The sequence below is a fragment of the Bacteroides sp. M10 genome (genome assembly GCF_014334015.1).
GTDB lineage: Bacteria > Bacteroidota > Bacteroidia > Bacteroidales > Bacteroidaceae > Bacteroides > Bacteroides intestinigallinarum.
On record NZ_CP060488.1, the window covers coordinates 5,489,227 to 5,546,897 of the forward strand.

The window sequence follows — 57,671 nt, forward strand, 5'->3', positions numbered from 1 at the left end:
CTCTGCCCAGCTCTTGATAGCTATATCATCCACACTCATCGTACAGAAGGCATTGATAAATGCACTAGCCAGACGGGCATTCGTAATCAACGGTATATTCAAGTCAATGGCAGCACGACGGATTTTATACCCATTACTTAATTCTCCGGCTGTCAGATTCTTCGGGATATTGACTACCATGTCGATCTCCTTGCGATGAAGCATCTCCAATGCTTGCGGATGTCCCTCCTCACTCGGCCAATAGACATGAGTACTTTCAATTCCATTCTCTGCAAGCGTTTTGTGTGTACCACCCGTTGCAAAGAGTTTGTATCCCTTATTCACCAACATACGGGCCGCATCCATCATATCGGCTTTCTGTTTCATTGTTCCCGTAGACAGCAGGATATTCTTCTTCGGAATACGATAGCCCACGGAAAGCATCGCTTTGAGTACGGCACAGGAAGTATCCATTCCGATACAACCCACTTCACCGGTAGAAGCCATATCTACTCCCAACACCGGATCGGCCTTCTGCAAGCGGTTGAAGGAGAATTGGGAAGCCTTGATTCCCACATAATCCAGTTCGAAGAGATTCTTTTCCGGTTTCTCTACAGGCAGACCGAGCATTACTTTCGTTGCCAGCTCGATAAAGTTGATCTTCAACACTTTGCTGACAAACGGGAAAGAACGACTGGCACGCAGATTACATTCAATCACCTTGATATCGTTGTCTTTCGCCAGATACTGAATATTAAACGGACCGGAGATATTCAAAGCCTTAGCAATCTCACGGCTGATACGCTTAATACGGCGAACAGTTTCTACATACAGCTTTTGCGGTGGGAACTGAATTGTTGCATCGCCGGAATGTACTCCCGCAAATTCGATATGCTCACTTATAGCGTATGCTACAATTTCTCCATTCTGCGCCACCGCATCCATTTCCACTTCCTTGGCGTGTTCGATAAACTGGCTTACTACCACCGGATGTTTCTTCGATACATTAGCTGCCAGTTTCAAGAAACGTTCCAATTCTTCCTGGTTGGAACAAACATTCATCGCAGCTCCCGAAAGCACATAAGACGGACGAACAAGTACGGGGAAACCTACCTCTTTAACGAACTCCTGAATGTCATCCATAGAAGTCAATTCACGCCAACGGGGCTGATCCACACCGATACGGTCAAGCATGGCAGAGAATTTCTCACGATCTTCGGCATTGTCAATACTCTTGGCACTCGTACCTAGAATATTGATCTTCTGTGCATCCAGACGTAAAGCAAGGTTATTTGGAATCTGACCGCCGGTAGATACAATTACCCCATGCGGATTCTCCAGTTCCAGAATATCCATCACACGTTCAAAAGTCAATTCATCAAAGTACAAACGGTCGCACATATCGTAATCCGTAGATACGGTTTCAGGATTATAGTTAATCATGACACTGCGCCATCCCTCTTTGCGAATGGTATTCAAAGCCTGTACGCCACACCAGTCGAATTCTACGGAAGAACCGATACGATAAGCACCGGAACCCAATACGACGATGGATTTATGGTCGCCCAGATAACGCACATCATTTGCTACACCGCTATAAGTAAGATACAGATAATTGGTTTGTGCCGGGTATTCGGCTGCCAACGTATCGATCTGTTTCACTACCGGAAGAATGCCTGCCTCTTTACGGTGTTTGCGGATATAAAGAATTCCATCTTCCATATCACCTTCGTAACCGATGGCACGGGCAATCTGGAAATCGGAGAAACCTTGAACCTTAGCTTTACGAAGCAATTCGTTCGGCAAATCGGCAATCTGTTTGTGATTGTTTCCCCAACTATGCAGTTCTTCGGAAGTCTTCATGATATTCATTAACTTCTGCAAGAACCATTTATCAATCTTAGTCAATTCGTGCACCTGATCAATGGTGTAGCCAGCGCGAAACGCTTTCGAGATCACGAAAATACGTTTATCGGTCGGTTCGCGCAAGGCTTTGTCAATGTCGGAAATAACCAATTCTTTGTTCTCCACAAAACCATGCATTCCCTGTCCGATCATACGAAGACCTTTCTGGATAGCTTCTTCAAAAGTGCGTCCGATAGCCATCACTTCACCCACAGATTTCATAGAAGAACCCAACTCTTTATCTACACCGTGGAATTTACCTAAATCCCAACGAGGAATCTTACATACGACATAATCCAATGCCGGTTCGAAGAAAGCGGAAGTAGTCTTGGTTACAGAGTTCTTCAGGTCGAAGAGTCCATAACCCAATCCCAATTTGGCAGCAACGAAAGCCAGCGGATAACCGGTTGCCTTAGATGCCAAAGCCGATGAACGGGAAAGGCGGGCATTTACTTCGATCACCCGGTAATCTTCGGATTCGGGATCGAAGGCATATTGTACGTTACATTCACCCACGATACCGATATGGCGGATGATACGTATTGCCAATTCCCGAAGTTTATGATACTCTTTATTGGTAAGCGTCTGTGAAGGAGCAATAACGATAGACTCACCGGTATGGATACCCAACGGATCGAAGTTTTCCATATTACAAACGGTGATACAGTTATCGAAACGGTCACGTACCACTTCATATTCCACTTCCTTCCAGCCGCGAAGTGATTTCTCCACTAATACCTGTGGGGAGAAAGAGAATGCTTTTTCTACCAGCACATCCAGCTGTTGTTCATTATCACAGAAACCGGACCCCAAGCCTCCTAACGCATAAGCAGCACGAACAATTACAGGATAACCCAGTTCTTTTGCTGCGCGACGTGCATCTTCCACATTTTCTACGGCTTCACTCTTGATGGTTTTTACATTGATCTCATTCAATTTATGAACAAAAAGTTCACGGTCCTCGGTATCCATAATGGCCTGTACCGGAGTACCCAGCACTTTCACATTATATTTTTCAAGAATACCTTCTTTATACAATGCTACTCCACAGTTCAGAGCTGTCTGACCACCGAACGCCAGCATAATACCTTCCGGTTTTTCTTTCTGGATCACTTTCTCTACGAAATACGGAGTCACCGGAAGAAAGTAAATTTGATCTGCCACTCCTTCGGAAGTCTGTACCGTAGCAATATTCGGATTGATAAGAATGGTTTCAATCCCCTCTTCTTTCAAGGCTTTAAGTGCCTGTGAACCGGAATAGTCAAATTCACCAGCCTCACCGATTTTCAGGGCACCTGAACCCAATAGCAATACTTTCTTTATATTTTCTTTCATTGTTACAATAGTTTTACAAATTCGTCGAACAGGAATTCCGTATCCGTAGGTCCACTCGCAGCTTCCGGGTGGAATTGCGCAGAGAACCAAGGATTCTTTTTATGTTTGATTCCCTCATTGGATCCATCGTTCATATTGATGAACAACGGTTCCCAATCTGCACTCAACGTATTATTATCTACGGCATAACCGTGATTTTGTGAAGTGATGAAACAACGTTCTGTACCTACCATACGCACCGGCTGGTTGTGGCTACGATGTCCGTATTTCAATTTATAAATCTTGGCTCCGCCCGCTTTTGAAAGCAACTGATTACCCATACAGATGCCGAAGATAGGCAATTTTTCATTTGCCATCGCCTTACGTATATTCTGCACCGCAGCATCACAAGTATCCGGGTCACCCGGTCCGTTGGAGATAAATAACCCGTCAAATTCGAGTCCGTTATAATCATAATCCCAAGGTACACGAATCACTTCTACATTACGTTTCAGCAGACAACGAATAATATTTGTCTTTACACCGCAATCTACCAGGACAACCTTCTTAAATTGAGAATTGAAAGTTGAGAATTGAGAATTAAGCTGCGCATAGGAGCTATTTGCGGAGAAAGTTTGTGAAGTTCCGGCAGGAAGATAGCAAATAATCTCTTTGCAAGATACACGATCTACATAATTGACGCCTGCGTATGCTGCTTCAGGCACATTATCCGGTTCATCATCGAAAACGATTTTTCCCATCATTACTCCATGTTCACGAAGAACCTTAGTCAACTCGCGTGTATCAATGCCTGTGATACCGGGAATCTGCTCGCGTTTCAACCAGTTACCAAGACTTTCCACCGCATTCCAGTGGCTGTATTCATAAGAATAGTCACTTACGATAATCGCTTCCGCGTGGATTTTCTCACTTTCCATGAAAGTGGCAAGTCCATTAGGTTCGATGGTAAAAGGAGGAACACCGTAGTTACCTACCAAAGGATAGGTAAGCGTCATCAACTGTCCGGCATAGGAAGGGTCAGTGAGGCTCTCCGGATATCCGGTCATGGCAGTATTAAAAACTACTTCGCCTGCCACCGGTTTCTCGTAGCCAAACGACTTACCGGAAAACCGGCTCCCGTCGTCAAGGATTAATGTCACATTTCTCATTCTTATTATTGAATCGTTGTATGGTTGTTAGAATTGATACATTTGTTCTATATAGTCGATGAATGCCCGGTTCACCATTTTCACACCTCCCGGTGTAGGGTAGTTACCGCTAAAATACCAGTCGCCTTTATGATGCGGACAAGCCTCGTGCAATCCCTCCAACGGTTGATAGACAATTTCCACTTTCGCCTTTGTTCCCTTGGGAGTCAGCAGTTCCACCATCTTGGCAGAGATTTCCTCATCGGTGAACGGAGCATAGATATCCTTCACATAGTTTACCATCTGCTCTTTCGGCAGTCCCACCTGATCTTTCGATTTACGGTAGGCAGCCGCAATCACATCTTTCATATCCCGCTCCTTTAAAAGTTCGACAGCAGCCCTGAAAGCGATAAACTCGCTCATCTTTGCCATATCGATACCGTAATAGTCAGGATAACGGACTTGCGGAGAGGAAGATACTATCACAATCTTCTTCGGACCGAGACGGTCGAGAATACCGATAATACTTTGTTTCAGCGTAGTACCACGCACAATGCTGTCGTCAATAATCACCAGATTATCGACACCGGGCACCAGACTTCCGTATGTAATGTCATACACATGGGCTGCCAGATCATTACGACTGTTTCCTTCGGCAATAAACGTACGGAGCTTGATATCCTTGATCGCCACCTTTTCGCTACGGATACGACGGGAAAGAATGACTTCCAGTTCCTCCATATCCGGATGATGCCCCAATGCGGCGATTTGCTGCACTTTCTCCTCATTCAAGTAGTCGTCCAGTCCCTGCAACATTCCGTAGAAAGCCACCTCCGCAGTGTTGGGAATAAAAGAGAAAACCGTATGATCGATGTCATTATTGATAGCTTTCAATATTCTCGGAACCAACTTTTCACCCAACCGTTTCCTTTCCTTATAAATATCGACATCACTCCCACGGGAGAAATAGATACGTTCGAAAGAACAGGCATGATTTTCGCGCGGCTTGTTAATTTGCGAAGTACGGATTTTACCTTCTTTGCTGATTAACAATGCTTGCCCCGGTTGCAATTCTTTGATTTCCTCAAACGGAACATTCAAAGCCGTCTGGATCACCGGACGCTCGGAAGCAAGAACAGCTATCTCATCATCCTGATACCAGAATGCAGGCCGGATTCCCCATGGGTCGCGGATGGCGAAGGACTCGCCGCTTCCGGTCAATCCGCAGATCACGTATCCCCCATCCCATTCGCGGCTGGAAGTACGCAACACGTTTGCCAAATCAATATATTCTTCTATATAATGAGTAATTCCCATGCCCGTAAGCCCCTCGGCTTCGGCAAGATTGAATACACGCTCCACTTCACGGTCAAGACGGTGTCCCACCTGCTCCAACATGATATATGTATCGGCATATTTACGCGGATGCTGACCGATGGCAGTGATACGGGCAAATATCTCATCTACATTCGTCATATTGAAATTTCCGCAGAGAGCCAGATTCTTGGCGCGCCAGTTATTTCTTCTTAAAAATGGATGCACATAAGAGATTCCGGATTTTCCCGTCGTGGAATAACGAAGATGTCCCATATATACTTCACCGGCAAAAGGCAAAGTTCGTTTGGCATACGCTGCATCGTGCAACTGTTCGGGAGTGAGATCCTTAAAATTGTTTTGAACGTTTTCAAAGATTTCCGTAATGGCTCCGGAACCTAAAGCACGTTCACGAAACATATATTCTTCGCCCGGATTTGCTTCCAGTTTCACACACGCCAGTCCCGCACCTTCCTGTCCACGATTATGCTGCTTCTCCATCAACAGGTAGAGTTTATTAAGACCGTACATCCATGTCCCGTACTTTTTCTCGTAATACTCTAACGGTTTGAGCAAGCGTATCATGGCAACGCCACATTCATGTTTCAATTGTTCCATCTCTCTATATACTAGTTACTATTTAAAGTTACTCTACTGTTACCGACTTCGCCAGATTTCTCGGCTGATCCACATCCATCCCTTTGCATACCGCAATGTGGTAAGCAAGAAGTTGGAGAGGTACCGTAGTTATTAACGGATCAAGACATTCGATTGTTTCAGGAAGTTCGATACAACAGTCAGCAATCTTGCTGATAACGGTATCCCCTTTCGTCACAAACGCAATCACTTTTCCTTTCCGTGCCTTGATCTCCTGAATATTACTTAATACTTTCTCATACAATCCATTCTGCGTAGCAATCACCACTACCGGCATTTCCGCATCAATCAGAGCAATCGGTCCGTGTTTCATCTCCGCAGCCGGATAACCTTCGGCGTGAATATACGATATTTCTTTCAATTTCAATGCACCTTCCAGAGCAACGGGATAACTATATCCGCGTCCCAGGTAAATAAAATTATGCGCATAAGTGAAAGTTTTCGATAACTCCGCCAAAGTATCATTCAATTCCAACACCTCTTTCATCTTTTCCGGAATATGATTTAACTCCTGTACGATTGAAAGATAATGCTGTTCATCAATGGTTCCTTTCGCTTTGGCAAGTGTCAATGCCAACATCGCCAATACAGTGACCTGTCCGGTAAATGCTTTGGTAGAAGCCACTCCGATCTCCGGACCCACATGAATATATGAACCGGTATGAGTAGCACGGGGAATAGAAGAGCCGATCGCATTGCAAATACCATATATAAATGCTCCGCGGCTTTTCGCCAATTCCACAGCAGCCAATGTATCTGCCGTCTCACCACTCTGGGAAATTGCTATCACCACATCCTGCCCGTCAATCACCGGATCACGGTAGCGGAATTCGGAAGCATACTCCACTTCCACCGGTATGCGGCAGAAACTCTCAATCAGATGCTTACCGATCAGTCCGGCATGCCAGGAAGTTCCGCAAGCAACAATAATAAACCGTTTGGCATTCAGCAGCTTTTCCCGATGATCTATCACAGCAGAAAGTACCACATTATCAGCTTCCATATTAATACGTCCGCGCATACAATCATGAATACAATCGGGCTGTTCGAAAATCTCTTTCAACATAAAGTGCGGATATCCCCCTTTTTCCAACTGACCGAGGTTGAGTTCCACCTTCTTTATTTCAGGTATCATTTCGACATTGCTCAAGTTGACCACCTTCAACTCCTTCCCCAGATTCAAGACAGCAATTTCCCCGTCTTCCAGATAGACCACCTTGTCGGTATATTCTACAATCGGAGTAGCATCCGAAGCAAGAAAGAACTCATTCTCTCCAATTCCCACTACCAACGGACTGCTCTTACGGGCAGCAATAATCTCATCAGGATGCTCCTTATCAAGAATCGCAATCGCATAAGCACCAATCACCTCCCCTAACGCCAACTGAACAGCCGTCAACAGACTGACCTGATTAGTGACTTTCATGTATTCTATTAATTGAACGAGGACTTCGGTATCTGTACTACTTTTAAATATATAGCCTTTGGCTTGAAGTTTTTCTTTGAGAACGGCGTAGTTTTCAATAATACCGTTATGAATGAGAGCGAGCTTTTCGGAAGAAGAGTAATGAGGGTGGGCATTAGCGGAACAAGGTTCCCCGTGAGTAGCCCAACGGGTATGGGCAATTCCGATTGTACCGGAAATATCTTTCTGTGTGACGAAATTTTCAAGATCAGAGACTTTTCCTTTCGTCTTATACACATTTAACTGTTGGTCATCACTAATGATTGCTACCCCCGCGCTGTCATATCCACGATACTCCAGTCGCTTCAGCCCTTTGATAAGGATAGGGTAGGCTTTTCGTTTACCAATATAGCCTACTATTCCACACATATTATGATATTTTTATTTCGCCTGCAAATATACACATTACAAATAACATAAAGACAACAAAAAGCATATTTATTTGACAGAAACGCATAAAAAAGTTGCAAACACATCAAAAAGTTAAATAATATATTATTTTTAGCTCAAAAAGAAACAAATTACAATCAGCTTCAAATAAGGATAAATAAGCTAACAAATTAAAAGTAAATTTCCTGTTTTTAATAACAAATTAAAAGAATAAAGATTCCTATTCTTATTTCGCGTTACACAAAAGCTAAATTTTACTATCATTTTGAAATTAAAACATTAACTTTGCCAAACAATTTGATACATCAAATAGGTATTATCATACAATAAAGCTAGTAAGAATGAAGAAACAAGAACTTTTTAACAACGTAACAGAAGGATTCCTTTACCAACGACAGCCCCAGCAGATGGGCTTGTACGATGCGGCATACGAGCACGATGCCTGCGGTGTCGGTATGCTGGTTAACATTCATGGAGAAAAGTCACACGACATTGTTGAGTCGGCTTTAAAGGTATTAGAGAACATGCGCCATCGCGGTGCCGAGGGTGCGGATAACAAGACCGGTGACGGTGCAGGTATCATGCTTCAAATTCCGCATGAGTTTATTTTATTACAAGGTATTCCTGTCCCCGAAAAAGGACGGTACGGCACAGGATTATTGTTTTTACCGAAAAACGAAAAAGACCAGGCAGCTATTCTAAGTATTATTATTGAAGAAATTGAAAAAGAAGGACTCACATTGATGCATTTGCGCAATGTGCCCACCTGCCCCGAAATCCTGGGAGAATCGGCTCTGGCAAACGAACCGGACATCAAACAAGTATTCATTACCGGATTTACGGAAACGGAAACTGCCGACCGGAAGTTATACCTGATCCGGAAAAGAATCGAAAATAAAGTCAGATTGTCATCTATTCCGGCAAAAGACGATTTTTATGTCGTGTCACTCTCTACCAAAAGCATTATATATAAAGGTATGCTTTCATCATTACAGCTGCGCAACTACTACCCAGACCTGACAAATAGCTATTTTACCAGCGGACTGGCATTGGTGCACTCTCGTTTCAGTACCAATACATTCCCCACATGGGGATTGGCACAGCCGTTCCGCCTGCTGGCACACAACGGTGAAATCAATACTATCCGTGGTAACCGAGGATGGATGGAAGCCCGTGAAAGTGTACTCTCCACTCCCACTTTAGGCGATATAAAAGAAATCCGCCCGATTATACAACCGGGCATGAGCGACAGTGCTTCTTTGGACAATGTACTGGAGTTCCTAGTGATGTCAGGATTGAGCCTGCCACATGCCATGGCTATGCTCGTGCCGGAATCTTTCAACGAGAAGAACCCGATCAGTGAGGATCTGAAATCATTCTACGAATACCACTCCATCCTGATGGAACCGTGGGACGGACCGGCCGCACTACTATTCAGCGACGGACGATTTGCCGGAGGTATGCTCGACCGCAATGGCCTGCGCCCTGCCCGTTATCTGATTACTAAAAACGATATGATGGTAGTGGCTTCGGAAGTCGGTGTTATGGATTTTGAACCGGGAGACATCAAAGAAAAAGGTCGCTTACAGCCCGGCAAAATCTTGCTGGTGGATACGGAAAAAGGCGAGATCTACTATGACGGCGAACTAAAAAAACAGTTGGCTGAAGCCAAGCCTTACCGCACCTGGCTATCTACCAACCGGATCGAGCTGGATGAACTGAAAAGCGGACGCAAAGTTCCTCATCACGTAGAAAACTACGACCGGATGCTTCGTACTTTCGGCTACTCCAAAGAGGACATTGAGAAGCTGATTATGCCAATGGCAAGCACCGGAGCAGAACCGATCCATTCAATGGGTAACGATACGCCACTCGCCGTACTTTCAGATAAGCCACAGTTGCTTTACAACTATTTCCGTCAGCAATTTGCACAGGTAACCAATCCGCCCATCGATCCACTTCGTGAAGAACTGGTGATGTCATTGACGGAATACATTGGAGCAGTCGGTATGAATATTCTGACGCCCAGTGAAAGTCATTGCAAAATGGTACGCCTGAATCATCCGATTTTAAGCAATACCCAACTGGATATTCTTTGTAATATCCGGTATAAAGGCTTCAAAACAGTCAAACTACCCATGTTGTTTGAGGTTGCAAAAGGGAAAGCCGGATTGCAGGAAGCACTGACCCATCTTTGTAAAATGGCGGAAGAATCCGTGACGGAAGGTGTAAATTACATTGTCCTGACCGACCGTGAGGTGGATATTACCCATGCTGCCATTCCATCATTGCTGGCGGTAAGTGCTGTTCATCATCACCTGATTTCAGTTGGTAAACGGGTGCAAACGGCATTGATCGTAGAAAGTGGTGAAATACGTGAAGTGATGCACGCCGCGTTATTATTGGGTTTCGGAGCAAGTGCCCTGAATCCTTACATGGCATTCGCTGTCCTCGACCGACTGGTAAAAGACAAGGATATTCAGTTGGATTATACCACTGCTGAAAAGAACTATATCAAATCCATCTGTAAAGGCTTGTTTAAAATCATGAGTAAGATGGGTATCTCTACGATCCGCTCCTATCGTGGTGCTAAGATTTTCGAAGCTGTCGGTTTGAGTGAAGAATTGAGCAAGGCTTATTTTGGAGGACTCGGTTCACCGATCGGAGGTATCCGTCTGGAAGAAATAGCCAGAGATGCCATTGCTTTCCATAAAGAAGGGCAAGAAGTTGAAAGTGGAAAGTTGAAAGTTGAAAGTGAGGCTCCGCATGGGAACTCTCAACTCTCAACTTTCAACTCTCAACTTCTCAAGAATAACGGTTTGTATGCTTTCCGTAAAGATGGAGAAAAGCACGCATGGAATCCGGAAACAATCAGCACTCTGCAATTGGCTACACGACTGGGGAGTTATAAGAAATTTAAAGAGTACACCCATCTGGTAGACGAAAAAGAGAAGCCTATTTTCCTTCGTGACTTCCTGGGATTCCGTCGTAATCCTATTTCTATCGATCAGGTGGAACCGGTGGAAAATATTCTGCATCGTTTCGTCACAGGAGCTATGTCTTTTGGTTCCATCAGCAAAGAAGCCCACGAGGCAATGGCTATTGCCATGAATAAAATCCACGGACGCAGTAATACCGGTGAAGGTGGTGAAGATGCCGCGCGTTTCCAACCGTTGCCGGATGGCAGTTCTTTACGAAGTGCGATCAAGCAGGTAGCTTCCGGTCGTTTCGGTGTAACGGCAGAGTATCTGGTGAATGCGGACGAAATTCAAATTAAGATAGCACAGGGAGCCAAACCGGGTGAAGGGGGACAACTTCCGGGATTTAAGGTAAATGATGTGATTGCGAAAACACGTCATTCCATTCCGGGGATTTCGCTGATTTCTCCCCCGCCCCATCATGATATTTATTCGATTGAGGATTTGGCTCAACTGATCTTCGATTTGAAAAATGTAAATCCACAGGCCAAAATCAGTGTAAAACTGGTAGCTGAAAGTGGTGTCGGTACAATTGCCGCCGGTGTGGCAAAAGCAAAGGCGGATTTGATTGTCATCTCTGGCGCCGAAGGGGGGACGGGTGCTTCTCCTGCTTCTTCTATCCGCTATGCGGGTATCTCGCCGGAATTAGGATTGAGCGAAACACAGCAAACACTGGTTCTGAACGGACTTCGTGGCCAAGTAGTTCTGCAAGCCGACGGACAGCTGAAAACCGGACGGGATATCATCTTAATGGCATTGATGGGTGCCGAAGAATATGGTTTCGCCACCTCCGCATTAATCGTATTGGGTTGTGTAATGATGCGTAAATGTCATCAGAACACTTGTCCGGTAGGAGTTGCCACGCAGAATGAAGAGTTACGTAAACGCTTTCATGGACGCAGTGAATATTTAGTAAACTTTTTCACATTCCTGGCACAGGAAGTCCGTGAGCATTTGGCTGAAATGGGATTCACCCGGATGGATGACATCATCGGACGTACAGACTTAATCGAACGCAAGTCCGATGTCAATGACCCGAATCCGAAACATGCTTTAATCGACTTCACCAAATTGCTGGCACGTGTTGACAACAGTGCGGCTATCCGTCATGTCATCGATCAGGATCATGGAATTTCTGCTGTAAAGGATGTAACCATCATCGATGCCGCACAGGAAGCTATCGAACATGAGAAAGAGATTTCTTTAGAATATACGATTGCCAATACAGACCGTGCAATAGGTGCTATGCTTTCCGGAGTAATCGCCAAGAAATACGGTGCCAAAGGATTGCCGGAACATACGCTGAATGTAAAATTCAAAGGTTCGGCAGGTCAATCTTTCGGAGCTTTTCTCGTACCGGGAGTTAATTTTAAACTGGAAGGTGAAGCGAATGATTACCTGGGTAAAGGATTGAGTGGCGGGCGTATCTCCGTATTGCCTCCTATCCGCAGCAATTTCGAAGCCGAAAAAAATACAATCGCCGGTAATACCTTGCTTTATGGCGCAACAAGCGGTGAAGTATATATCAACGGCCGTGTAGGAGAACGTTTCGCTGTTCGTAACTCCGGCGCAGTTGCCGTCGTAGAAGGCGTGGGTGACCATTGTTGCGAATACATGACCGGAGGTCGTGTGGTAGTCCTCGGACAAACCGGACGTAACTTTGCAGCCGGTATGAGTGGCGGTGTGGCATACGTATGGAACAAGGACGGCAACTTCGATTATTTCTGCAACATGGAAATGGTAGAACTATCACTCATCGAAGAAGCCAGCTACCGGAAAGAGTTGCACGAACTAATCCGCCAGCATTACCTCTACACAGGCTCGAAACTGGCACGCACTATGCTCGACAACTGGAATCATTACGTAGATCAATTCATCCAAGTAGTGCCCATCGAATACAAAAAAGTACTACAGGAAGAACAAATGAGAAAGTTACAACAAAAAATTGCAGATATGCAAAGAGACTATTAGATAAATTGAGAATTGAAAATTAAAAATTGAGAAATAAATGTAGTGAATAGTGGTTTCCAATTCTATTATTTTTCAACTTTTAATTCTCAATTTTCAATTTAACAACTTCTCGATCACCAACTATTTTTCAATTTTTAATTCTCAATTTTTAATTTATATGGGAGATCCTAGAGCATTTTTAAATATAGCTCGTCAGGAGGCGGGATATCGCCCTGTGAGCGAGCGAATCACTGACTACAGTCAGGTGGAACAGACATTGAATACAAATAGCCGTAAGTTGCAGGCATCACGCTGCATGGATTGCGGGGTACCTTTCTGTCATTGGGCATGTCCGATAGGGAATAAACAACCGGAATGGCAGGATGCATTGTACAGGGGGAAATGGAAAGAGGCTTACGAGGTGTTGTCGTCTACTTGCGATTTTCCGGAATTTACAGGGCGTATCTGTCCTGCCCTTTGCGAGAAATCATGCGTGTTGAAACTTTCGTGCGATCAGCCGGTAACTATTCGTGAAAATGAGGCGGCAATCGTGGAAGCGGCTTTTCGTGAAGGATATATACAGGTAAAAACTCCGGAAAGAAACGGAAAGAAAGTAGCGGTGATTGGTGCAGGTCCTGCCGGACTGGTAGTTGCCAATCAGTTAAATCTAAAAGGATATAGCGTTACTCTATTCGATAAGGATGAAGCTCCCGGAGGATTACTGCGATTTGGTATCCCTAATTTCAAACTGGACAAGAATGTAATCGACCGGCGGATGAAGATATTGGCCGCAGAAGGAATCCGGTTTGAGATGGGAGTAGAAATAGATGTCAATCATTTACCGGAAGGATTCGATGCTTACTGCATCTGTACCGGAACACCGGCAGCACGTGACTTGAGTATTCCGGGACGTGAACTGAAAGGGATTCATTTCGCACTCGAAATGCTGGCACAACAGAACAGGATTCTGGCAGGACAGACTTTCCCGAAAGACAAGTTGGTAAATGCCAAAGGCAAGAAGGTTCTTGTGATAGGTGGCGGTGATACCGGTTCCGACTGTATCGGAACCAGCGTGCGACAAGGAGCCGTCAGTATCACTCAAATAGAGATCATGCCGAAACCTCCTGTCGGATACAATCCGGCTACCCCATGGCCTCAATGGCCGGTAGTCTTCAAAACGACTTCCAGTCATGAAGAAGGTTGTACACGCCGTTGGTGTCTGGCTTCCAATCAGTTTCTCGGAAAGAATGGAAAAGTGACAGGCGTAGAAGTGGAAGAAGTGGAATGGATTCCGGCAACAGATGGCGGACGTTCCACGATGAAACCGACAGGAAAAAAGGAAGTCATCGAAGCGGACATGGTATTGCTGGCGATGGGATTCCTGAAACCGGAACAGCCAAAGTTTGCCGAAAATGTATTCCTTGCCGGGGATGCGGATACAGGAGCCAGCCTCGTCGTACGTGCCATGGCAGGAGGACGAAAAGCGGCTGCAGAAATAGACACTTACTTGACGAAATAATCTCCGAAATAAGGAATACTAAAAGGTCTGACTGCTATTATCGGTTCGTTCCATATCTGTGGAACTAAAGGATAACAGATGTAGAACTAAAGGGAAACAGTTGTGGAACGAAACGATAACAACTGTGGAACGAATTAAGAATAGCGAATCAGCCTCTTAGAAACAACGAATAAACAATCAACATATTACATCACCCCAAAAAACTTAAAGTTATGTGTGGAATAGCAGGTATACTCAACATAAAGGTTCAAACGAAAGAAGTAAGAGATAAAGCACTGAAGATGGCCCAGAAAATCCGTCATCGCGGACCGGACTGGAGTGGAATCTATGTAGGTGGAAGTGCCATCCTGGCACACGAACGCCTGTCAATCGTCGACCCACAGAGCGGTGGACAACCGTTATACTCTCCTGATCGTAAACAGGTGCTTGCTGTAAACGGTGAGATCTACAACCATCGGGACATTCGTGCTCAATACGCCGGAAAATATAACTTTCAGACAGGAAGTGACTGTGAGGTCATTCTTGCTCTTTACAAAGAGAAAGGCATCCACTTTCTGGAAGATATTAGCGGTATCTTTGCTTTTGTTCTTTATGATGAAGAAAAGGATGAATTTCTGATTGCCCGTGATCCGATAGGGGTTATTCCTTTATATATAGGGAAAGATAAAGAAGGAAGAATCTACTTCGGCAGCGAACTGAAAGCACTTGAAGGATTTTGCGACGAATATGAAGTATTCCTTCCCGGACATTATTTCCATAGCAAAGAGGGAAAAATGAAACGTTGGTATTCACGCGACTGGACAGCTTATGAAGCCGTCAAAGACAATGACGCACAAACCAGTGATGTAAAAACAGCATTAGAAGATGCCGTACATCGTCAGTTAATGAGTGACGTACCTTATGGAGTGCTTCTTTCGGGTGGACTGGACAGTTCTGTTATCTCCGCTATTGCCAAAAAATATGCGGCAAAGCGTATAGAAACAGATGGAGCGAGTGATGCGTGGTGGCCTCAACTCCACTCCTTCGCTATCGGATTAAAAGGTGCTCCCGATTTAATTAAAGCACGTGAAGTGGCTGAATATATCGGTACTGTCCATCACGAAATAAACTATACTGTTCAGGAAGGTCTGGATGCCCTGCGTGATGTCATTTATTTCATCGAGACATACGATGTAACCACGGTACGCGCTTCTACTCCCATGTACCTACTGGCACGTGTCATCAAATCAATGGGGATTAAAATGGTGTTGAGCGGTGAAGGTGCTGATGAAGTTTTCGGAGGGTATCTATACTTCCACAAAGCTCCCACTCCACAGGCATTCCACGAAGAAACGGTACGTAAACTTTCAAAGTTACACATGTACGATTGTCTTCGTGCCAACAAAAGTCTATCAGCATGGGGCGTAGAGGGACGTGTTCCTTTCCTTGATAAAGAATTCCTCGACGTAGCCATGAACCTGAATCCGAAAGCTAAAATGTGCCCCGGAAAGGAAATTGAGAAACGGATTGTTCGCGAAGCCTTTGCCGATATGTTACCGGAAAGTGTGGCGTGGAGACAAAAAGAACAGTTCAGTGACGGTGTGGGATATTCATGGATCGATACTTTGAGAGAAATCACAGCAGCTGCCGTAAGCGATGAGCAAATGGAACATGCTGCCGAACGCTTCCCCATCCATACTCCGCAAAACAAGGAAGAATACTATTATCGTAGTATCTTTGAAGAGCATTTCCCCAGTGAAAGTGCAGCACGCACCGTACCGAGTGTTCCCAGTGTGGCCTGTTCCACAGCAGAAGCGCTGGCGTGGGATATTGCTTTCAGGAATCTGAATGAGCCTAGCGGACGTGCGGTGAGAGGAATACACGAAGAGGCCTATACTTAACTGATAAAAATAACGGAAAGAGCAGATTCTGTTATTCTTTTGTAGCATTTCTATTTTAAAATCCCAAGGATTAACGCAGATTAGCATATTATTATCTGATTTGCGTTTTCTTTTTTATAATTTTGAGGCCAAACCCAATTAAATCTATCAAACTTTTAAAAGACCAAACAAATGAATTTAAAAAAAATGATGATGGCATCTGCCCTTCTAATGGTTGCTTGCTGTATGCAGGCACAGACAAAAGTGATAGCCCACCGTGGATTCTGGAAAACTCCGGGATCATCACAAAACAGTATTTCATCACTTCTAAAAGCAGATTCCATCGGTTGTTACGGTTCAGAATTTGACGTATGGATCGCTAAGGATAACAAGTTGGTGGTCAACCATGATCCTGTATACAAGATGAGACCGATGGAGTATTCCAAAGGTGACGCACTGACCGGACTTAAATTATCCAACGGAGAAAACTTGCCCAGCCTGGAACAGTATCTGGAAGCTGGAAAAAACTGTAATACCCGGCTGATTCTTGAACTAAAAGCACATAGCAATAAGAAACGCGAAACCAAAGCCGTACAAGGCATCCTTGCCATGGTGAAGAAAATGGGACTGAAAAACCGCATGGAATATATCACGTTCTCCCTGCATGCCATGAAAGAGTTTATCCGCCTGGCTCCTGCCGGTACTCCGGTATTTTACCTTAACGGAGAACTGTCTCCCAAAGAATTAAAGGAACTCGGTGCTGCCGGTCTTGATTATCACATGGGAGTGATTAAGAAACACCCCGAATGGATCAAAGAAGCTCATGAACTCGGCTTGAAAGTAAATGTGTGGACTGTGGACGAAGTGGAAGATATGAAATCGCTGATTGAACAGAAAGTAGATTTCATTACCACCAACGAACCAGTCATCTTACAAGAAGAACTGAAAAAACATCAATAAGACAAAATCATTACAAAGTAAACTATTTAACATCCGTCTTTAAAGAAACGGGTGGTTGTACTAAATCCCGCATACAGATAGCAAACTTTAGCTATTACGTATGCGGGATTTAGTACAACGAGCTGTTTCTTTAAAAGGAAAAATGAGCTTTCATAACAAACTAAATACCAACATATTAAGAGCACTCATTTTTTTCATTTGAAAAGGAAAAGGTCATTTCCATATATGCCAATAAAAGATTACAAACGATTTACTGGAAATCATCTAATACCTCTTTCAACTCTCCTACCGTAAGCTCTCCTACCTGTCTCCATAATTCATGTCCCTTATGCAATAAAAGAAAGGCGGGCACTGTTTCTACATTATGCGCATCGGCTATTGTTCTATTTTCTTCAGCATTCACTCTTATCAATTCTACAGTTCTCTTTTCGTAAGTCCGAAGCACAGGACCTATCCACTCATAATGAGGTGACCAGTCGGCATAAAATACTACCAACACCAAATGGTTGGTCTTAACTGCTGTTTCTAATTGTTTCTCTATATTCATGTCTCTACGTTTTTATATTAATGATAGTGCTAAAACAATGAATACAGAAAAAGGTTCTTCAGAATATCCGGCGAGCAATATGATAGATAAATAGGGATTTTCACTTTCATATCGTCAAAAGGAAAAGGATATATTTCTTGTTTTTATTGCTGATTTCACCGATTATCAAGGCTAAATATTCTTCATATATTATGGAAGAATATGCAAAACAATTCACCCAAATAACAGTTTATTAATATATAAATAGGTATAATTTCAAATTATAACTAAATACAGCCGTATATAAAGCGATTATAAGTTTGGAGAAAATAAATAGATATTAGATATACTTTTTAGCAAAATATAAAGCAAAAAGTCATACCTTTGCATTGTAATAAAACAAAAGGTTACAACAACCAATAAATATCAGTCAAAATGACAACAAAGATTAAGTTCACAAAAATGCATGGAGCGGGAAATGACTACATATATGTAGACACAACCCAATATCCGATAGCCGACCCTGCAAAGAAGGCAATCGAATGGAGCAAGTTTCATACAGGAATCGGAAGTGATGGACTTATATTGATTGGTGTCTCTGATAAAGCGGATTTCAGCATGCGTATTTTCAATGCGGACGGTTCGGAAGCTATGATGTGTGGCAACGGAAGCCGTTGTGTAGGCAAATATGTATATGAATACGGCCTGACTGACAAAACAGAAATTACGCTGGATACACGATCAGGAATAAAAATTCTGAAACTGCATGTAGAGGGAAAAACAGTCAGTGCAGTCACCGTAGATATGGGTAGCCCATTGGAAACAGAAGAGATTCAGTGGGGAGGAGAGTATCTTTTCCGGTCAACCAAAGTATCAATGGGTAATCCGCATCTCGTCACATTTGTTGAGGATATCACCCGGATTAATTTACCGGAAATCGGTCCTGAACTGGAGAATCATCCTCTTTTTCCCGATAGAACTAATGTGGAGTTTGCACAGATTGTCAGCAAAGACACAATACGGATGAGAGTGTGGGAAAGAGGATCGGGAATCACTCAAGCTTGTGGAACAGGTGCTTGTGCCACAGCAGTAGCCGCCTTCATCAACGGACTTACAGGAAGAAAAAGCGATATAATCATGGATGGAGGGACAGTCACCATTGAATGGGATGAAATCTCCGGGCATATATTAATGACCGGACCGGCAACCAAAGTTTTCGATGGGGAGATTGAGGATAAGTATTAAAAAAGTATTAAGTATCAGGTATTGAGTATTAGATTTTGCAGAACTTAAAACAATAACAAGATGGCATTAGTAAACGAACATTTTTTGAAGTTACCGGGAAGCTATTTATTCTCGGACATAGCGAAAAAGGTAAATACCTTCAAGATAACACATCCTAAACAGGATATTATCCGGTTGGGTATCGGTGATGTCACCCAAGCGCTTCCGAAAGCATGTATCGAAGCCATGCACAAAGCGGTAGAAGAGCTGTCCAGCAAAGATACATTCCGCGGATATGGTCCTGAACAGGGATATGATTTTCTGATTGAAGCAATTATAAAAAATGACTTTATTCCACGTGGAATTCACTTCTCGGCATCCGAGATATTTGTCAGTGACGGTGCCAAAAGCGATACCGGAAATATAGGCGATATTCTTCGCCATGACAATAGCGTAGGTGTTACAGATCCCATCTATCCGGTTTATATAGACAGCAATGTCATGTGCGGACGCGCCGGAGTGTTGGAAGAAGAGACGGGCAAATGGAGTAATGTTACTTATATGCCTTGCACAAGTGAGAACAACTTTATTCCGGAAATTCCGGACAAACGGATAGACATTGTTTATCTCTGCTATCCGAACAACCCGACAGGAACGACCTTGACCAAACCGGAACTGAAGAAATGGGTGGACTATGCATTGGCAAACGATACATTGATTCTGTTCGATGCCGCTTATGAAGCATATATCCAGGACGAGAATGTCCCCCACTCTATCTATGAGATTAAGGGAGCTAAAAAGTGTGCGATCGAATTCCGTAGTTTTTCAAAAACGGCAGGATTTACCGGAGTACGCTGCGGATATACCGTAGTTCCGAAAGAGCTTACTGCCGCCACATTGGAAGGAGACCGCATCCCACTCAACAGATTGTGGAACCGCCGCCAGTGCACCAAGTTCAACGGTACTTCTTACATTACTCAACGGGCAGCAGAAGCCGTTTACAGTGCAGAAGGCAAAGCACAGATTAAAGAAACAATCGGCTATTATATGACCAACGCCAAAATTATGAAAGAGGGATTGGAAGCCACAGGACTGAAAGTGTATGGAGGAGTCAACGCTCCCTACTTGTGGGTGAAAACTCCGAACGGGCTTTCGTCATGGCGATTCTTCGAACAGATGTTATATGAAGCCAATGTAGTCGGTACCCCCGGTGTAGGCTTCGGACCAAGCGGTGAAGGATATATCCGCCTGACTGCCTTTGGCGAACGTAACGACTGTATCGAAGCAATGAGAAGAATAAAAAACTGGCTATAAGATAGTATTTCGCGCGCTACTATATACATGGACCGTACATCCACATTTTTCTAACTTAAAGGTAAAAAGACGATGAAAACGACGATTAACAAAAAATGGGGAGTAATAATAGTAGCATTATTACTGACAGGGTTTGCTCCATCCGCAATGTTGGCGCAAGATAAAGTGGAAGCTTCCGTTGGAGCCGATCTGGTGAGTGGTTACATCTGGCGTGGCCAGGATTTAGGCGGAGTTAGTATTCAGCCTTCATTGGGAATCGCTTACAAAGGTTTCTCACTCGGAGCATGGGGATCGGTAGGGTTCGAATCGACAGATACGAAAGAGTTCGATTTAACTCTCGGTTATTCGACGGGTGGTTTTAGCGTTTCAGTGACGGATTATTGGTTTAATACCCAAGTAGCAACTAACAAGTATTTTAAATACGGAGCTCATTCAACAGCTCATGTATTTGAAGCACAAGTCGGATATGACTTCGGACCACTGGCAGTCAACTGGTATACAAATTTTGCAGGTGCCGACGGCGTGAAAGAAAATGGCAAAAGAGCTTATTCTTCTTACCTCGCACTTAGCGCACCATTCAAATTGGGAGGTCTCGACTGGGCAGTAGATTTAGGTATGGTTCCTTGGGAGACAACTTTCTACAATGGCTATACAAGTGGTTTCTGCATATCAGATGTAAGTCTCGGAGCTTCCAAGGATATCAAAATCACAGATTCCTTCTCCGTTCCGGCATTTGCCAAGGTATCTGTCAATCCACGGACAGAAGGAGCCTACTTCGCATTCGGATTAAGTTTTTAAGAGAGAGAATTTAGAATATCAAAGAGCGTATAGGGATCGGGTAGTTAGAGTTTAGATTTTATCGGTTTGTTGTATGGTAACCTACTATGGCTGCCACACCCTATACCTCTTTCTTTTACAGGTCAACACTAATATTTAAGGTATATGAAAAAGATTGAAGCTATTATCCGTAAAACCAAATTCGAGGACGTGAAAACAGCTCTCCTCGAAGCGGACATCGAATGGTTCTCTTACTACGATGTAAGAGGCATCGGAAAAGCCCGGGAAGCCCGTATCTATCGCGGTGTTATGTACGACACAAGTTCTATCGAACGTATCCTGATCTCTATTATAGTACGCGACAAGAATGCAGAAAAGACCGTACAAGCTATTCTAAAATCCGCACACACGGGAGAAATCGGAGACGGACGTATTTTCGTTATTCCTATTGAAGACGCCATCCGCATCCGTACCGGCGAGAGAGGAGATATCGCACTCTACAACGCAGAACAAGAAAGATAACTCTTTCTCCCCAACAGCTATCCGTATAACTAATAATGTAAAATCATCATGAGTAGACATATTATATATGCCATTTCCAAAATTGGAATCATGGCAGCCATCATTATGGCCTGTTTATTTGCTCCCAGTGCTTATGCACAAGACACTGTAAAGTTATCAGAAGAGATAACAATTGTAGAAGAAACTCCTGTTCTCAACAGCGGCAACACAGCTTGGCTTATCGTAGCCACCATTCTCGTTTTATTAATGAGTATTCCCGGTATCGCATTGTTCTATGGCGGATTGGTACGCCAGAAAAATATATTGAGTATCATCATGCAGACATTACTCATTGTCGGTGTAGTCAGTATATTATGGGTCGCTTTCGGCTATAGTTGGGCATTCGGTACCAGTTTTATGGAATCAGGCAATCCGTTGGGAGCCATTATAGGAGGATTCGACAAAGCATTCCTCCACGGAATCACCATCAATACGTTAACAACCGGGGATATTCCCGAACTGACATTCGTCATGTTCCAATGTATGTTCGCCATCATCACGCCTGCACTTATCCTGGGAGCATTTGCCGAAAGAATCAAATTCTCCGGATACATGGTATTTATTATCCTCTGGGTAATATTGGCTTACTTCCCGATGGCACATTGGGTATGGGGAGGCGGATTCCTTCAGCAAATGGGAGCCATCGATTTTGCCGGTGGTACGGTAGTGCATATCAATGCCGGAATTTCAGCCCTTGTTATGGCGATCATGCTGGGGAAAAGAGAGGATTACCGGATCGGTCACCCGATTACTCCGCATAACATCACCTTCGTATTCATGGGAACGTCTTTCCTGTGGCTGGGATGGTTTGGATTCAATGCAGGAAGTGGCTTGGCCGCCGACGGACTTGCAGCCAACGCTTTCATGGTAACGCATATTGCCACAGCTGTTGCAGCAGTCACTTGGATGCTTATTGACTGGTTCTGCAATAAAAAACCGACAACGGTAGGTGCATGTACAGGCGCAGTGGCCGGATTGGTTGCCATTACCCCGGCAGCGGGCACGGTAGATTTATTGGGTGCTTTCTTTATCGGTCTGATTACTCCGGTTATCTGCTTTTTCATGGTAGCGGTAGTGAAGCCCAAATTCAAATACGACGACGCACTCGACGCGTTCGGGGTACACGGAATCGGTGGTATCGTAGGTTCTATCCTTACCGGAGTCTTTGCCACTCAATATATCACTGGTGAAGGCGGCGTAGAAGGAGCTCTTTATGGTGACTGGCATCAGTTGTGGGTGCAGATTGTCGCAACAGTAGTCTCTATCTTATTCAGTGCAGTCATCACTTTTGTTCTTTACAAAATTGTGGATTCACTCATCGGTATCCGCGTCGACAGACGGGTGGAAGAAGAGGGACTTGACATCTATGAACATGGAGAATCCGCATACAACAGTTAAAACAGAGAAACTCTAACATATTTAACAACAAATCAAATCAGGTATTATGTCAAAACTTAGATTCAGAGTAGTAGAGACAGCTTTCAAAAAGAAAGCTGTTGAGGTAGCAACCCCTGCCGAACGTCCTTCGGAATACTTCGGCAAGTATGTATTCAACAAGGAAAAGATGTTCAAATACCTTCCCAGTAAGGTATACAATGCACTGATTGATGCAATTGACAATGGTGCTCCGCTAGATCGCAGCATTGCCGACGAGGTAGCTGCCGGCATGAAAAAATGGGCTATCGAAATGGGTGTCACTCATTACACGCACTGGTTTGCACCGCTGACCGAGGGTACGGCAGAAAAGCACGATGCCTTCGTTGAACATGACGGCAAAGGTGGTATGATGGAAGAATTTACAGGTAAACTGCTCGTACAGCAGGAGCCGGATGCTTCTTCTTTCCCGAATGGCGGTATCCGTAATACATTCGAAGCTCGCGGATACAGCGCATGGGACCCCTCGTCACCTGCTTTCATCGTGGATGATACACTTTGCATCCCGACTGTATTTATCGCATATACCGGTGAAGCTCTTGACTATAAAGCTCCCTTACTGAAGGCATTGCGTGCTGTAGATAAAGCAGCCGTAGCCGTATGTCAGTATTTTAATCCGGAAGTGAAAAAAGTAGTTGCTTACTTAGGATGGGAACAGGAATACTTCCTGGTAGACGAAGGATTGTATGCCGCACGTCCGGACTTACTAATGACCGGTCGTACTTTGATGGGACATGACAGTGCCAAAAACCAACAGTTGGAGGATCACTACTTCGGTGCTATCCCCACCCGCGTAGCCGCTTTCATGAAGGACCTTGAAATTGAAGCGTTAAAATTAGGTATTCCTGTTAAGACTCGTCACAACGAGGTTGCCCCGAACCAGTTCGAGTTGGCTCCTATCTTTGAAGAGTGTAACCTTGCTAATGACCATAACTTACTGATTATGTCATTAATGCGTAAGGTAAGCCGCCGTCATGGTTTCCGTGTACTGCTTCATGAAAAGCCGTTCAAAGGTGTCAATGGTTCGGGTAAACACAACAACTGGTCTTTGGGCACTGATACAGGTATCTTATTGATGGGACCGGGTAAGACTCCGGAAGACAATCTACGTTTTGTTACATTCGTTGTCAATACGTTGATGGCAGTTTATCATCATAACGGATTGCTGAAAGCTTCTATCTCCAGTGCTACCAACGCCCACCGTCTGGGAGCGAATGAGGCACCTCCTGCAATTATCTCCTCTTTCCTTGGAAAACAGTTGTCGCAGGTATTGGATCATATCGAAAACAGTACGAAAGATGATTTAATCAGCCTTAGCGGTAAACAGGGAATGAAGTTGGATATTCCGCAGATTCCTGAATTACTGATCGATAATACAGACCGTAACCGTACTTCTCCATTTGCTTTCACAGGCAACCGCTTTGAGTTCCGTGCCGTAGGTTCCGAAGCAAACTGTGCTTCTGCCATGATTGCATTGAACTCGGCCGTAGCAAATCAATTGGTGAAGTTTAAGAAGGACGTGGATGCGTTGATTGAAAAGGGAGAACCCAAAGTTTCCGCCATTCTTGAAATCATCCGCGGATATATCAAAGAATGTAAAGCCATTCATTTCGACGGTAACGGTTACAGTGACGAATGGAAGAAAGAAGCTGCCCGTCGTGGACTGGATTGCGAAACCAGTGTTCCTGTTATCTTCGACAATTACCTGAAACCGGAAACAATTGCCATGTTCGAAGCTACCGGTGTAATGACCAAGAAAGAACTGGAAGCCCGTAACGAGGTGAAATGGGAAACTTATACGAAGAAGATTCAGATTGAGGCACGTGTATTGGGTGACTTGGCAATGAATCATATCATTCCGGTTGCCACTCAATACCAGACGGACTTAATTAATAATGTCTATAAGATGCAATCTCTTTTCCCGGCAGAAAAGGCTGCGAAATTGTCTGCTAAGAACCTGGAGCTTATTGAAGAGATTGCCGACCGTACAGCTTTCATCAAGGAGCATGTAGATGCAATGATTGAGGCTCGTAAGGTTGCAAACAAGATAGAAAGCGAACGGGAAAAAGCCATTGCCTACCACGACACGATTGTCCCGGCACTGGAAGAAATCCGTTATCACATCGACAAGTTGGAACTGATTGTTGACAATCAGATGTGGACGCTTCCAAAATACAGGGAACTGTTATTTGTGAGATAGAAAAAAAATTATCTATTTCTTTTGTTGGTTGTTTTAAGTTTGCGGGGAGGGGTGCTGTGAAGCAGTCCTCTTCTTTTTTTTATTCGATAATCTTTGCGTCTTCAATATCATCATCGTCATGCATAACCGGAGCCTTCGGGCGGCGACGGGCAAACTTGAACCAGTTTATCAATTCGGAAAGAGAATAAACCAAACTGCTGATACCAATAATTATAAATGCAGTATTACGCGCTCCTGTCGGATTGAACAAAGCGATAATACCCGCAATAAGAATCAGCGAAGGAATCAGATAAAAAGCTCCCGGAACGGGCATCCACCGACGAGCCATCGACAAAGAAGCAATCTGTTGCACTCCTCCCATAATCAGGATAAATCCCAATAAAAACATCAGGACGTCTGCAAAGAATTCAGGCATCACAATCAGCCAAAGTCCGAATAATAAGCTACCGATTCCTTCTATCGGAAAACGGGGAGCTGCTTCACCTTCCGGTCTTTTCCGGCCGAAATAGCCAAAAAGGCTGATAACACCGGGAATCAAGAAGGCAACACCTACCGTAATGACAATATAACTGGCAGCCGCATTGGGCCAAATCACGAGTACCAATCCAATCACAAGTGCGAAGAGAATGCGAATAAGGGAATAATTCATTGTTTTCATAAATTCTATATTTTTTAACCGAGTCTGTTCCAATACTTTTGCGAATATAAGTGTTTCTACTGATATATAAAAATAACAAATAAACATTGTAATAAGTTCGTAATAATATCGTTATGACGATTACATCTCACATTGATATTTTTGCAGAAATTTTAAACAGTTCCTTTTTCACAATGAAACAAAGCGAAATAAAAAAGAAATACCCTTATGTAGAGCGTGACATCAGTTGGATGTACTTCAACCAACGTATTCTGCTAGAAGCCGCCCGTCCAGAAGTGCCACTGCTGGAACGACTCACTTTTCTTGGCATCTATTCAAATAACCTGGATGAATTCTTCCGTGTCCGTGTAGCGACTCTGAACCGGATCGTAGAATATGCCGATAAAAACATACAAGCAGAACAAGAAACCGCCGCCTGCACTCTGAAACAAATAGGAAAGCTGCACAATCGTTACTACAAGCAGTTTGAGGAGATATTCGCTTCCATTATGGAGGAATTGAAGAAAGAGAATATCTACGTCATCAAAGATGCGGAAATGACGGACGAACAGAAAGCATTCGTCACTTCTTTCTATCGCAACAAACTGAATGGTTCTACCAATCCGCTTTTCCTCAATGGAACCCGCTCGCTGGACGATCAGACAGATGAGGATATTTACCTTGCCATCCGTCTGCTGCGCAAAGATGAAACGGGAAAGATAAAGGAGAAAGACTATGCAGTGATTGAACTGCCGACCGGAGACTTCGGCCGTTTTATTCAATTACCTGATTCGGATGGAAAAACATATCTCATGTTTCTTGATGACGTGATCCGCTATTGTTTGCCGATGATTTTTGTTGGCATGAAGTACACAGATTATGAGGCGTACACTTTCAAATTCACTAAAGACGCCGAAATGGAAATTGACAGTGATCTGCGGACAGGGGTACTTCAGAAGATTTCCAAAGGTGTGAAAAGCCGGAAGAAAGGGGAACCGATCCGTTTCGTCTATGACGAACAAATTCCTAAAGACTTGCTGAAAAAGTTGACCGGCCGCCTGAACGTGGATAAGAATGACACGCGTGTAGCCGGAGGACGCTATCACAATTTCAAGGATTTGATGAAATTTCCGGTTTGCGGTCATCATGAACTGAAATATCCTGTTTGGGAACCTATCTTCAAGCCTGAACTGAATGGCATGGAAAGTCTGCTCACTTTGATTCGTCGGAAAGATCGTTCCTTACATTATCCTTATCATAGTTTCGATACTTTCATCCGTGTGTTGCGAGAAGCCGCTATCAGTAAAGAAGTAAAAAGTATCAAGATGACGCTTTATCGCTTGGCTAAAGAGTCCAAAGTGATAAAAGCTTTAATCTGTGCAGCCAGAAACGGGAAAAAAGTCACAGTAGTAATCGAACTGTTGGCACGTTTTGATGAAGCGTCTAATATCAACTGGAGCAAGAAAATGCAGGATGCGGGGATTCATGTTATTTTCGGAGTAGAGGGTTTGAAAATCCATTCTAAATTGCTGTATATCGGTACTCGGCACGGAGATATCGCCTGCATCAGTACAGGAAATTTCCATGAAGGAAATGCACGCATGTATACTGACTATACCATTATGACTGCTCACCGTCCCATTGTCCGGGAAGTCAATGCCGTATTCGATTTTATCGAAAAGCCTTATACTCCTGTTGATTTCAAAGAATTGCTCGTTTCTCCCAATGATATGCGTAAACGATTCATTGCGCTTATCAACAAAGAGATAAAAAATAAGGAACAGGGAAAAGAGGCTTATATCCTTGCTAAAGTAAATCATATTACTGACCGTGCACTTGTTGAAAAGCTATACGAAGCCTCAACAGCGGGTGTTCAAGTGGAACTGGTAGTACGCGGTAACTGTTCTTTAGTGACAGGCGTTCCGGGTATCAGCGAGAATATACACATCAATGGTATTATCGACCGTTATCTCGAACATTCGCGCATTTTCATCTTCGCCAATGGTGGAGAAGAAAAATACTACATTGGTTCTGCCGACTGGATGCCTCGCAACCTGGATAATCGTATTGAGGTGGCGGCACCGGTCTATGATAAAGAAATTCAGGCAGATTTAAAACGAATTGTCTGCTACGGATTCCGGGATACGGCAAAAGGAAGAATTGTAGATGGTACAGGTGAGAACCGGGAAAAAGAACGGGAAGAAAACAGTGTCCCATTCCGCTCACAAGAAGAATTATATAACGAATACAAGAATACATTATGATAAGTATGAAAAAAGTTAATTATGCAGCAATAGATATAGGCTCTAATGCGGTACGACTGCTGATAAAATGTGTAAACGAGGAGAATGCGCCCGAATTAATGAGTAAGGTGCAGCTCATCCGTATTCCGTTACGGTTGGGAGAAGACGCCTTTACTGTGGGGGTTATCTCTGCAGAAAAAGAGAAGAAACTGATTCGGCTGATGAAAGCCTACAAACAATTAATGAAGATATATGATGTGGTAGACTATCGTGCGTGTGCCACCTCTGCCATGCGTGATGCACGTAATGGTAAGGATATCGTTCAGCAGATCGTCAAAAAGACGGGTATCCGTGTAGAAATCATCGACGGGCAGGAAGAAGCGTATATTGTTTACGACAATCATATCGAACAGTTATTTGCTTCAGGGCAAAATTACCTGTATGCAGATGTGGGAGGTGGTAGTACGGAAATCAATCTTATCAGCAACGGTGAACTGAAAAATTCCCGTTCATATAATATAGGTACGGTACGTATGCTTAGCGGCATGGTAAAGGAAGAAGAAAAGGAAGCTTTGCGCACTGATCTGATAGGGCTTGCCACAGAGTATGCCCCTATCAGTATCATCGGTTCGGGAGGAAATATTAATAAGTTATTTCGTTTAGCGGACAAGAAAGATAAAAAAGCGTCTCTCCTACCCATCGAATCACTGCAAGATATATATGAAACATTGAAAGCCCTCTCTACCGAACAACGTATTAAGCAATATAAGTTGAAACCGGACCGGGCCGATGTTATTGTTCCTGCTGCAGAAATATTTCTCGAGATAGCTACTCATGTAAAAGCTACCGGAATTATTGTACCTACCATCGGACTGTCCGACGGTATTATAGATAGCTTATACACGCAAAACATGAACAGGTCTGATTCTCCGCAATCTTGATGAATGAATATATAAAAAAACTCCTGATACCAGTATATCCAGACTTAGTATCGGGAGTTTTTGTCTCATCTTGCTATAATGTATAGATTCATCTTTAAAAGAGTTAGGTATTCGGATTTTGTTCTTTATATTTGTGCAACTATATATTTGAAACAATATGGATATAAAACTTAGAATTGAGCAATCTTCGGATTATCATGAAACCGAAAACATTACACGGGAAGCATTCTGGAATCATTATTCTCCGGGATGTGACGAACATTACCTCCTTCATATTATGCGTAACCATCCTAAGTTTGTGCCGGAGCTCGATATTGTTGCAGAACATAATAACAAGATTGTCGGTAATGTTGTCTGCCTCAAATCATTTATCATGGCAGATGACGGTAACCAATATGAGGTTTTGAGCTTGGGTCCCATTTCTGTTCTCCCCGAATACCAACAGCAGGGTATCGGAGGAAAAATGATTGCACTTACCAAAAAATTAGCTTCCGAAATGGGATTTCGTGCTATTTTACTTTGTGGTGACCCGGATTATTATCTCCGACAAGGATTCATTCCTGCCGAAACATTAGGGATTCGCACTGAAGATAATATGTATGCTACTGCTCTTCATGTTTGTGAATTATATGATAATGCTTTAGCCAATGCAAAAGGCCGCTATATAGAAGATGAAATATATCAGATTGATAAATCTGCTGCTAATGAGTTCGACAAACAATTTCCTCCAAAAGAAGTTGAGGTTGGAACTCCGTCACAAAAACGATTTAATCTGCTGGTAGTAATGAGAAGAAAAGCGATTTAAGGTCATTCAACCTTAAACCGCTTGGTTTGTACATCACGGGAGTTCGATCCTACCATGACATCAAATTCTCCTGGTTCGTAGATATATTCCAAGCCGGAATTATAGAATTTCAGATCATTTTCCGTGATAACGAAGTTAATGTCACGACTTTCACCACTCTTCAGGAAAATACGTTCAAAGCCTTTCAACTCCTTCACCGGACGGGCAATCTCTGCATATATATCACGAAGATATAGCTGCACTGTCTCGTAACCGTCGTAGTTTCCTTTATTGGTAACAGTCACAGAAACCGTTAACTCACCGTTTTTAGGTAAAGTTTCCGAGCTAATCTGAAGATCACTATAAACAAAGTCTGTATAACTCAAACCATATCCGAACGGATACAGAGGCTCATTACTCTCATCCAGATAATTGCTGGCATAACGATTAAATATACGATTGTCAGGATCAGGACGACCGGTATTCAGATGATTGTAGAATAATGGTAACTGTCCCACCGAACGCGGGAAAGTCGTTGTCAATTTACCGCTTGGAGCTACTTTGCCGAACAGTACGTCAGCAACCGCATCCCCCGTTTCACTACCTCCAAACCAGACATTCAAGATGGAATGTACATTTGTAGCCTCCCAGTTCAAAACCAAAGGACGACCCGTGAACAAAAGAAGTACGACAGGTTTGCCCGTCTTCACCAGAGCTTTTAATAAGTCCTGTTGAGCATCGGGTATCTCCAGATTGGTACGTGAAACCGATTCACCACTCATTTCCGCACACTCACCCAAAGCAGCTACAATCACATCAGCACGGGCAGCTATACGCAAAGCCTCATCCAATAACTGCCGGTTGTCTCCACGTTCAAGCGGCCGAATACCCGTAGCAGCCTTTTCCGTTTCTGCATCATAATATATGTTACTGCCTTTCGCGTACAGTATTTCAGCCTTATCACCCGCTGCCGAACGGATTCCTTCCAGTAACGTTCCGTGCCGGGAAGGAGTACATGTCATACTCCACATTCCACACATGTTATTACGTGCATCTGCCATCGGACCGATCAGGGCAATCTTTCCTTTTATGTCCAAAGGAAGCAGATGACGATCGTTCTTCAACAAAACAAAAGTTTCAGTTGCAATCGTACGGGCGGAAGAACGATGTTCGGCCGTATAAAGTTTTTCCCGGGTACGCAGAGTATCACAATATTTATACGGATCGGAGAATAACCCCAATTTATATTTAGCTTCCAGGACACGACGGCAGGCCGCATTTATCTGTTCTTCCGTCACTTTTCCTTCTTTCAGGGATTCTTCCAGTGTGTTCAGAAAACCACAGGAAACCATATCCATATCTGTCCCTGCCTGCAAAGCACGTATGGAAGCTTCTTTCAGAGGGGCGACACCGTGGGAGGACATTTCGGCTATCGAATTATAATCTGTCACCAATAGTCCCCCGAAACCCCATTCATCCCGAAGCAGATCGGTCAGTAACCATTTATTGGCCGTGGCAGGAATACCGTCGACGATATTAAAAGAACTCATGACACTACCTACACCGGCATCAACGGCAGCTTTATAAGGAGCCAGATATTCGTTATACATACGCAGGCGGCTCATATCCACCACATTATAATCACGTCCTGATTCAGACGCTCCATAAAGTGCAAAATGTTTCACACAGGCAAGTATTTCATCGTTGCCCTGCATATTGTTTCCCTGATAACCACGCACATACGCTTTAGCCATTAAAGAACCCAGGTAAGGATCTTCCCCACTCCCTTCTGCGATACGTCCCCAGCGGGCGTCACGACAAATATCGACCATCGGGCTGAATGTCCAGTTAATACCGTCTGCGCTGGCTTCAATGGCAGAGATGCGTGCCATACGTTCGACGGCCAGAGTGTCCCAACTGCAAGAAAGCGCCAATGGGATCGGGAAAATAGTTTCGTAACCGTGGATAACGTCTGCACCTACAAGTAGAGGTATTTTCAACCGGCTTTCTTCTACCGCAAGGTGTTGCAGGGCATTAATTTTCTGGATCCCCTTGACATTGAAGAAGCCGCCTATTTCCTGTTTGCGAATCATATCGCTAAGTTCACCGTTCATCACCGAACCTGTCACGAGATCACCGCCCGAAGGCAGGTTCAGTTGTCCGAGTTTCTCACGGAGAGTCATCCGCTCCATTAAGTCGGTAATGAAACAGTCCATTTCATTCTCGTAATGATTCTGTGATAACAGAGTCGGTATTAATAATATATTATATATAACTAAAAGACAACATCTTTTCATTCTTCTCATCATTGACATGAATACTTTAATTAATTACCTTACTTCTAATCAGTGACTTCTTTAAACAGTTCAAATTTATCCAAAATAGGTCCTCCATTCATTCCCGGAGTAATACACAAGACACTTTGTCCTTTGGGTAAATTGATATAGATTTCTGTTTCTTCAAATTTATCATACCAGCCACCTGTATTCGGACAACGGATGACCTGACGTGAATTCCCTATTTGCAAATTAAGACCCACATCTTCTCCGCTCGTATAGCGTATCTTAAATAAGTACTCACCAGCATTTTCAGTAACGACATTAAAGATCAAACTACAATTACCAAAGAAATCCTTCACCACCTCACCATTTGAAGCATAAGGGTTGGCTATAATAGAAAGAGAGCTTCCAATCATTTCGCATTTCTCTGCCTCAATCAAACTTTTTTGTTCCCAATCCCTAATATCCTTACCTTGCAGAATAGCGAGAAGAACACCATCTTTTATGGTTTTATCCGTGTTACAAAAACCAAAAATAGATTTGTAATCCCAGCATGCATAAGCAACTTTCTTTTTCTGAAATATGGAGATTAAATCTCTATACCAATTATAACGTGAAGCATGGTTTCCAAACGGTAGACAGCCGAATTCTCCACAATATAATCTTACTCCATTATCTTTAGCCACTTTTAATGCCTGTTCTATTTCATGGGCAATGGTCCTTTTACTATACATTCTTCTATAAGGAGCAACAATCTTTTTCTCTTCATCAGACAATTTCTCAAAATCCTTTTCATTAATTAAATCACCCGGATATGTCAATGCCATATCAAGTTTGGCAAAGTCTGTCCACGACGCACGATAATGGGTCAATAGATAAGGCTCATAACAATGGAATGTCAACATGATATTACGATCACCCTTAGGTATCTGCAAATCTTTTATCGTATTAACACTATTATAAGAATTAGATCCTAATATAAGCATACGCTTGGATGCTACTTCCCGTAGCTCCTTTATCAGGCGCTTTGCCAGTTCATTCCAAACCCCATTTTCCGGAGCTACCGGCTCATTCAATAATTCATATGCCAGTAAACTCTCCGGATACTTTTCCAATTCCCTATTTATAAGCTTCCACAAATGAATAAACTTGTCCTGTTCAATGGGATCTGTCCATAGAGGCCTCTCATTGTTGCCAAAATGATGAGAACGAAGAATATGAAAATCAACAATTATCCGCATTTGAAACTCACGGCACCAACTAATTGCCTGATGTATCAATCCCATCGTTTCTGTATCTATATCCCCTGAAGAAGTAAATAACTGTTCTTCATCAACCGGCAAACGTAAATGATCAAATCCCATCTTTTTAAGAAAAGCTACTTCGTCCTTGCCAAACTTACTTTTCCGCAACTCACCCCTATCTTTACTTTGAGAAAGCCAGTGGCTAATATTCACTCCCCTCGTAATTTCGAAATTTGACTGTAGACTCTCCATCCGGACATTTCCCCATATTGTATGGTTAGTCCACATCACCGCAACTATAATTAATAATACTGTAACTCTCATTCGAACAATCTGATTCATCATTTTCTTTCTATCTTTACAACATTTACTTTATCCAGGTTAGGTCCTCCATTGGCTTCCGGAGTTATCACGATAGTATTTTCCCCTTTTAATAGTGTCACTGTCATTCCTGCACATTGTAACTTATTCCACCAACTACCGGATGCAGAGCAATTCAGATTCTGTTGTACTCCCCCATTTACTTGAATCCGGACGGCAGCATCCACCTCACTCATATAGTATACACTCAATTCATATAAGCCTTCCTCTTCTACCGCTAAATTCAAATTCAAACGTGCATCTCCATAAAAATTAGTAAGAAGTCGCTCGCCTGAAGCATACGGATTATCGCTCAAAGCCACTGATGTGCCACTTGAAGTTCCACTTTCGACCTCAACCATATAAGTCCCTCCGATATTGCTCTCACCCCTAAAAGGAATCAAGGGTAACCCCGCCTTGTTTCGCATATATCCCAACATAAAATTACGGAAACAATAACGGATATACTTAGGAGCAGCAACCTTATCTGAAGAAACTGTGACTACATCACCATCCCCAAATGATATATCCGATGCCGGATAGAAAACATAACATCCATCGACCAGTGTTTTTCCATCTGACAGCTCAAAATTTTGAAGCACACTATTCTTATCAATGTCCATCCAGCCACCACCTACATTTTTAAAAGTTAGTAGAACTCTACCATCCTCCATACACATTCCCTCAAAAGAAGGACTGGCGGAGATTATTTCACCATGCTCGTAAGTTTGGTTCAAAGCCAAATGTGCCAGACGCATACCTACTCCTTTTTTATTTGCCGGATGTATCTGATTCTCCTCTAATAATGCAACTAAATCATTTGTACAAACCATACCAGCCGGCATAATCTCTTTTTGAACTTCATATTGGACCTCACGCAAAAGAGCAGAAACAATTCCTGTGGCTCCATTATCTTCCGGCAAAGCATACGGTGCTATCTCGGCATAATAAAAAGGCATATTTTCACCCGTCCCCAAAGAGCCTTCCCACAATGAACGCCACGATTTTACCAACTCTTTCATATTCTTCTGATATTCATACCATTTCCAGACATTCGATTCTCCTTGATACCACAGAAATCCTTTAGCTGCATACTTATGACATGGATAAAGCATACCATTATATTTATCTCCACCGGGTAGCCATGATTCTATATCAGAACCACCCCAGGCAGCAACCACCAGTCCAACAGGAACATTCAACTTCTCCTGTAGCTCCAATGCAAAATAATAAGCAACAGCACTAAATCTTTTTACTTGTCCGGAAGAAGCAACCAGCCAGTCTCCTTTCAATTCATTTTGGGACACAGTTGCACTGTTACGTTCAACCGTCAACATACGAATTTCCGAATGTTTATCAGCATTTGTCACAGCCTCTTCCATATTATCTACAGGACATCCCTCCCAGCCTCCTAAAGGCATCTCCATATTCGACTGTCCGGAACATATCCAAACTTCCCCGATCAATATATTCCGTACGATTAATGGGGCGGAAGCACCATCATCAAACGAAAGAGTCTGCGTTTCAGGACCACCGGCAGGCGTCATAATAGACGCCTGCCATTGCCCTTTACCATCAACATTCACTACTATATCCTGCTTTATCCAAGAAGCTGATATTGTAACTGCACATTTAGGTGTAGCTTCTCCCCACAAAATTACTTTTGAGTTTTGCTGCAATACCATGTTATCACTAATCAAATGAGGCAGCTTTATTGAAGTAGGAGCCTTACTCACAGGGATATCATCATTAACAGATGTCTCCGAATCTCCACACCCATAAGCGAAGCCAGCTATCCATAGAAAAAACAGAAATATATATTTTGCCATATACCTACTTACTTCTTTATTTTACAAACCTCAAATTTATCAAGGATAGGACTTCCCGTTGGTTCCGGAGTGAAAGATATTGTGTTTTTACCAGCCGAAAGATTTACGACAGTCTTTGCATCTGTAAATTCACTCCACCAACCTCCGGAGTTCGGACAAGGTATCATTTGCTTCACTCCGCCATTCACTTGGGAGTAAATCCACACGTCAGTACCACAAACATAACGAATCTTCAAATAATAAACTCCCGCCTCTTCAACAGTCACATCAAATTTTAAATTAGAATCTCCCCAAAAATGATTCACATGTTTTCCTCCTGAAGCCGCAGTGTTGTCTTCTATAATCATAGTGCCTCCGCCTTTTTCACAATCCTCTGCCTCAACAGTATAGATGGTAGTCAGTTCCGCTCCTTCTCTCCCTAACAATATATCGACTAAAGTGGCATCCTTCAATCCTCCGTCAGGAGTACAGAAACCAAAGATCGCATTGTATTCCCATGCACCATACGAAATCTCGGTCTCATTAAAAATAGAAACTAAATCACGATACCACGCATAACGTGAAGTCAGATTAGAATAAGGCAGGCAACCAAATTCACCACAATACAATTTCACTCCCTTTGCCCGAGCAGCCGTAACAGCCACATTGATGTTATTCAAAATAGATTCACGGGTATATTCCTGTTTATAGGGACGCACAATCTCCTGTTGATCGGCAGGAAGATTATTGAAATCTTCATCTCTGACCAAAAGTCCCGGATAATTCAACGGTAAATTAAGATTGGCAAAGTCTGTCCAACTAGCATGATAGTGAGTCAACAAGTAAGGCTCATAATAATGGAAAGTCAACATTATATTTTTATCTTCACTTGGTATCTGCAAATCACTTATTGTAGACACGCTATTCCACAAGTTAGAACCAATTATCAACATTCTTGCCGGGGCAACTTCACGCAATTCTGTTATCAGGCGATTCACTAACGTATTCCAAATATCACTGCTGGGAGCTACAGGTTCATTCAGTAACTCATACGCTAACATATCATCAGGATATTGTTGAAGCTTGTCATGAATTGTTTTCCACATCCGTACAAACTTATCCTGCTCTTCCTTACTAGTCCATAGAGGTTTATTATCCGCTTCATAATTATGAGACCGCAGTATATGAAAATCAAAAATTAATCTCATATTATACAATTGGCACCAATCTGCAGTTTTATATATCAGATTCAAAGTTTCTTCATCGACTTCACCTGATTCTGTAAACAACTGCTCTTCATCCACCGGTAACCGCAAATGGTCAAATCCCTGTTGACTTAAAAATATAGCATCGGTTTCCTTAAACTTATTCTTCCTTTCTTCTCCTCTTGCACTACTTTGTGAGAGCCAATTACCAATATTCACTCCTTTGTGAATTTCAAAACCAGAAAACTCTCCGCCAGTACCCGTTGAATATACATTAAGATTCACTTCCCGAGTGGTTTCATAGCTGGTAGTACTTACAACCAACTTCAAATGATAAATTCCCGGAGTCTCATTACTGTATTTAAATTCATCTCCGGTTCCCTCTTGTACTCCATCCACATACCATACAGCTTCTGCATATTCAAAAGGAGTATAAATAGCCTTTATCGTAATTGTCTCCCCCTGCTTTACATTGAGCTTTCCCAATTCCCCATTTTCACCTTTCATCGGTAATGTAGGGCTTGTCGCAATGATGCGAGGATAATTATCTGCCGAAATAGATTCTTCTGCCGCATCATCATTGCACGCGGCTATTAGTACATAAATACTAATAAAGAATATTGATTTTATAATATTCCATGTTTTCATAATCATAGTATTTTATTCTTTGTCCCACCAAATTCTACAATTCCAGTTATCTTCTCCTCCCATTCTTCCGACTGCTTCATAATATCCGGTCGGATTATAAGTCTGCTCAAATAACGGGTACTTCAATCTTCTGGGAATAGTACGGGAGTCTTTGACTGCTGCGCCATATTCTGTTGAAGGTTTCAATACAGGATATCCCGAACGTCTCCAGTTAGAATAAGCTTCTGACGGATTAATCAAATGTAAAATCCATAATTGCTCATTGATAAACTGTAATTGTCCATCTTTATCTGATGGTAGCGGATTCCGGGACAGATAACTGGCCATTTCCGTATTGGAGACTTCTTCTCCCAGATCAAAGTTTTTCAGTAATCCCATGGCCGCCTTTACTCCATTTGAATAATGAGTCTCTACTGTTTTACTGTCATTGATGGCCGGCCAGCGTAGTTTTGCTTCTGCCAGTAAAAGTTCAGTTTCTGCATAACTCATAAAGATGGCCGGAGAATCTCCCTTTATAAATCCCTTGTTCAGTTGTGGACGACATTCCTTTCCGTAATACGTATCTCCATCCATAAATCCAGCAGGCCAATTATCCCACCAGTAGAATCCCGGTTTTATTGCTTCTATTGATTCCAGTTGCTTCGGAGCCTTCTCTATAATAAAGTCCGTCAAATCTGTTCTTAAAAATGGATCTGTTGAATCTTCGGCATAACATCTTCCTAAAATCAACAGACGGGGATCATTGGTCGTTTTTAACTTATCCCACATCGTAGTACAGAAATAACACATAGGAGCATTCTCCCGGCTACGCCACAACTGCGCCAAGCCATTACGCCTGAACTCCGTTTCGTCCCAATCCAATAAATCCATATAATGAATTAATGCATCATCTCCAACTCCCAAAAGACCCGATTCAATATTACAAATAGCAGTCACCCATTCTTCTGCAAGCTCCGGAGCTACTTTAACCAATCTCATGGCAATACGAAAGTTTAAAGTATTGGCAAATTTTCTCCACTTCTTTAGATCACCACTATAAATTATATCACCGATCAGTTTATCAGCTTTTTCATCCAGTTGCTCCTCCGCTTCCAGAAGTTCTTTATGCATGTCTTTATAAATCAGTTCCTGCTCATCAAACTTTGGGGTAACATTTCCTGTTATATACCCCTGCTCTGCCTCAAAATATGGAATATCACCATACATATCAGTCAGGATAAGAAAAAAGTAGCATTTCAGAATCCTGGCCACCGCATTTATATTTTTCTGTTCAACATCTGCCTCCGTTCTCCAAAGAATATCCGCCAGATTTTTCAGATGACAAGTATAAATACGCTCCCATGGTTGTTGAAACTGTGCATCATCAATCAGGTATTCGCCACCAAAATGCGTTGCCGACCAGTCACCTTGCAGTTGTTGAACAAAACCTGAATAATAATAGGCAAACGGTTGTTCCATCAGCCAATCACCACCCATACATAATTGTATGTAGGATAACTGTGAGTTCGGATCGATAGTCGTAGCCACTACTGGATTTTTATTAAAATCCTCATAGTCTATGCAACTACTAAATCCCATCAAAAGGACACTTAACAGCAAAGAGTGCATCCACTTTATATTCAATATTCTTTTCATAGTCGGACAATTTAAAATTTAATATTCACATTCAATCCAAAACTTCTTCTGGAAGGTAACGAACCATATTCCAAACCTATAGCAGAAGTATTATAATTTGAGTCCGGATCAATATTCGGTACATTCTTATAGATAATAAAAGGATTTCGCGCAACAAATGAAACACTTAACGACTCAACATAACGCTCTATCAACTTTTTGGGAAAGGTATATCCGAACGTTAACTCACGCATCTTGACGTAACTATTATCATAGATAAAAGGCGAAGCTGTCTTATCACAGATATATCCCCAATAATCGTATGGAGCAATCGCTTTGGTATTTTTCACCCAAGATACATTGCCTGCGGCATCCACTTGCTTAACAACTCCTTCTGCAACATACCCACCGGTAGATTGCCAGTTTCCTTCAGCAACTCCAGCTTCCAAACGCTGTTCTTCCGATTTATGCCATTCGTCACGTCCCCTTACAGTATATGCTGCTTTACCTGATTTGGCCAAGCCACGCGCTGTCATAGAATAAATATCTGCTCCTACTTTAATATCAAAAATTGCCGATAAAGTAAATTGCTTATATCTGAAAGTAGTCGTTAGTCCCCCTGTCCAGTCCCAGGTTGCTTTCCCTAACTTTTTCATATCACTGGTTATTTCAGGCAAACCGGAATCAGCATTGATAATCACGTCTCCCTGTTCATTTCTCAAGAAGTCCTGTCCCATAATTACTCCGTATTCTTCTCCCGGAACAGCCAGTACTTTTACTCCCAGCCAACGGGCAGCTGCCAATTCCAGACTCTCGATTCCTGTTGACAAGGACTTCACTTTGTTACTATTCTTCGAAAAGTTAAAATTAAAATCCCAAGAAAAATCTTTCGTTTGAACCGGTGTCGTATTCAATGCAATCTCTACTCCCGAATTTTCTATTTCCCCTGCATTTATCAGTTTGGTACCATAACCTGATGTTACTGATGTGGCAACATTCATAATCTGGTTATCACTGTTTTGTTTATAGTAAGTAAAATCCAGTCCGATCCGGTTATTCAGAAACTTCAAATCCACTCCAATCTCAAAAGAATTGGTTTTGGATGGTTTCAAATCTTTATTAGGAATAGTACCCGTACTAATATATCCCGTAGAATAATTACCAAAGGTTTTATCCGTCATAATGTAGTTCAAATCCAACATGAAAGGGTCTGCATCACTACCGACTTGTGCCCAGGAAGCTCTTAATTTACCAAATGAAAGAATCGGATTCGGCTTAATCAATTCTGAAAACAAGAAGCTTCCACCAACTGAAGGATAAAAATAAACGTTATTGTTTACCGGCAGTGTGGACGACTGATCCCGTCTTAACGTCACATCTGCATACAATAAATCTTTCCAGGAAAGGTTTACCATTCCAAATAACGAATTAATCTCTTTACGCCAGCTACCTTCAGTAATCTCTTTTTGCAGGAAACTTTGCAGAGCCACCGTCTCACGCATTGACATATTTTTAGCTGTTATGGTATGCGACTTATTATCTACGTGATACACATTCCCTCCTAATGTAATTCCATAATTGAAGCGTTTGAAGCTATTTTGATAATTAGCTATAAACTCCACATTATAAGACTTATTTTCAAAAGTACTTTTTTGTAATTGTCCCAATAAAGTACTAGGGGTAGAATATGGAATATAATCCATAAATGAGAAGTTCACGTTCTCACCACCACCGGTCAATTTGAAATACAGATTCTTATTTACACTATATTTAAATGAAGCGACTGCAAAATACTGGTCTTTCTGTGTCGTATTTTTCATTGCATATTGCACCCAATAGGGGTTGATATTCCAGACATCTCCTCGGTTCCAGTCGTAGTAGGTTCCATCCGAATGCATATAATTATCCTTCAACCATACCTGATCAAAGTTTCCTGCCAGGTTCATCAGATTGTTAGCTACATTCGTTCTTGAGTCTGCTAATGCCGGACGGTTCTTTACATATTCATTTACGTAATTGACTTTGAAATCAACTTCCAGTTTCTCTGCAAGCTTAAAGAATGTTCTTAAATCAATCGTATTCCTGCTTATCTTGGCATTAGGCATAATATCCTTATTAGTCAGATTCGTATACGACAATCTTATGCTATTGTTCTCTTTGGCAGAACTTAGAATCAAAGAATTTGTGGCTGTAACACCTGTGTTAAAGAATCCCTTTATATTGTCTTTCCTGTATATAAAAGGACGAGTCACTCCGTCGAAATACTTAAAAGCAATTCCTTCATCGTATCTGGGTCCCCAACTGGCACAAGCCGATTTTGCATCATCATCATTCAGATTAATTCTTCCATCCCATCCCTGGCCAAATTCTGTCTGAACATCATCATATTCTGTAAGTTGCTTTTCAAAAGTAACGGTTGAGTTTACCTCCACTCCTATCGCCCTGCGATTCTGATTCTTTTGTGCCTTCTTGGTCGTTATAAGAATAACTCCATGTGCAGCACGACTACCGTACAAAGCAGAAGCAGCAGGACCTTTCAACACAGACATGGATTCAATATCATCGGGATTGATGGACGAGATTCCATCTCCCAAATCATATCCTCCATAAGCACCGGCCGAACCGAAATTAGAATTATCCAACGGTACGCCATCTACTACATAAAGAGGTTGGTTGCTACCAGTTAAAGAAGTATTACCTCTAATAATTACTCTCGTACTTCCGGCAGGACCACCAGCCGTTTGAGAAATGACCAATCCCGGAATCTTACCGGCCAATGCGTTTATAACATTGGTCTCTTTCGCTTTTTCGAGTTCTTTTCCTTTCACGTCACTGACGGCATATCCCAAAGCTTTCCTGTCACGTTTAATACCTAAAGCAGTCACTACCACTTCATCAAGTCCGGCAGTTTCCTCTTTCAATACAATATCATAGGTACGCTGTGAATTGATTTTCAGTTCTTGTTCTCTATAGCCGATATAACTTATAATGAGAACACCACCGGGAGGCAGCACGATCTCAAAATTACCATTAACATCGGTTACCGTACCATGTGTCGCATTCTTAATTTTCACAGTCGCCCCTATCAGTGCCTCTCCTTTCTCATCAGAGACTTTTCCTTTAATCTTCCAATATTGCTGTTGCTGGGAACTACCCGTGTTTTCCAGAGTAGTATTTGCATAACTTCCTTCAGACCAAAGAAAAGCCAGCAAGGCACAAGCCATTAAAAATCTTAATTTTTTCATATCGTATTAAATTTATAAGAGTTATTCTATTCTATCACTAACGTAATGCATTACATATCTTCTCATTAATTTTCCGTAAGCGTTCTTCATCAAGCTTTACAACCTTACGGTCATAAGTCAGTAAGCCATTTATTTCAATCTCAACATCAGAGGTTTGTGTGTAAACAGCAGCAGAAAAACCTCTCGGAATAAGTTTATACAGCATATCCGCATATTTCTGATATTCGTCAGTAGCCTCTTGAGAAGAATTGAATTGGACGTATCCCCAATTCTTATCCGGTTCCCACAGATGTTCTTTACAGATCATACCAATTCCACCGAACTCTCCTAAAACATTTGCTCTTTGGGCATCATAAAGATACATTTCAGGAGCCGGATAATTATGTAAGTCAAGCATGTCCCCACATGTATAATGGTTGCCGCCACTTGCCGGATTTACTAAACGAGACGGATCATATTGTTTGGTCCAAGCTGCAATCTCCGGTGTTTTAAACTGTCCCCAAGCCTCATTAAACGGAACCCAGACACCAATACAAGGATAAGAATATAAGTAATCAATGACTTCTTTCCATTCCTTACGATAAACCGCTTCCGATTCTGGAGAACGTTTAAAATCAATACCATCAAAATAAGTCCGGTTCTGCCATTCATAATTACGATCACCACTTGGCATATCCTGCCATACAACAATCCCTAACTGGTCGCAATGTGTATACCATCGGGCCGGTTCCACTTTGATGTGTTTACGAATCATGTTAAAGCCAAAGTCTTTTGTCTTTTGAACATCATAACGCAAAGCCGCATCACTGGGAGCTGTATAGAGTCCGTCAGGCCACCACCCCTGATCCAAAGGACCAAATTGAAATAAATCCTGATTATTCAGCTGCAACCGTACTATGCCATCCTTATCCCGTCGGGTTGAATATTTCCGCATGGCAACGTAGCCATTCACTTTATCCACTATCTTGCCATTGTTCTCCAAAGTCACCTCTGTTTTATAAAGAAAAGGAGATTGAGGTGACCATAGTTTAGCATTTTCGGGCATTGGCAGTTCTATTGCCTGTTTGTTTACGGCCAGCCCTTCGGTAACCAATTGTTCACCATCAAAAACTTTCACTCTTACCCGGTCGGTAAAGTTCTCACTAGTAGTAACGGTCACATTGATCCGGCGTAGATCAATATCAGGCGTAGTACGCACGTTTGTGATGTGACATACAGGCACAGGCTCCAACCAAACAGTCTGCCAAATACCTGTAACTGGAGTGTACCAAACACCTTCCGGACGTTCTACTTGCTTTCCACGTGGTTGTACTCCTTTATCTGTCGGATCCCAGACACGAACAGTCAGTTTATTTCCTCCCTTTTTCAAGGCGGAAGATATATTAAATGAGAAAGGAGTGTATCCACCTGTATGTTCTCCTACTTTCATGTCATTTACCCACACATCGGTTTTCCAATCTACAGCTCCAAAATGAAGAAGAACATTCATACCATTCCATTTCTCGGGTACATTAAATACACGGTTATACCATACTTCCTTTTCACCTCCCACTCTTTTCCCCACTCCGGACAGCGAAGATTCAACGGCAAAAGGAACTAATATCTTACCATCGTATACAGCAGGAGCTTCCATTCCTTTAGGAACAATAGCATAATCCCAACAACCGTTCAGGTTCATCCATTGGGTACGCTCCATGATGGGACGCGGATATTCCGGTAATACATTATTCGGGTCTATCTGCTCTCCCCATTGAGTTTTTATTTTATCGCCAGCCGGCGACCATTGCGCAAATGCCGCAACATTAAAAATCAATATAAATAAGAATAAAAAAATAGGCCGGATGAAGTTCTTCATAAATTGCTTCGTTTAAAGTTAATAATAGATTTGATACTTTGTTCACGTATCCAAAAGTAGCCACTACCCTCTAAATTCAGTAGAATTATTGAAGCTATTCATATAACAATCGAATCAAATGAAGATTTTGATTCGATAATTGCCTATGTAGAAAAGATAATTGCAGTGAAAGGTTGGTTACATCTCTACAAAATCCTTTGGAAGTACTCCAAATTGTTTTTGGAAGCACTTTGCAAAATAAGAAGGAGTACTAAAACCAACAGCATAGCAGACTTCATTTATCTTATAAGATTTATCTTTGAGAAGTACAGCCGCCTTCTTTAGGCGCTCTACCCGGATATAATCATTGGGAGTCATATCAAGTATTCCTCTAATTTTCCGGTTCAAACTCGAACGGCTCATATTCAGCAACTGTGCCATACTATCCAGATTAAAATCCGGATCTTGCAAATTATCATAAACAATCTTATTCAGTTCTTCCAGAAAAATCTTATCGGCGTTCGTCTGTGCCATCGTTGCAGTAAATACAAAAGGAGAATGACAGAATGCCTGCCTTAGCTTCTCTCGGTTACAAAGTAAACTTTCAATGGTAGCTATCAAATATTCTACCGAGAAGGGCTTCTCAATATATGCATCTGCCGCCAGTTTCAATCCCTCAATCTTTGATTCAAGATTTGTTTTAGCCGTCAACAGCACTATAGGGATATGACTATATGTAAGGTCTGTCTTCAATCGATGACATAATTCCATCCCGTCCATCCGAGGCATCATAACATCACTGATTAATAAATCAATATTTGCATCTTCCAATATTTCAAGAGCCTCCACCCCATCTTTTGCTTTCAGAACACTATAAGCCGAAGATAATTGTTTGGCTATGAATGTCAACATATCCTGATTGTCTTCTACCACCAGAATAACAGGGAGATGAGTTCCTTTTTCCTGCTCTTCCGCCATCGGATTTTCAATGCCTGATATCTTATCTTCCTTTTCTGATACATTTTCTTGCAGTTCTTGCACCTCCTCTACATGAGTGACCGGAATTTCCAGTACAAAACAATTGACTCCTTGCATATCCTCAAGGTACACGGTTCCATGATGCAACTCTGCCAAAGAACGTGCCAAGGCAAGGCCAAGGCCTGTACCGGAAGCATATTCTTCGTTATTCTGAACCTGAACAAAAGGTTGAAAGATTTCCTCCCTCATATTAACAGGAATAACAGACCCGTCATTACATACTTTTATTATAAAGCTGCCTGTTGCCTCATTATATTTTACTGTTATAGTTATATAGGTAGCTGCATATTTTACTGCATTACTCAACAAATTACTTATAATTTTAATCAATGCTTCGCGATCGACGGCTGCAGAAATATCTTCCTCCGGCAGATCAATAGAAAGCTTTATATTTTTCTGTCGCGCCAGAGATGTAAAACGAATATAGACTCCAGATACTATTTCCTGAATATTACACTCTGATAAAATTAGTGTGAAACTATTATTGGCCGTTTTGCGGAAGTCGAGTAATTGATTGATAAGATTCAATAAGCGATCCGAATTTTGCCTCATAATAACCAGATCCTCCCGTACGTCATCCGCCAGAGGCTTATCTTTCAAAATACACTCCAAAGGACCTTTGATTAACGTCAGCGGAGTTCGTATTTCATGTGCTACATTCGTAAAAAAGTTTATCTTGGCAGAATAAAGCTCACGTTCTTTCCTTTGCTCAAACTTCTCCATCTGCCTCATGTGCTTGCGAACCATACGACGTTTGGAATATCGTATAATAAAATAAAAAATGCACAATGATAAAAGAACATAAACAGCATAAGCCCATCCCGTCAAATAAAATGGCGGACGAATATAAATATGTAATTTTAAAGGTGCATCATTCCAGATTCCATCACTATTCACTCCTTTCGCATAAAGGGTATATGAGCCATAAGGCAAATTAGAATAACTGATTAATGATCCTCTTGCTTCATACCACTCTTTATCAAATCCTTCCAACTTATATAATAGTTTATTCTGATCCAAAGTAGAATATCCCAGTGTTGCAAAGCGAAATGAGAAGGAGTTTTGAGATGCGGTCAGTTCTATAGAATCTGACACCGTTATACTCTGTTTCAAAGGTGAATCTTTGGCATTCGGCACTACTTCTTTATTGAATATCATAAAATCCGTAATCACCAGAGGAGATACATAATCATTATCAATAAAAGTAGATGGATCAAAAGATATAAGCCCTGCAATACAACCAAAATAGATTCTTCCATCCACCGTTTGATGACTTGAACGATAATTAAATTGATTGCTCAATAGTCCATCGGCAATAGTAAAGTTTTTAATGACTTTTGTTTCCGGCTGAAAACGAACCAACCCTTTATTAGTAGTCAGCCAGAAAATGCCCCGCTTATCTTCTACAATCTGATGAACAACATCACTTGGTAATCCGATAGAATTCGAATCATAGTGTTCGAAAGTCCCGGAATCTGAAACTAACCGGCAGAATCCGCCACCTTCGGTAGTAAACCATAACTGGTGACGGCTATCCTCGAATATACTCAAAACTTTATCATAAGGTAAACTCAATGAGTCATTTTCCTTATGATAGAAATGAATACACTTTCGTTTCTCTGTTTCCAACTTATACACACCATTAAAAGTTGCCAGCCAAAGGTGTCCTTTTAAATCTTCATGCAAATCATAGATCAAAGTCGGTGGAACTGATTCAACTCGCGAAAAGCGGTCATTCTCATTATGATATTCAAATAGTCCGTCAGCAGTTCCCAAATATATTTTGCCGGACGCCGTACGTCGAATCACAAAAATATCATTGGAACTCAATCCGCAGGAATCTTTTTTCCGGTAAGTTTTCACTGTATTTGTCTGCAAATTGATTCGATTAAGTCCTCCTGAAAACGTACCTACCCATAAAAAGCCATTCTCCAGACATAATCCATGGACATTATGGTAAATAGATTGATGATGGAATGGATTCAATTCCTTCGTCACGGGATTATAATGAAACAAGCCCTTATCCTCCGTACCGATCCATAAATTTCCTTTTTCATCTTCCACGATTTCACGAACACGTTCACCTAATTCTTCCATCCCTTTATGAGGATATATTTTCTCAAAGAACGTATATTGTTTAGGATAATAGTTTATTCCTCCAAAATAAGACCCAATCCACATTCCTCCTTCTTTATCTTTATATAAAGAATAGACAACATTATCCGATAATGCATAGGAAGTTCCCACCAAACTTTGGATATGGGTTATAGCACCATTCTTGATATTATAAGTATAAATACCGGATTCTGTACCAATCCATAACTCGTTTTCAGAGTAAAGTGCTATTTCCCGTACATAAATATCATCTCCTTTATCGTCTACAGATAGTAAAGTGCGGACTTGCCGGGTTGCCAGGTTGATCTCTTTCAATCCTTTAGTCAAACCGACATATAACAGATTTTCTTCCCCTTTAATTATTTTATTGACTACTTCATTCTTAAAGGGCTGGGTACCATCTTGAGCAGCAAAAGGATATACCGTATTGAAATCATCAAGAGTAAAATATAGATTGTCTGCATAAAAAGCTCCCCAACAAGTCCCTTGGTCGAACAAAAAGTTTTTCATACCGGCCCATGGTATTTTCAACTGTACCATTTTTTGTTGTTGTGGATGAAAGCAAAAAAATCCATCGGCAGAAGATATATAAATACACCCTTTATTCTCACCAATCATATATACAGAACGATTGATACCTAAACCATCAGCAGTTTTTACATCAAAAAAATATGAGTTTTCCCTGGAAATAGAATAGATATAAACTCCGGTATCGGTACCTATCCAAATAGATCCCTCCTTATCTTCATAGAGTGCAGTAACACAATTATTCCCCAGCATACCGTTAGCCTTGCAATATACTTGAAAAGAAGTACCATCAAAGCGATTTAATCCGTCCTTGGTACCAAACCACATAAAGCCAAGATGATCTTGCAGAATAGCATATATACTATTTTGCGATAAACCATCGTTGATGTTCCATGAACGAAAATAATACTGATTACTAGTCATTAAATTAGCGAATAGCAATACCGGATAACTAATTAATACTAATAACAAAAGTCTTTTCATAATATTAGACATTTAAAAATAAGCCTCCATCGCATGGCGAAATCACTCTGCATAGTTAATCCCTCACCTTTACAAATATACAAAATATTAGTAACCGACGACTATTTCACTATTATTTCCTATTAAATAATTGGAGAACTCCTTTCCTTTTTTACAAAAAGTCACTACTGACACTTTGTAATTCTTACTCTATCAGGAATCGTTTCTTTCCACCCTTTATCTGGAAAGAATATTTTTCTGTCACTACAGAAGTGTTTTTCCAAGTCATTATTCCAGGATCAAGCGTAACATATCAACATTATGATATATTATTTAGCCTTTATACAACCAAATCATCATCATTTACATTCATGAGACCTCTTTTTGTTCTTTTCTATTTGCTATTACCAAAGATAAAAATAGAGAAATCAAAGGAAAGAAAGTAGAAAATACCAACATTTTTTATAGCATAGCGACACTATCCTAATGGTTTACTTACTTTATCCATAGCTTTTGGTTACACTATCCGCAGCTTTTGCTTACTTTATCCTTATGTTTTTCACAAATATAACGGTGCTTTTTATGCAAGTATGCAGCGTTTTTGTAAAAAACAAGCATAATTTTTCAGTAATTCAAGGGTGTTTTCTTGCTAACAGAGGAAAATTATAAAACATACGAGATAGTGAATTTCTCAATTACATATACAAATATCAGGATAATCAGTTTTTTAGTAACTTTATGTTGAAAGCCAGCCCATCCCGATCAATACCCAGAGTTCCAATATACAAAGCGGAAACCACATTGCACATGCCAGCCACACCGGAATTCCTTTACACCATTCACTACGGCGATAATGAATCATAAGGGCAGAACGGCGTTGGGTTCGATAACGTAACATGCAAAATACGACCGGTGGGATAATACAAAGAAAGAACAGACCAATGATATGCCAACCATCTGTACGTGATACTATTGAAACTGAAGAAAGGTACATACACAATGGCAGGATAATGCAAAAACTCCAATATGAAAAGAGTACAATCATTCCGCTCGTTCTTGCTCCTTTTCCTTTCTCACTCCATTTCTCGCCACAATAATACATATAATCGAAGAAGTAATAATGGTACTTCTTTGGATGCAACTTTTTCTGTTGACGTTCAAAATAGTTTAGTGGCTTTTTCTTAGGAGGGTAATATTTCATGTCCGTTCTATGTACAGTTTATATGATGTATATGATGTAAAAAAAGACGATTAATATCGGGAAAATCCTTCGTATTAATCGTCTTTCTATATTCAGTAGAATTTATTATAGCAACTGATCTTTTATAAAATCAATGACTTAATACTTCATTACCTTATTACTGCTTACAGTATTATACCAGTCAGTATTTGTACTCTGATCGTGCGCCCAGTCGGCGAATTTAGAATATGCATTCGTTATCACTGTTGTCTCTGTAGGATAAGCAAACTTTTCAGGTACACAAAGAGCCCATGTATTATTAACGGCTTTGATTACCTCAAGCACTTCCTTATCAGCCAATTGACCATTCGCTGTAGCCGAATTAAATTGATTCAGATGAATTTCTGTTCTCTTTTGAGCTCCCCCCTGATATGCAATAAAGAAGTCTAAGCCATCTGTCACACTAGGGATGGATATTGCATTCTTGAGTTTTATGTTCACTTCAAGAGTATATATGTCTGTAAGAGGAGTACTAGCATTCCCCGTATTCAACATAGGACGTTGTGATCCAGTATATCCATATACATAATGTGCATCTCCAAATAAAGGAATCACAAGTTCATTACCGTTCGTTTCATAAGATGCATTTTCAAATATACCAGAATTTAATGAGTTGGTACGTTGGGTAGCACCTGCACCAAAACTTACCTCTTCCACATTACTTTTATCGATTCCTTGTATTCTTAATCCAGCACCTAATTGCTTCACAGCACCAACCGCACGCAGGTCGACTGTATATTTCAATTCTTTCACATCATTTCCAGCAGCAGGCAATTTGACATTCAACACAATATCATTGAAATCATAGTCTCCCGCTTGCGGATAATTGTCTTCAAAGGCATAAGAATAAACTGCATTTCGAATCTCTACATCATCCGGATTTTCATCAGAATTGTATCCTTCTTTGATACATTCACCGTCAGCAGGAAGTATAAAATCAGCCTTACCCGGATTGCAATAGGTAGCGCCTTGCTGCAATCCTTTATTTACTAGCCATGCAAAAGGAGACCAGTCATAGTGCGCTTCACCTTTATATGTCTGATCTGTTATTTCACAAATGATATTATTTGTTACTTTAGAATTAGATTGAGCCAAACCACTAAGATTAGCAATCTCATTAATTCTCAATAAAGCAGTACCCACAGTTGGACCGGTAACAGTTCTATATAAGCTAGCCTTACCTGTACAAGTCAACATGGATTGCGCCTCCATTACAATGTCGTTGTCATTACCATTATAACCAAGCTCCTCGCAAATAGCTTCGGAAGTATTCCCCATAACAAGTGTGCCAAATTGGAATTTACCGGTTTTCAAATAACAACCATTTTTTATATGGGTATTATTATTACCATCAATAGTTACAGCCTCAATCGTTCCATGATTTGTCAGTGTTGTACCAGCTGTAGAAGCTCTGTAAGAATTCAATTTAAGTGTTCCATAATTCATAAAATCAACTCCACTTCCACCTCCATCAATCTTCAATAAATCACAATCAATTATACCTGCGTTATAATTGGTAAATCCGGCCGAACTATTTGTCATATAGATAGTTCCTTTCCCCATAATACTTCCACCTGGCATTACAGTTATATAAGAAGCCTGCGTCAATATCAAAGTCGCATTTTCAGCTATCTTTATTATTCCACCATTCTCAACTATAATCTCTGTGATATTATCAAATTGATTACTATTCTCAATCATCCACGTACTTCCTTGTGGAACAATTATTTTGATAGCTTCAGCTCCACCACTGGTTCCAGAAGTTTTTAATCCAGCTTTAAAAATTCCACTCGGAATCTTAAACCAACGTATTTTTTCTTTGAATACAGGTAATTTAGCATATTCAAACCATCCGGGACCTGCACTAAGGTCCCAACCAGCCTCAACCGGAGTAGCATCCTCCTTTTTAGCACTAATAAAATCAGCCGTATAAGGAGCTTTCATAGTCGGTATACCAGTCGTTACAGCTCGCGACATAGAACGCGTAGATACATCCGCATATCCAAGACGTGCTGTCACTTCTCCATTTTCAATGGCCACCGGCTGCACCATATAATGTTCATGCTCGTCTACACGCGCTACAAACACTTTATTCAAGGCAGTTGCACAATCAAAAACCACAGTAAGTGTTGTTCCTTGAGTTGCATCTTCTTCCGCTAAAATTTTTGCCGTACTTTCCGAACTTAATGGATCGGCATCGAATATCCGTATCTTGTAGTTTACTCCCTCATAGCCACTAACTAAGATATGCGCAGTTACACTCCGGGAGAGTGTCCAATCACCGTCAGGATCAATATTTTTTACAGGAAAGGTTTCTTCGTAAATTTGTTTTAATTGATCTGCATCAAACAGATTTTTCTCATTATCAACACAGCTGATAAAGCTGATGGAGGACGCCAACAACGAAAAAGTGAAGACTTTTGCAATGTTCTGTTTCATAATCTTTGAATGCTTAAGTTTGCTTTATTTGCACAAAATACAAATCACCACTAATCAACAATCAGTAATGAACACACAAAGATAGTTGTATTTATAGATAAAAGACAGTTAAAGTTGTATTTTTCGATACATAGTTAACATCTTTTAAAAGATGAAAATCTAATTATTTCCGTTGAAAGATAGGTGGCTACATCATTGAATATAAAAAACTTAGAAATATAAACATTGCAGTATGCAGCAAAAAACAAAGAGTTGCATATTCTATGCAACTCTCAATTAAACGACAAAGATTCAGTACTACAGAGCACTACAAAATCCCGAGTTCTTTCATTTCCCTATTGAAAGGATAAAAACTAATAATTAAAAGGGGAAAATCAAAGGCAAAACAAAAATCATCACAATCCCCATAATAATCTGCAATGGTAATCCTACTTTTACATAATCCATAAAAGTATATTGACCGGCAGGCATCACCAGGGCGTTAGGCGGTGTAGAGAATGGAGAAGCGAAACACATACTTGCACCTACCGTCACAGCAAACAAGAAGGGAACCGGACTTACTCCGATCTGTATGGCACTTTGCAGAGCAATCGGTGCGAGTAAGACAGCCGTAGCTGTATTGCTGATAAACATCGTCATCAACGAAGTCGTAAAGTAAATACCTGCCATCAACGCAACAGGTCCGTATGATCCCAAGCCGTTAACCAGCGTATTGGAAATGTATTCCGAAGCTCCCGTTTTCTCCAATGCCAGAGACATAGGAAGCATAGCTGCAATCAATACAATACTCTCCCAGTTGATCGTTTTATAAGCTGCTTCTACATTACGGAAACATCCGGTTAATACCATCAATATACCCGCTATCATAACAGCCGTAACCGGAGCAACCGGAATAAAATCGAATACCATCATTACTACCATTAATACCATAATAGCAGCCGCTACCGGAGCTTTATAATCTAATGTAACTTTAGCCGCTTCCGCCAAAGGTTGTCCCAAAACAACCCAATCTGAATCTTCCTTGCTAAGACGAGCTATATTATTCCACGTTCCCTGAACCAGAAGCACATCACCACTATGAATCCGCTCATTTCCCAAATCCTGCAACAAGTATTCCTTTTTACGACGGATTCCTAATACGTTCACATTAAACTTATCACGAAAACCGGCTTCCTTAATTGTTTGGTTTATCAAATTAGAAGCTGGCATCAACACTATTTCAGCAATACCGATGTCATAAAAATCCAGAGAGTTAGCTGCGCTTTGAGTTTCTTCCGTTGCATGGTCACCTAGAATCTCTAGCAGGAAATCTTCTGCAAAAAGTTGTACCTTATCAAATTCTCCTGTCACATACAAAATATCCTCGGCCTGCAACATCGTGTCCGGTGCAGCAAACTTCTGGGTAATCGTTTTCAGAAAACGATGTTGCGATGCATCACCACGACGCACTTCCATGATATTCAAACCATATTTGCGACGAATATCCAAGTCAATAATCGTCTTGCCCAAAAGCCGGGAATCTTTTATTACCTGCAAACGAAACAGATTGCTGGAAAGCCCATATTCATTTACCAACTGTTTCAGTGACTTACCCGAACGTTTATTATCATCTTTCTGGCCTTTTTTAGAAAGAAACCATTTGCTAAGTGGCATCAATACCAACGTACCGACAATCACACAGACAATGCCGACAGGCAGGAAAGAAAAGAAGGAAAGCGGTTCAAGTCCGGCAGAAGTCAACGTATTTTGTATCACAAGGTTCGGCGGAGTACCGATTAAAGTCATCATACCTCCCATACTACTTGCAAAAGCCAACGGCATCAACAGCCTGCTCGGATTCATACCGGCACTCATTGCCAGACTGACAACAATAGGAAGCATCAGTGCCACCGTTCCTGTGTTACTGACAAACGCACCAATGGCCGAAGTCACCAACATCACCAACAGAAATAACCGGATCTCACTGGTTCCCGCAAGTTTAAGAATACGGGAACTAATCATCTTTGCCAATCCCGTTTGAAAGATAGCCCCTCCCACTACAAACAATCCGATCATCATAATGACTACCGAATTGGAAAAACCGGAAAGTGCTTCATCAGGAGTTAATATCTGAAAAATAAGTAAGGCTATCAGTGCACACAGTGCCACAATATCCGAACGAACCTTGCCGTTCACGAAAAAGACAGCCGAAAGAACGAGAATAATAATGGTTATTAGCATACGTAATTAAATGATTGTTTTATTTTGACTCTATCAAAACTTATTTAGGTGAACAAAAATAGAAAATACTCCAGCGTTATTAAAACAAATTAGAAATGATTTTAGTTCATGAGACATCATTTAATATTTTAATACATTTTCTCTCTGAAAAAAGACTCGAAATCAAACAGAATATGATACTATACAAGAACTAAAGGATACCATATACCCACTATTTCTTCATCACATATAATTACAGCCTCACAATATAATATTGAAAGGCAATATATTTATGTATTATTTTTTGAAAGTTAAAGAACAATTCATATCTTTACACCTCATTTATATCAAACATTTTATGGCAAACAATATTTTGTTAAATTATTGGATTAACGAAGCTCATTGGGGTTATAATTATTTACTGGTAATTATTCTGCTCCTTGTCATCAGCATCTTACTATATAGAATCCGTAAATTGCAAAAAACGATTAAAAAGACCAATCATTCCTACCGTTTCTCCTTTGATATTCTCGATAACCTTCCTTTTCCTATCTTTGTAAAAGATATAACAAACGATTTCCGATACTATTACTGGAATAAAGAATCAGCCGCTCAATCCGGCATTAGCAGTGAAGAAGCCATCGGACATACTGATTATGAGATTTACGGAGAAGAAAGAGGTGAAAAATACCGGCATATCGACAAAGAACTCATACAAGAAGGTAAAGTATATCGCAAGGAAGAAAAATACACCACTCCCGATGGAATCACCCATGATACTATTGCTGTTAAATCTATTATTTCATGGGAAGGAGAAAAGAAATGGCTGTTGGCAACCCGGTGGGATATCACACAACTCAAGAATTATGAAAGAGAATTAGTTGCCGCCAAGGAAGAACTGGAGAAAGCATTGAAGAAGCAAAAACTAGCTCTAAAAAGTATCGACTTCGGCCTTATCTATATTGATAAAAATTACCGGGTACAATGGGAGGAAACAAGACAAATAGCCAGCCTGGTAAAAGGCAGACGATACATACCGGGAAAAATTTGCTATCAGACCAGTGCACTTCGTAATGAACCGTGTGGACAATGTGCTTTCAAGAAAGCTATCGAACAGGGCAAAATTATCCGGCATACCATCAGAGTAGACGATGTAGATTTTGAAGTGACTGCAACACCTGTATTCGGTGACGAAAAGGAAACTGAAATTATTGGAGGATTACTTCGTTTTGAAAACATCACTGAAAAATTAAAGATGGACAAAATGCTGCAGGAAGCAAAGGAAAAAGCCGAAGAATCCAATCGGCTCAAATCTGCCTTTCTCGCTAATATGAGCCATGAAATACGAACCCCGCTAAATGCAATTGTAGGATTTTCCGAAATGGTTTGCCAAACGGAGGAAGAGGAAGAGAGAAAAGAATTTGTAAAAATCATCTCCAGCAACAATATCTTATTATTGCAACTGATAGACGACATCCTCGATCTTTCTAAAATTGAAGCCGGTACTATGGAATTCACATTTGCACAGACTGATATCAATGAATTGATGGAAGGTATTTGCAGACAAATGCAAGAAAAGAATTCTTCCCCAGACGTTCAAATCTTATTCACAGAGAAAGCAGATCAATGCATGATGTATACCGACCGCATACGTCTATCACAGGTTATCATCAACTTTACAAATAATGCTTTGAAATTCACCCCTAAAGGTTCTATCGAAATGGGATACCGGATTGAAGAAGCCAAAGATGAAATATACTTTTATGTAAAAGATACAGGTATCGGAATTCCTGCTGACAAGATAGATAAAGTGTTTGAACGCTTCGTCAAACTGAACTCCTTTATTAAAGGAACAGGACTCGGACTAGCCATCTGCCGTGTCATAGTAGAAAGACTGGGCGGGGTTATCGGAGTGGAATCTAAAGAAGGAGAAGGCTCTCGCTTCTGGTTCAGAATTCCAAGGTCAGAGAAAATTGAGAAATAATAAAAAGAAAAGAGGATATGGTGAAAAGTATGTTCCAATATCCTCTTTATCCTATATTCTTAATGTAAGAGTATGCTTAAAGTGCAGTCTCTAATATCCTGCGGGCAACAGCACCCGTTACATTTCCATTCTCTCCATATTTAGCACCACGTTCATTGAATCGGCGTTCGATTTCCAGAATAGTATCCTGTCCGATGTTCTCTTCATGCAAACGTGTAGTCAGCCCAAGCGAACGGAAGAACTCTTCGGTATGACAAATCGCTTCATCAATCCGTTCTTCTCGCGTACCGGAAGTTATTCCCCAGACTCTTTCACCATACTGCAAAAGTTTATCTCCTTTTTCTTCATGAAGCACCTGTAAAGTGGCAGGAAGAACAATGGCTAACGTATGACCATGTGTCAATCCGTGCAAAGCAGTAATTTCATGGCCAATCATGTGAGTTGCCCAGTCTTGCGACACTCCCATAGCAATAAATCCATTCAATGCCATTGTAGCCGAAAGCATAAAATCAGCCATCAGTTGATAATCATGCTGGTTTTCACGGATTTTCGGAGCTATTTCTACCAAAGTTTGTAAAATGCCTTCCGCCCAACGATCCATAATGCGGCTCTGCCCGGGAGTAGTCATATATTGCTCCATCACATGAACAAAGGTATCAGCCAAACCACAGGCCACCTGATGAGGAGGCAAGGTAAAGGTTACTTCCGGGTCAAGAATAGAGAAGATTGGATAGTTGGCATAAAAAGGATATTTCTCTTTTGTTTCACGACGGGAAATAACTGCCCCGTTATTCATCTCCGAACCGGTAGCGGGCAAAGTCAATACAGTGGCAAGAGGTACAGTATGAGTGACTGGTCGTCCGGCAAGTACTAAATCCCAGGCATCACCATCATACAGGATTCCTGCGGAAATCAATTTCGTACCGTCAATAACGGAACCGCCACCAACAGCCAGCAGATAATCTACTTTCTCTTCTTTTCCCAAAGCAATAGCTTTACGGAGAGTTTCAATGGCAGGATTGGGTTCGATTCCCCAGAATTCTACTGTAAAATGATTCTTCAATGCTTCCTTTACCTGATCGTACACTCCGTTTTTCTTCACGCTTCCGCCGCCAAAAGTAATCATAATACGCTTGTCGGACGGTATTTCTTTAGCCAGCCGGGCAATCATCCCTTTTCCCATTATCAGTTTCACGGGATTTTGAAAAATAAAATTTTCCATATCTTAGTCTATTGTTATTATTTTGGTTATTAGTCACTATCCTTGCAAAGATACATGATTTATCCGAACCCTGTCAGAATCAAGCGAAGAATTGTTGTGCCACGGAAGGAACCATAGCCGACAACCAA

The 57,671-nt window shown here is 41.6% G+C and carries 33 protein-coding genes (2 of these 33 only partly in view); 14 read left to right on the forward strand and 19 right to left on the reverse strand.

Going from position 1 to position 57,671, the window contains the following annotated elements:
- The 4 genes in view from carB to glmS are tightly spaced (at most 28 nt apart) and all read right to left on the reverse strand, a layout consistent with a single transcriptional unit that may run on beyond the window.
- On the reverse strand, positions 1-3,219 hold the 5' portion of the coding sequence (gene carB / locus H8796_RS20330; RefSeq protein WP_117935723.1) for a carbamoyl-phosphate synthase (glutamine-hydrolyzing) large subunit. It extends 9 nt beyond the left edge of the window; 3,219 of the gene's 3,228 nt are visible here — the first part of the coding sequence; its start codon is at positions 3,217-3,219; its stop codon lies off the left edge, out of view.
- Between the two features lie 2 nt (positions 3,220-3,221).
- Positions 3,222-4,367 carry a glutamine-hydrolyzing carbamoyl-phosphate synthase small subunit gene (gene carA, locus H8796_RS20335; RefSeq protein ID WP_117935725.1) on the reverse strand — a complete coding sequence of 382 codons (1,146 nt, stop codon included), beginning with the start codon at positions 4,365-4,367 and terminating at the stop codon, positions 3,222-3,224.
- A gap of 27 nt (positions 4,368-4,394) precedes the next feature.
- On the reverse strand, positions 4,395-6,278 hold the full coding sequence (locus H8796_RS20340) for an amidophosphoribosyltransferase (protein ID WP_004300070.1): 1,884 nt from the start codon (positions 6,276-6,278) through the stop codon (positions 4,395-4,397).
- 28 nt (positions 6,279-6,306) lie between these two features.
- Entirely contained in the window at positions 6,307-8,151 is a 1,845-nt protein-coding gene (gene glmS / locus H8796_RS20345; protein WP_117935727.1) for a glutamine--fructose-6-phosphate transaminase (isomerizing), read from the reverse strand.
- A 362-nt stretch (positions 8,152-8,513) separates the two neighbouring features.
- Here glmS and gltB point away from each other — a divergent pair, with 362 nt between their 5' ends.
- The 4 genes from gltB to H8796_RS20365 all read left to right on the forward strand — a co-directional run bounded on the left by gltB (position 8,514) and on the right by H8796_RS20365 (position 17,438).
- Positions 8,514-13,121 carry a glutamate synthase large subunit gene (gene gltB / locus H8796_RS20350; RefSeq protein WP_117935729.1) on the forward strand — a complete coding sequence of 1,536 codons (4,608 nt, stop codon included), beginning with the start codon at positions 8,514-8,516 and terminating at the stop codon, positions 13,119-13,121.
- Between the two features lie 157 nt (positions 13,122-13,278).
- Positions 13,279-14,619: a glutamate synthase subunit beta gene (locus H8796_RS20355; RefSeq protein ID WP_117935847.1), complete on the forward strand. Its 1,341-nt coding sequence runs from the start codon at positions 13,279-13,281 to the stop codon at positions 14,617-14,619.
- 212 nt (positions 14,620-14,831) lie between these two features.
- Complete coding sequence (gene asnB / locus H8796_RS20360) at positions 14,832-16,499, forward strand: asparagine synthase B (protein WP_117935731.1); 1,668 nt, start codon at positions 14,832-14,834, stop codon at positions 16,497-16,499.
- 171 nt (positions 16,500-16,670) lie between these two features.
- Entirely contained in the window at positions 16,671-17,438 is a 768-nt protein-coding gene (locus tag H8796_RS20365; protein WP_187343867.1) for a glycerophosphodiester phosphodiesterase family protein, read from the forward strand.
- Between the two features lie 250 nt (positions 17,439-17,688).
- On the opposite strand, the gene H8796_RS20370 is transcribed toward H8796_RS20365, so the two are convergent.
- Positions 17,689-17,985, reverse strand: a complete 297-nt coding sequence (locus tag H8796_RS20370) for a thioredoxin family protein (RefSeq protein WP_004300083.1) — start codon at positions 17,983-17,985, stop codon at positions 17,689-17,691.
- 414 nt (positions 17,986-18,399) lie between these two features.
- Between H8796_RS20370 and dapF the strand changes: the two genes are divergently transcribed.
- The 6 genes from dapF to H8796_RS20400 all read left to right on the forward strand — a co-directional run bounded on the left by dapF (position 18,400) and on the right by H8796_RS20400 (position 25,474).
- Positions 18,400-19,209, forward strand: a complete 810-nt coding sequence (gene dapF, locus H8796_RS20375) for a diaminopimelate epimerase (RefSeq protein WP_117935733.1) — start codon at positions 18,400-18,402, stop codon at positions 19,207-19,209.
- Between the two features lie 60 nt (positions 19,210-19,269).
- Complete coding sequence (locus H8796_RS20380; protein ID WP_117935735.1) at positions 19,270-20,502, forward strand: LL-diaminopimelate aminotransferase; 1,233 nt, start codon at positions 19,270-19,272, stop codon at positions 20,500-20,502.
- A 72-nt stretch (positions 20,503-20,574) separates the two neighbouring features.
- The gene (locus H8796_RS20385) at positions 20,575-21,300 is read left to right on the forward strand and encodes a hypothetical protein (RefSeq protein WP_008998601.1); all 726 of its coding nucleotides are present in this window, start codon (positions 20,575-20,577) and stop codon (positions 21,298-21,300) included.
- A gap of 144 nt (positions 21,301-21,444) precedes the next feature.
- The gene (locus tag H8796_RS20390) at positions 21,445-21,801 is read left to right on the forward strand and encodes a P-II family nitrogen regulator (RefSeq protein WP_004300089.1); all 357 of its coding nucleotides are present in this window, start codon (positions 21,445-21,447) and stop codon (positions 21,799-21,801) included.
- Positions 21,802-21,849: 48 nt separating this feature from the next.
- Complete coding sequence (locus H8796_RS20395; protein ID WP_004300090.1) at positions 21,850-23,238, forward strand: ammonium transporter; 1,389 nt, start codon at positions 21,850-21,852, stop codon at positions 23,236-23,238.
- A 46-nt stretch (positions 23,239-23,284) separates the two neighbouring features.
- On the forward strand, positions 23,285-25,474 hold the full coding sequence (locus tag H8796_RS20400) for a glutamine synthetase III (protein WP_004303703.1): 2,190 nt from the start codon (positions 23,285-23,287) through the stop codon (positions 25,472-25,474).
- A gap of 79 nt (positions 25,475-25,553) precedes the next feature.
- Here H8796_RS20400 and H8796_RS20405 read toward each other — a convergent pair whose 3' ends face one another.
- Positions 25,554-26,132 (reverse strand): HdeD family acid-resistance protein, encoded by a 579-nt coding sequence (locus tag H8796_RS20405; RefSeq protein ID WP_004303713.1) that lies wholly within the window; start codon positions 26,130-26,132, stop codon positions 25,554-25,556.
- Between the two features lie 173 nt (positions 26,133-26,305).
- On the opposite strand from H8796_RS20405, the gene H8796_RS20410 reads away from it, so the two are divergent.
- The 3 genes from H8796_RS20410 (at position 26,306) to H8796_RS20420 (ending at position 30,100) form a co-directional block, all read left to right on the forward strand.
- On the forward strand, positions 26,306-28,375 hold the full coding sequence (locus H8796_RS20410; RefSeq protein ID WP_117935851.1) for an RNA degradosome polyphosphate kinase: 2,070 nt from the start codon (positions 26,306-26,308) through the stop codon (positions 28,373-28,375).
- On the forward strand, positions 28,372-29,295 hold the full coding sequence (locus H8796_RS20415; protein WP_117935737.1) for a Ppx/GppA family phosphatase: 924 nt from the start codon (positions 28,372-28,374) through the stop codon (positions 29,293-29,295). Before H8796_RS20410 ends, H8796_RS20415 begins: the two co-directional genes overlap by 4 nt.
- Positions 29,296-29,452: 157 nt before the next feature.
- Positions 29,453-30,100 carry a GNAT family N-acetyltransferase gene (locus H8796_RS20420; RefSeq protein ID WP_117935739.1) on the forward strand — a complete coding sequence of 216 codons (648 nt, stop codon included), beginning with the start codon at positions 29,453-29,455 and terminating at the stop codon, positions 30,098-30,100.
- Positions 30,101-30,102: 2 nt separating this feature from the next.
- Here the strand turns inward: H8796_RS20420 and bglX are convergent, their stop codons facing one another.
- The 11 genes from bglX to H8796_RS20475 form a co-directional block, all read right to left on the reverse strand.
- Entirely contained in the window at positions 30,103-32,394 is a 2,292-nt protein-coding gene (bglX, locus tag H8796_RS20425; RefSeq protein ID WP_370539784.1) for a beta-glucosidase BglX, read from the reverse strand.
- A 26-nt stretch (positions 32,395-32,420) separates the two neighbouring features.
- A complete protein-coding gene (locus H8796_RS20430) occupies positions 32,421-33,947 on the reverse strand; it encodes a cellulase family glycosylhydrolase (protein WP_117935743.1) in 1,527 nt (508 codons plus the stop codon).
- A complete protein-coding gene (locus H8796_RS20435) occupies positions 33,944-35,791 on the reverse strand; it encodes a sialate O-acetylesterase (protein ID WP_117935745.1) in 1,848 nt (615 codons plus the stop codon). Before H8796_RS20435 ends, H8796_RS20430 begins: the two co-directional genes overlap by 4 nt.
- Positions 35,792-35,799: 8 nt before the next feature.
- Complete coding sequence (locus H8796_RS20440; RefSeq protein WP_008999716.1) at positions 35,800-37,623, reverse strand: cellulase family glycosylhydrolase; 1,824 nt, start codon at positions 37,621-37,623, stop codon at positions 35,800-35,802.
- A 12-nt stretch (positions 37,624-37,635) separates the two neighbouring features.
- Positions 37,636-39,258: a SusD/RagB family nutrient-binding outer membrane lipoprotein gene (locus H8796_RS20445; RefSeq protein ID WP_117935747.1), complete on the reverse strand. Its 1,623-nt coding sequence runs from the start codon at positions 39,256-39,258 to the stop codon at positions 37,636-37,638.
- 11 nt (positions 39,259-39,269) lie between these two features.
- The gene (locus H8796_RS20450; protein ID WP_117935749.1) at positions 39,270-42,482 is read right to left on the reverse strand and encodes a SusC/RagA family TonB-linked outer membrane protein; all 3,213 of its coding nucleotides are present in this window, start codon (positions 42,480-42,482) and stop codon (positions 39,270-39,272) included.
- A 37-nt stretch (positions 42,483-42,519) separates the two neighbouring features.
- A complete protein-coding gene (locus H8796_RS20455) occupies positions 42,520-44,337 on the reverse strand; it encodes a glycoside hydrolase family 2 protein (protein ID WP_117935751.1) in 1,818 nt (605 codons plus the stop codon).
- A 177-nt stretch (positions 44,338-44,514) separates the two neighbouring features.
- Positions 44,515-48,480 (reverse strand): hybrid sensor histidine kinase/response regulator transcription factor, encoded by a 3,966-nt coding sequence (locus tag H8796_RS20460; protein WP_117935853.1) that lies wholly within the window; start codon positions 48,478-48,480, stop codon positions 44,515-44,517.
- Positions 48,481-49,195: 715 nt separating this feature from the next.
- The gene (locus H8796_RS20465) at positions 49,196-49,660 is read right to left on the reverse strand and encodes a hypothetical protein (RefSeq protein ID WP_117935753.1); all 465 of its coding nucleotides are present in this window, start codon (positions 49,658-49,660) and stop codon (positions 49,196-49,198) included.
- A 138-nt stretch (positions 49,661-49,798) separates the two neighbouring features.
- Positions 49,799-52,138 carry an LruC domain-containing protein gene (locus tag H8796_RS20470; protein WP_117935755.1) on the reverse strand — a complete coding sequence of 780 codons (2,340 nt, stop codon included), beginning with the start codon at positions 52,136-52,138 and terminating at the stop codon, positions 49,799-49,801.
- A gap of 360 nt (positions 52,139-52,498) precedes the next feature.
- Entirely contained in the window at positions 52,499-54,358 is a 1,860-nt protein-coding gene (locus tag H8796_RS20475) for an SLC13 family permease (protein WP_117935757.1), read from the reverse strand.
- 337 nt (positions 54,359-54,695) lie between these two features.
- Here H8796_RS20475 and H8796_RS20480 point away from each other — a divergent pair, with 337 nt between their 5' ends.
- On the forward strand, positions 54,696-56,321 hold the full coding sequence (locus H8796_RS20480) for an ATP-binding protein (RefSeq protein ID WP_117935855.1): 1,626 nt from the start codon (positions 54,696-54,698) through the stop codon (positions 56,319-56,321).
- Positions 56,322-56,397: 76 nt separating this feature from the next.
- Here the strand turns inward: H8796_RS20480 and H8796_RS20485 are convergent, their stop codons facing one another.
- Positions 56,398-57,543 (reverse strand): iron-containing alcohol dehydrogenase, encoded by a 1,146-nt coding sequence (locus H8796_RS20485; protein ID WP_004300100.1) that lies wholly within the window; start codon positions 57,541-57,543, stop codon positions 56,398-56,400.
- Between the two features lie 79 nt (positions 57,544-57,622).
- A protein-coding gene (locus H8796_RS20490; protein WP_004300101.1) for a hypothetical protein crosses the window boundary here: on the reverse strand, positions 57,623-57,671 show its 3' portion. 92 nt of this gene lie beyond the right edge of the window; only the last 49 of its 141 coding nucleotides appear in the window; the start codon falls outside the window, past its right edge — the gene reads right to left on this strand; the stop codon is at positions 57,623-57,625.

Coding starts and splice junctions, on each gene's coding strand:
- H8796_RS20440 (WP_008999716.1), bottom strand. CDS start 37,623: ATGAAAACATGGAATATTATAAAATCAATATTCTTTATTAGTATTTAT.
- H8796_RS20485 (WP_004300100.1), bottom strand. CDS start 57,543: ATGGAAAATTTTATTTTTCAAAATCCCGTGAAACTGATAATGGGAAAA.
- H8796_RS20365 (WP_187343867.1), top strand. CDS start 16,671: ATGAATTTAAAAAAAATGATGATGGCATCTGCCCTTCTAATGGTTGCT.
- carA (WP_117935725.1), bottom strand. CDS start 4,367: ATGAGAAATGTGACATTAATCCTTGACGACGGGAGCCGGTTTTCCGGT.
- H8796_RS20430 (WP_117935743.1), bottom strand. CDS start 33,947: ATGATGAATCAGATTGTTCGAATGAGAGTTACAGTATTATTAATTATA.
- H8796_RS20400 (WP_004303703.1), top strand. CDS start 23,285: ATGTCAAAACTTAGATTCAGAGTAGTAGAGACAGCTTTCAAAAAGAAA.
- H8796_RS20420 (WP_117935739.1), top strand. CDS start 29,453: ATGGATATAAAACTTAGAATTGAGCAATCTTCGGATTATCATGAAACC.
- H8796_RS20455 (WP_117935751.1), bottom strand. CDS start 44,337: ATGAAGAACTTCATCCGGCCTATTTTTTTATTCTTATTTATATTGATT.
- H8796_RS20450 (WP_117935749.1), bottom strand. CDS start 42,482: ATGAAAAAATTAAGATTTTTAATGGCTTGTGCCTTGCTGGCTTTTCTT.
- gltB (WP_117935729.1), top strand. CDS start 8,514: ATGAAGAAACAAGAACTTTTTAACAACGTAACAGAAGGATTCCTTTAC.
- H8796_RS20340 (WP_004300070.1), bottom strand. CDS start 6,278: ATGGAACAATTGAAACATGAATGTGGCGTTGCCATGATACGCTTGCTC.
- H8796_RS20465 (WP_117935753.1), bottom strand. CDS start 49,660: ATGAAATATTACCCTCCTAAGAAAAAGCCACTAAACTATTTTGAACGT.
- glmS (WP_117935727.1), bottom strand. CDS start 8,151: ATGTGTGGAATAGTAGGCTATATTGGTAAACGAAAAGCCTACCCTATC.
- H8796_RS20370 (WP_004300083.1), bottom strand. CDS start 17,985: ATGAATATAGAGAAACAATTAGAAACAGCAGTTAAGACCAACCATTTG.
- bglX (WP_370539784.1), bottom strand. CDS start 32,394: ATGTCAATGATGAGAAGAATGAAAAGATGTTGTCTTTTAGTTATATAT.
- H8796_RS20435 (WP_117935745.1), bottom strand. CDS start 35,791: ATGGCAAAATATATATTTCTGTTTTTTCTATGGATAGCTGGCTTCGCT.
- H8796_RS20460 (WP_117935853.1), bottom strand. CDS start 48,480: ATGAAAAGACTTTTGTTATTAGTATTAATTAGTTATCCGGTATTGCTA.
- H8796_RS20415 (WP_117935737.1), top strand. CDS start 28,372: ATGATAAGTATGAAAAAAGTTAATTATGCAGCAATAGATATAGGCTCT.
- H8796_RS20405 (WP_004303713.1), bottom strand. CDS start 26,132: ATGAAAACAATGAATTATTCCCTTATTCGCATTCTCTTCGCACTTGTG.
- dapF (WP_117935733.1), top strand. CDS start 18,400: ATGACAACAAAGATTAAGTTCACAAAAATGCATGGAGCGGGAAATGAC.
- H8796_RS20480 (WP_117935855.1), top strand. CDS start 54,696: ATGGCAAACAATATTTTGTTAAATTATTGGATTAACGAAGCTCATTGG.
- H8796_RS20470 (WP_117935755.1), bottom strand. CDS start 52,138: ATGAAACAGAACATTGCAAAAGTCTTCACTTTTTCGTTGTTGGCGTCC.
- H8796_RS20390 (WP_004300089.1), top strand. CDS start 21,445: ATGAAAAAGATTGAAGCTATTATCCGTAAAACCAAATTCGAGGACGTG.
- asnB (WP_117935731.1), top strand. CDS start 14,832: ATGTGTGGAATAGCAGGTATACTCAACATAAAGGTTCAAACGAAAGAA.
- H8796_RS20355 (WP_117935847.1), top strand. CDS start 13,279: ATGGGAGATCCTAGAGCATTTTTAAATATAGCTCGTCAGGAGGCGGGA.
- H8796_RS20445 (WP_117935747.1), bottom strand. CDS start 39,258: ATGAAAAGAATATTGAATATAAAGTGGATGCACTCTTTGCTGTTAAGT.
- H8796_RS20395 (WP_004300090.1), top strand. CDS start 21,850: ATGAGTAGACATATTATATATGCCATTTCCAAAATTGGAATCATGGCA.
- H8796_RS20410 (WP_117935851.1), top strand. CDS start 26,306: ATGAAACAAAGCGAAATAAAAAAGAAATACCCTTATGTAGAGCGTGAC.
- H8796_RS20380 (WP_117935735.1), top strand. CDS start 19,270: ATGGCATTAGTAAACGAACATTTTTTGAAGTTACCGGGAAGCTATTTA.
- H8796_RS20385 (WP_008998601.1), top strand. CDS start 20,575: ATGAAAACGACGATTAACAAAAAATGGGGAGTAATAATAGTAGCATTA.
- H8796_RS20475 (WP_117935757.1), bottom strand. CDS start 54,358: ATGCTAATAACCATTATTATTCTCGTTCTTTCGGCTGTCTTTTTCGTG.